General features: G+C 68.9%; 47 protein-coding genes, 1 tRNA gene and 1 pseudogene (1 of these 49 running past the window's edge). 19 read left to right on the top strand and 30 right to left on the bottom strand.

Translation table 11 applies throughout. The features are described from left to right. Positions 1-437: the 5' portion of a flavin-containing monooxygenase gene (locus tag ON33_RS27255; protein WP_040861956.1), read on the bottom strand. It extends 1018 nt beyond the left edge of the window; only the first 437 of its 1455 coding nucleotides appear in the window; its start codon is at positions 435-437; its stop codon lies off the left edge, out of view. A gap of 95 nt (positions 438-532) precedes the next feature. On the opposite strand from ON33_RS27255, the gene ON33_RS27250 reads away from it, so the two are divergent. Then, a complete protein-coding gene (locus ON33_RS27250) occupies positions 533-1600 on the top strand; it encodes an AraC family transcriptional regulator (RefSeq protein WP_040861982.1) in 1068 nt (355 codons plus the stop codon). Here the strand turns inward: ON33_RS27250 and ON33_RS27245 are convergent. The 4 genes from ON33_RS27245 to ON33_RS27230 all read right to left on the bottom strand — a co-directional run bounded on the left by ON33_RS27245 (position 1581) and on the right by ON33_RS27230 (position 5546). Beyond that, positions 1581-2360 (bottom strand): metallophosphoesterase, encoded by a 780-nt coding sequence (locus tag ON33_RS27245; RefSeq protein WP_040861955.1) that lies wholly within the window; start codon positions 2358-2360, stop codon positions 1581-1583. The genes ON33_RS27250 and ON33_RS27245 overlap by 20 nt on opposite strands. A gap of 135 nt (positions 2361-2495) precedes the next feature. Further along, positions 2496-3284, bottom strand: a complete 789-nt coding sequence (locus ON33_RS27240) for an RluA family pseudouridine synthase (RefSeq protein WP_040861954.1) — start codon at positions 3282-3284, stop codon at positions 2496-2498. Positions 3285-3305: 21 nt separating this feature from the next. Further along, positions 3306-4664 carry a WS/DGAT/MGAT family O-acyltransferase gene (locus ON33_RS27235; RefSeq protein WP_040861953.1) on the bottom strand — a complete coding sequence of 453 codons (1359 nt, stop codon included), beginning with the start codon at positions 4662-4664 and terminating at the stop codon, positions 3306-3308. Between the two features lie 156 nt (positions 4665-4820). Further along, positions 4821-5546, bottom strand: coding sequence for a HalD/BesD family halogenase (locus ON33_RS27230; RefSeq protein WP_040861952.1), 726 nt, complete (start codon positions 5544-5546; stop codon positions 4821-4823). Between the two features lie 224 nt (positions 5547-5770). Between ON33_RS27230 and ON33_RS27225 the strand changes: the two genes are divergently transcribed. After that, positions 5771-6640 (top strand): LLM class flavin-dependent oxidoreductase, encoded by an 870-nt coding sequence (locus tag ON33_RS27225; RefSeq protein WP_040861951.1) that lies wholly within the window; start codon positions 5771-5773, stop codon positions 6638-6640. Between the two features lie 70 nt (positions 6641-6710). Here ON33_RS27225 and ON33_RS27220 read toward each other — a convergent pair whose 3' ends face one another. Beyond that, positions 6711-7115 carry a hypothetical protein gene (locus ON33_RS27220; RefSeq protein WP_040861950.1) on the bottom strand — a complete coding sequence of 135 codons (405 nt, stop codon included), beginning with the start codon at positions 7113-7115 and terminating at the stop codon, positions 6711-6713. A 264-nt stretch (positions 7116-7379) separates the two neighbouring features. Between ON33_RS27220 and ctaD the strand changes: the two genes are divergently transcribed. Next, on the top strand, positions 7380-9116 hold the full coding sequence (ctaD, locus tag ON33_RS27215; RefSeq protein WP_040861981.1) for an aa3-type cytochrome oxidase subunit I: 1737 nt from the start codon (positions 7380-7382) through the stop codon (positions 9114-9116). A gap of 182 nt (positions 9117-9298) precedes the next feature. Next, the gene (locus tag ON33_RS27210) at positions 9299-10198 is read left to right on the top strand and encodes a quinone oxidoreductase family protein (RefSeq protein ID WP_040861949.1); all 900 of its coding nucleotides are present in this window, start codon (positions 9299-9301) and stop codon (positions 10196-10198) included. A 21-nt stretch (positions 10199-10219) separates the two neighbouring features. Here the strand turns inward: ON33_RS27210 and ON33_RS27205 are convergent, their stop codons facing one another. Further along, a complete protein-coding gene (locus ON33_RS27205; protein WP_040861948.1) occupies positions 10220-10684 on the bottom strand; it encodes a MarR family winged helix-turn-helix transcriptional regulator in 465 nt (154 codons plus the stop codon). A gap of 220 nt (positions 10685-10904) precedes the next feature. On the opposite strand from ON33_RS27205, the gene ON33_RS27200 reads away from it, so the two are divergent. Then, on the top strand, positions 10905-12287 hold the full coding sequence (locus ON33_RS27200; RefSeq protein ID WP_040861947.1) for an AMP-binding protein: 1383 nt from the start codon (positions 10905-10907) through the stop codon (positions 12285-12287). Positions 12288-12336: 49 nt separating this feature from the next. Here ON33_RS27200 and ON33_RS27195 read toward each other — a convergent pair whose 3' ends face one another. Together ON33_RS27195 and ON33_RS27190 are read right to left on the bottom strand one after the other, a co-directional pair. Next, positions 12337-13098 carry an SDR family oxidoreductase gene (locus tag ON33_RS27195; RefSeq protein ID WP_040861946.1) on the bottom strand — a complete coding sequence of 254 codons (762 nt, stop codon included), beginning with the start codon at positions 13096-13098 and terminating at the stop codon, positions 12337-12339. Positions 13099-13532: 434 nt separating this feature from the next. Then, complete coding sequence (locus ON33_RS27190) at positions 13533-15116, bottom strand: serine/threonine-protein kinase (protein WP_051152883.1); 1584 nt, start codon at positions 15114-15116, stop codon at positions 13533-13535. Positions 15117-15561: 445 nt separating this feature from the next. On the opposite strand from ON33_RS27190, the gene ON33_RS27185 reads away from it, so the two are divergent. Further along, complete coding sequence (locus ON33_RS27185) at positions 15562-16404, top strand: helix-turn-helix transcriptional regulator (RefSeq protein ID WP_040861945.1); 843 nt, start codon at positions 15562-15564, stop codon at positions 16402-16404. A gap of 15 nt (positions 16405-16419) precedes the next feature. On the opposite strand, the gene ON33_RS27180 is transcribed toward ON33_RS27185, so the two are convergent. From ON33_RS27180 to ON33_RS27160, 6 genes are all read right to left on the bottom strand, one after another. Then, entirely contained in the window at positions 16420-17409 is a 990-nt protein-coding gene (locus ON33_RS27180; RefSeq protein WP_040861944.1) for a cation diffusion facilitator family transporter, read from the bottom strand. A gap of 110 nt (positions 17410-17519) precedes the next feature. After that, complete coding sequence (locus ON33_RS41695; protein ID WP_157184754.1) at positions 17520-17696, bottom strand: hypothetical protein; 177 nt, start codon at positions 17694-17696, stop codon at positions 17520-17522. Positions 17697-18056: 360 nt separating this feature from the next. Next, positions 18057-18713, bottom strand: coding sequence for a hypothetical protein (locus tag ON33_RS27175; protein ID WP_040861943.1), 657 nt, complete (start codon positions 18711-18713; stop codon positions 18057-18059). 172 nt (positions 18714-18885) lie between these two features. Next, positions 18886-19188 carry a 4-oxalocrotonate tautomerase DmpI gene (dmpI, locus tag ON33_RS44705; RefSeq protein ID WP_505792359.1) on the bottom strand — a complete coding sequence of 101 codons (303 nt, stop codon included), beginning with the start codon at positions 19186-19188 and terminating at the stop codon, positions 18886-18888. Positions 19189-19237: 49 nt separating this feature from the next. Beyond that, entirely contained in the window at positions 19238-20122 is an 885-nt protein-coding gene (locus ON33_RS27165; RefSeq protein ID WP_040861942.1) for a LysR family transcriptional regulator, read from the bottom strand. 32 nt (positions 20123-20154) lie between these two features. Further along, complete coding sequence (locus ON33_RS27160; protein ID WP_040861941.1) at positions 20155-21066, bottom strand: dienelactone hydrolase family protein; 912 nt, start codon at positions 21064-21066, stop codon at positions 20155-20157. 247 nt (positions 21067-21313) lie between these two features. On the opposite strand from ON33_RS27160, the gene ON33_RS27155 reads away from it, so the two are divergent. Next, positions 21314-21910, top strand: a complete 597-nt coding sequence (locus ON33_RS27155; protein WP_245550739.1) for a hypothetical protein — start codon at positions 21314-21316, stop codon at positions 21908-21910. A 51-nt stretch (positions 21911-21961) separates the two neighbouring features. Here the strand turns inward: ON33_RS27155 and ON33_RS27150 are convergent, their stop codons facing one another. From ON33_RS27150 to ON33_RS27140, 3 genes are all read right to left on the bottom strand, one after another. After that, complete coding sequence (locus ON33_RS27150; protein WP_051152881.1) at positions 21962-23452, bottom strand: flavin-containing monooxygenase; 1491 nt, start codon at positions 23450-23452, stop codon at positions 21962-21964. Then, complete coding sequence (locus ON33_RS27145) at positions 23445-24515, bottom strand: FO synthase (protein WP_218001521.1); 1071 nt, start codon at positions 24513-24515, stop codon at positions 23445-23447. The genes ON33_RS27150 and ON33_RS27145 overlap by 8 nt, the downstream gene beginning before the upstream one ends. 67 nt (positions 24516-24582) lie before the next feature. Beyond that, positions 24583-25314 carry a hypothetical protein gene (locus ON33_RS27140; RefSeq protein ID WP_040861940.1) on the bottom strand — a complete coding sequence of 244 codons (732 nt, stop codon included), beginning with the start codon at positions 25312-25314 and terminating at the stop codon, positions 24583-24585. A 109-nt stretch (positions 25315-25423) separates the two neighbouring features. On the opposite strand from ON33_RS27140, the gene ON33_RS27135 reads away from it, so the two are divergent. Further along, positions 25424-26041 carry a TetR/AcrR family transcriptional regulator gene (locus tag ON33_RS27135; protein WP_040861939.1) on the top strand — a complete coding sequence of 206 codons (618 nt, stop codon included), beginning with the start codon at positions 25424-25426 and terminating at the stop codon, positions 26039-26041. 7 nt (positions 26042-26048) lie between these two features. Here the strand turns inward: ON33_RS27135 and ON33_RS27130 are convergent, their stop codons facing one another. Beyond that, positions 26049-26684, bottom strand: a complete 636-nt coding sequence (locus ON33_RS27130; protein WP_040861938.1) for a DUF4097 family beta strand repeat-containing protein — start codon at positions 26682-26684, stop codon at positions 26049-26051. A gap of 138 nt (positions 26685-26822) precedes the next feature. On the opposite strand from ON33_RS27130, the gene ON33_RS27125 reads away from it, so the two are divergent. Next, complete coding sequence (locus ON33_RS27125; protein ID WP_040861976.1) at positions 26823-29999, top strand: BTAD domain-containing putative transcriptional regulator; 3177 nt, start codon at positions 26823-26825, stop codon at positions 29997-29999. Here ON33_RS27125 and ON33_RS27120 read toward each other — a convergent pair. Beyond that, positions 29983-30780 (bottom strand): ABC transporter permease, encoded by a 798-nt coding sequence (locus tag ON33_RS27120; protein ID WP_083869334.1) that lies wholly within the window; start codon positions 30778-30780, stop codon positions 29983-29985. The two genes, ON33_RS27125 and ON33_RS27120, sit on opposite strands and share 17 nt — an antisense overlap. After that, positions 30777-31721 (bottom strand): daunorubicin resistance protein DrrA family ABC transporter ATP-binding protein, encoded by a 945-nt coding sequence (locus tag ON33_RS27115; RefSeq protein WP_040861937.1) that lies wholly within the window; start codon positions 31719-31721, stop codon positions 30777-30779. The genes ON33_RS27120 and ON33_RS27115 overlap by 4 nt, the downstream gene beginning before the upstream one ends. Positions 31722-32099: 378 nt before the next feature. On the opposite strand from ON33_RS27115, the gene ON33_RS27110 reads away from it, so the two are divergent. Beyond that, positions 32100-32324 (top strand): hypothetical protein, encoded by a 225-nt coding sequence (locus ON33_RS27110; RefSeq protein WP_157184753.1) that lies wholly within the window; start codon positions 32100-32102, stop codon positions 32322-32324. 118 nt (positions 32325-32442) lie between these two features. Next, entirely contained in the window at positions 32443-33996 is a 1554-nt protein-coding gene (locus tag ON33_RS27105; protein ID WP_040861935.1) for an acyl-CoA carboxylase subunit beta, read from the top strand. Between the two features lie 59 nt (positions 33997-34055). Here ON33_RS27105 and ON33_RS27100 read toward each other — a convergent pair whose 3' ends face one another. Further along, entirely contained in the window at positions 34056-35219 is a 1164-nt protein-coding gene (locus tag ON33_RS27100; protein WP_040861934.1) for an alkane 1-monooxygenase, read from the bottom strand. A 505-nt stretch (positions 35220-35724) separates the two neighbouring features. On the opposite strand from ON33_RS27100, the gene ON33_RS27095 reads away from it, so the two are divergent. After that, the gene (locus ON33_RS27095) at positions 35725-36966 is read left to right on the top strand and encodes a lipase family protein (protein ID WP_083869333.1); all 1242 of its coding nucleotides are present in this window, start codon (positions 35725-35727) and stop codon (positions 36964-36966) included. A gap of 817 nt (positions 36967-37783) precedes the next feature. Here ON33_RS27095 and ON33_RS27090 read toward each other — a convergent pair. Continuing rightward, positions 37784-38563: an alpha/beta fold hydrolase gene (locus tag ON33_RS27090; RefSeq protein WP_040861933.1), complete on the bottom strand. Its 780-nt coding sequence runs from the start codon at positions 38561-38563 to the stop codon at positions 37784-37786. 59 nt (positions 38564-38622) lie between these two features. On the opposite strand from ON33_RS27090, the gene ON33_RS27085 reads away from it, so the two are divergent. Next, a complete protein-coding gene (locus ON33_RS27085; protein ID WP_040861932.1) occupies positions 38623-40389 on the top strand; it encodes a GNAT family N-acetyltransferase in 1767 nt (588 codons plus the stop codon). 690 nt (positions 40390-41079) lie between these two features. On the opposite strand, the gene ON33_RS27080 is transcribed toward ON33_RS27085, so the two are convergent. Both ON33_RS27080 and ON33_RS27075 read right to left on the bottom strand, forming a co-directional pair. Beyond that, positions 41080-41152, bottom strand: a tRNA-Arg gene (locus ON33_RS27080). Positions 41153-41264: 112 nt separating this feature from the next. Continuing rightward, complete coding sequence (locus ON33_RS27075; protein ID WP_040861931.1) at positions 41265-42734, bottom strand: flavin-containing monooxygenase; 1470 nt, start codon at positions 42732-42734, stop codon at positions 41265-41267. Positions 42735-43277: 543 nt separating this feature from the next. Here ON33_RS27075 and ON33_RS27070 point away from each other — a divergent pair. Continuing rightward, the gene (locus ON33_RS27070; protein ID WP_040861930.1) at positions 43278-44915 is read left to right on the top strand and encodes a long-chain fatty acid--CoA ligase; all 1638 of its coding nucleotides are present in this window, start codon (positions 43278-43280) and stop codon (positions 44913-44915) included. 63 nt (positions 44916-44978) lie between these two features. On the opposite strand, the gene ON33_RS27065 is transcribed toward ON33_RS27070, so the two are convergent. The 3 genes and pseudogenes from ON33_RS27065 to ON33_RS27060 all read right to left on the bottom strand — a co-directional run bounded on the left by ON33_RS27065 (position 44979) and on the right by ON33_RS27060 (position 46497). Continuing rightward, entirely contained in the window at positions 44979-45359 is a 381-nt protein-coding gene (locus ON33_RS27065) for a YybH family protein (RefSeq protein ID WP_051152879.1), read from the bottom strand. Positions 45360-45472: 113 nt separating this feature from the next. Continuing rightward, positions 45473-45642, bottom strand: a pseudogene (locus ON33_RS43600) (cupin domain-containing protein); the annotation flags it as partial. 36 nt (positions 45643-45678) lie between these two features. Further along, on the bottom strand, positions 45679-46497 hold the full coding sequence (locus ON33_RS27060) for a class I SAM-dependent methyltransferase (RefSeq protein ID WP_040861929.1): 819 nt from the start codon (positions 46495-46497) through the stop codon (positions 45679-45681). A gap of 125 nt (positions 46498-46622) precedes the next feature. Between ON33_RS27060 and ON33_RS27055 the strand changes: the two genes are divergently transcribed. Both ON33_RS27055 and ON33_RS27050 read left to right on the top strand, forming a co-directional pair. Next, entirely contained in the window at positions 46623-48242 is a 1620-nt protein-coding gene (locus tag ON33_RS27055; RefSeq protein WP_040861928.1) for an acyl-CoA synthetase, read from the top strand. Between the two features lie 100 nt (positions 48243-48342). Continuing rightward, positions 48343-49914, top strand: a complete 1572-nt coding sequence (locus ON33_RS27050; RefSeq protein WP_157184752.1) for a serine/threonine-protein kinase — start codon at positions 48343-48345, stop codon at positions 49912-49914. 61 nt (positions 49915-49975) lie between these two features. On the opposite strand, the gene ON33_RS27045 is transcribed toward ON33_RS27050, so the two are convergent. After that, positions 49976-50368, bottom strand: coding sequence for an SCO5389 family protein (locus ON33_RS27045; protein ID WP_040861927.1), 393 nt, complete (start codon positions 50366-50368; stop codon positions 49976-49978). Positions 50369-50425: 57 nt separating this feature from the next. Continuing rightward, positions 50426-51484, bottom strand: a complete 1059-nt coding sequence (locus ON33_RS27040; protein WP_040861926.1) for an NAD(P)H-dependent flavin oxidoreductase — start codon at positions 51482-51484, stop codon at positions 50426-50428. 199 nt (positions 51485-51683) lie between these two features. Between ON33_RS27040 and ON33_RS27035 the strand changes: the two genes are divergently transcribed. The 3 genes from ON33_RS27035 to ON33_RS27025 all read left to right on the top strand — a co-directional run. Next, the gene (locus ON33_RS27035; protein WP_051152875.1) at positions 51684-52523 is read left to right on the top strand and encodes a M23 family metallopeptidase; all 840 of its coding nucleotides are present in this window, start codon (positions 51684-51686) and stop codon (positions 52521-52523) included. Between the two features lie 59 nt (positions 52524-52582). Beyond that, positions 52583-53563 (top strand): helix-turn-helix transcriptional regulator, encoded by a 981-nt coding sequence (locus ON33_RS27030; RefSeq protein WP_040861970.1) that lies wholly within the window; start codon positions 52583-52585, stop codon positions 53561-53563. A 214-nt stretch (positions 53564-53777) separates the two neighbouring features. Continuing rightward, a partial coding sequence (locus ON33_RS27025) for a non-ribosomal peptide synthetase (RefSeq protein WP_157184751.1) occupies positions 53778-57671 on the top strand: 3894 nt, incomplete at its 3' end.

Here is a 57671-nt window from a genome sequence, read left to right as displayed (position 1 = left end):
ATGCCGGGAATCGGCGGCATGGCCGGGCGGGACAGCTGCCCGACGGCGGGGATCAGCACGTCGGCGGTGCGTGCCAGGCCGTCGGCGGTGCGCACCGTCCACTGCCCGGTCGTCTCGTCGAATTCCGCCTCGGTGACCTCGGCCCCGAACACGATGTGGTCGCGCAGCCGATGCCGGTCGGCGACGCCGCGCATGTAGGCCCAGATGTCCTCGCGGGTCGAGTACCGCTGCCGCCACTTCGGTTTGGGCTCGCGCGCGAACGAGTACAGCGGCGACGGCACGTCGCAGGCCGCCCCGGGATAGGTGTTCTCCCGCCACACCCCGCCCAGGTCGGCGGCCTTCTCCAGGATGGTGAACTCGCGGAAGCCATTGCGCTGCAACTCGATCGCCATGCCGAGCCCGCCGAATCCGGCGCCGATGATGATGACCGACGGCATTGTGGTGCTCCTCACATCGAAGACCCTTATCACTCTAGGAGCGAGCGCCGGATTTGGTGGGCGACCGGATCGAGAATTTCGGCCATAATCAGGCTATGGGCACGGTGCAGGAGGCGGGGATCAGCGACTGGGATTTCCCGCGCGGCGTGGCGAGTGTCGCCCTGATGGTCGGATTCGCGCGCGAGCACGGGGTTCCGGCCGCCCGCATGCTGCAGGGCAGCGGGCTGACCGAGAGACAGCTGACCAGTCCGGATGAGCAGATCGACGCGCACACCGAACTGGCGGTGATCCGGAACCTGGTGCGCGAACTGGGCGCCCGCCCCAACCTCGGGCTGGAGGTGGGCCGGCGCTACCGCATCACCACCTTCGGCATTTTCGGCTTCGCCTGTGTCAGCAGCCCCACCCTCGGGGAGGCCATCTCGCTGGCGCTGCGCTACCTGGAGCTCAGCTTCACCTTCTGCATTCCGGCGGCCCGCTGGCGGCCCGGTGAATTCGTGGCCCGCATCCACGACGAGCGGGTGCCCGCCGACGTCCGCCGCTTCCTGGTGGAACGCGACGTGACCGCCATGTTCCAGATGCTGTCGGATCTGATGGGCCACCGCGTGGAACTGCTGCGCGCCGACTTCGATTTCCCGCCGCCGTCCGACCTCCGCCTCTACACCGAAATCTACGGTCTGACACCGACTTTCGAGGCCGAGCACAATGTGTTCGTCATGGATCCGGCGATCCTGGAGAAGCCGCTGCCGCAGGCCAACGAGCACACCTGGGCCATGTGCCTGGCGCAGTGCACCGAACTGGTCTCCCGCCGCCGCGCCCGCACCGGCATCGCCGCCGAGGTGCGGGAACTGCTGGTGCCGCGCGGCGGCCTCGACGGTTTCGCGGTGCCGCCCGGAATCGATTCGGTGGCAAGGGATCTCAATATGAGCACCCGAACACTGCGCCGCCACCTGGACGCGGCGGGCACCAGCTACCGGCAACTACTGGACGAGGTGCGGCGCGCGCTGGCCGAGGAAATGCTCACGGCCACACCGCTGTCGGTGAGCGATGTGGCGATCCGGCTCGGCTACGCGGAGGCGTCCACCTTCATCCACGCCTTCAAACGCTGGACCGGTACAACGCCCTCGGCCTATCGGCGCGGCGCGGTCACTCCATCGGTTCGCTGAGCCAGCCGCCCATGGCGATGGGCCGGAACATCGACAGCAGCCGGCCCTCGACGATGGAGTGGAAGATCATCGACGGGTCCGGCGCGAAATCGATCGGCACGTGACCCGGTGCGGCCGTTTCCCATTCGCAGCCGATGGTGGAGGAGACACTGGGGCCCACGATCAGCGGCTTGCCCGCGAACTGGGTCATCAGCGCGGCGTGCACATGGCCGGTGAGGACCGCCGCGATCCGGTCGTCGCCCGCCACGATCTCGGCCAGCCGTTCCGGATTGGTGAGCCGGATGGGATCCACGACGGTGGACTGCACCGGCACCGGCGGGTGATGCATGGCCACCAGCACCAGGTCGTCGGCCGGCGTGTCGTCCAGGACCTCGGTGAGGAAGTCGTAGGTCTCGTCCTCGAGCAGGCCCTCCGGCTTGCCGGGGATGCTGGAGTCCAGCAGGGCCAGGGTCACGCCGTCGACCCGATGGACCTGGTTGATGGGGCCGGTGCCCTCGGTGGCGGGAAAGAGCACGCTGCGCATATTGGCGCGGTCGTCATGATTGCCGGGCAGGATCAGCACCGGCAGATCGGCGGTCAGCGCCGCGCGCGCCTGCAGGTACTCCTCCACATCGCCCTCGTCGGCGATATCCCCGGTGACGATGATGACGTCGGGTCGCTGCGGCAGCTCGGCGAGAAAGGCCATCACCCGTTCGGCGCGTTCGACATTCCGTGCGCCCATATTGAAATGGGTGTCACTGAGCTGAGCCAGCAGAACCATCGGCGTTCGCTTTCTGTGAAGGGCCGCAACATCGCGCCCGGCTGTGCCGCCGCACCGCGAGCACCCCATTCAGGCTAATTGACCTGCCCTGATGTGGTCTCGGTGAGACCCGCCACCCAATATAGCGAAGCCATATCAAAGACCGGTCGATGTGGTGCGGGTCATGAGTTCGCTTGCGCTGCTCAGCAGTTGCCGCGGATCCGTGGTGACCGCGATATCGCCGATCCGCCAGAAGTCCGCGCCGGGCTCGGCCTCCAATTCCAGGGTGCCGGTCGGACGCCAGGGCGCGTCCAGGGTCAGCCGCCACGAATGCAGATGGGTGCGCGGAAACGCGCCGGACCTGTCGAACAGCGGGTCGCCGACGATCGGATGCCCGATCCAGGCCAGGTGCACGCGAATTTGATGCCGCCGCCCGGTGATCGGTCGCAAGGCCAGCACCGTATGGGAATCGGTGCGGGCCAGGGTGACGAATTCGGTGACCGACGGATAGCTCTTGCCCGCCGCCACCTCCTGCTCGTCCACCAGCCAGGTGTCGCCGGCGCGGCGAATACTCTCGCGAGGCGCGGCGATGCGCACCCGGTTCTTGCGGCCGACACTGAGCGGCAGATCGATCACGCCCCGATCGGGCAGGCCGGTGGAGGCGGTGACCGCCAGATACGCCTTCTCCGCGGTGCGCTTATTGAACTGCCGGGTGAGCTGCCCGTGCGCGGGCAGCTCCTTCGCCAGCAGCACCAGGCCCGAGGTGACCTTGTCGATCCGGTGCACCGGATACAGCGTCTCGCCCTGCGCCGCAGCCATTTCCACGATATCGATGTCGTGGCGTTCGCCCGTCACCGAGATTCCGGCCGGCTTGTTGAGGGCCAGCACCGCCTCGTCCTCGAGGATCAGGCACGCTGAGCGCAGTTCGGGCCACGATGCTTCCACGCGGACCAGCGTAATGACCGCTCAGTAGACGGCCCGCTCCAGCTCGGCCAGGCCGTTCTCCAGATGATCGGTCATGCGATCGAGGTCCGGCACGGTGCGCCGGCAGCCCACCAGGCCGAAATCGAGGTTGTCGCCATTGGTGGTCAGCGTGATGTTCATGGCCTGCGACTCGAACGGAATCGACAGCGGGTAATTCGCGTCCAATCGCGCGCCCTGCATGTAGACCGGTTTACGCGGCCCGGGCACATTCGAGATCACCAGGTTGAACGGCATGCGCGGCAATGCCTCGAAGCCCGGTAGTAGGGAGACCCCGAGCGGCGTCATCAGAGCGGCCGACAGCAGCAGGGCCTCCAGCTTCGGCAATTGCGTGAACACCTGCTTGGCCTCGCGCATGGAGGCGCTGATGGTTTCCAGCCGGGCCGCCGGATCCTCGATGTGGGTGCCGAGATTCGCCAGGCAGGCCGCCACCAGATTGCCCTCGGAGGTATCGGCTTCCGCGGTGCTGCGGATATTGACCGGCACCATGGCGATCATCGGCTCGTCCGGCAGCGCGTCGCGCTCGAGCAGGTAGGCGCGCAGCGCGGCGGCGCTCATGGCCAGCACGACGTCGTTGACCGTTGCCCCGGTGGCCAGCCGCACGGCATTGATCCGCTCCAGCGGCCAGGACCGCACCGCGATGCGCCGGGCTCCGCCGATCGAGGTGTTGAACAGGGTGCGCGGGGCCGTCATCGGCAGGGTGAGCCGCCCGTCGATCGCGCCCCGCAACGGCGCGGCGATCGATCCGGTGGCGCGCAGGATCCGCGGCACCGCCCGCCGCAGCTGGCTCCACGGGCTCTCGGGCTCGGCGGCGTCGTCGCGCGGCACCGGCGCGGTGCCCCACGGGACATTGACCCGGCTTTCCAGCGGATCATCGGTGAGGGTGCGCTGCATCAGGCGCATGGCCGAGACGCCGTCGATGAGGGCGTGATGCATCTTCATGTAGACCGCGAAGCGGCCGTCGGACAGGCCCTCGATGAGCCGGGCCTCCCACAGTGGGCGATGCCGGTCCAGCAGGATGCCGTGCAGCCGCTCGGTGAGGTCCAGCAGATCACCCATTCCGCCCGGTGCGGGCAGCGCGGAGCGGCGCAGGTGATAGTCCAGATCCACGGTCTCGGCATGGGACCAGGCCAGGCTGGAGAAGCCACCCAGCAGCCGGCTCGGTTTGCGGCGGAATCGGGTGCGGACCTCGGTCTTGGCCGCGAACGCCTCGAACAGCTCCTGGGTGAATTCGGGGCCCGCGTCGGCGGGGGGTTCGAACAGCTGCAAACCGCCCACGTGCATGGGATGTTCGCGGGACTCGAGCGCCAGGAAGATCGCGTCGATCGGATTCAGAAGGTCCATGGGAGCCGCCTAAGCCGGGTGGGCACAAAGCCCGGAGCGGATACGGTGCGGCGTCGCTGCCCCCCGCTGCGTTACGGTCGATCAAGTTACCACTGTATATGATTCGTGCCACATCGACCTGTTGGAGCAAATCGCCAGCTCCGGGTGGCGTGTCTGCTATCGGGGAGTGAGTTCGGCCGCCCGTTGCCGCAGGTCCCGCTCGCTGTCGGAGCCCGACGCGAAGGTCATCGCGACGATGGTGCGGCGGCCGTGGGCGAACGGGTGCACCCGGTGCAGTGTGGTGTCGGCGCGCATCAGGTAGAGGTCGCCGGGCTGGATCTCCCAGGAGTGGATGGGATTGCGGGTCAGGGTCCGGTAGATGTCGGCGTGGTCCCAGTCGCGGCGGGTGTGCGCCACCGTCTGCACGAAGCCGCCGTCCGCCAGCGGCGGGCACTCCACGACCAGGACGAAAGCGAAAGCGTAATCGTCCCAATGCCATTCGCCGGCCGAGTCGTCGTGGTGCAGGCGGCTGACCCGGTAGCGCTCGGTATCGGGGCAGGGCAGGACGGGTTCGGCGGCGACCACGGAAAGGCTGTGCCGCAAGGGTTCACAGTCGTAGAGCCGCGGAATGCAGAAGGCGTGGGCGGCCACCTCCTGCTCGGTCAGGTCCACCGGTTGCCGGGTCACGCCCTCGCCCTCGGGCAGCAGTTCGCCCCACTGCCGGTGATGGTCGAGCAGGGTCAGGGCTTCGGCGGCCAGGACGCGTTTGACCCGGTGCGGGAGCAGGAATCCCAGGCGTGCGATTCCGGTCTCCGCCAAGCGGTTCCGCGCGTGTTGCAGTGCCGAAGGGTCTACCCCCTTCAGATGCCGCAGGGCCGTGTCGATCGTGCTGTGAGCCTGCATCGCGCACGTCCTTTCACCGGCCGTCCCGAGAACGGCTCGACTGCCGAAAAGACCGGGTCGCGTCGCCGGGCGACCCGGTCTCAATTGTATTTCCTTGCCCGGCAACGACTATGGATTCCGGTTGCCACTTGATCACGATCTGAACGGCCGCCGTCGCCCGGACGCGCCGAATCCACGCGATTTGGCCCGGTCGCCGCTGGTCGCGCGGTAGCTTGATATTCGCTATGGCGGATTACGGGCATGAGCTCCGGTTCGGGATCTTCGTGCCGCCCGAGGCGGCGCGCGGCCGCCTGCTGCTGCGCCTGGTGCGCCACGCCGACGAGTCCGGGCTGGAAGTGCTGGCCGTGCAGGACCATCCGTATCAGCCCGCCTTCCTCGACACCTGGACGCTGCTGTCCTATCTGGCCGGCGTCACCCGCAATCTCACCCTCATGCCGGCGGTCGCGAACCTGCCGCTGCGACCGCCCGCGGTGCTGGCCCGCAGTGCCGCCAGCCTGGATCTGCTCAGCGGCGGCCGGGTCGAACTGGGTCTGGGCGCGGGCGCGTTCTGGGACGCCATCGAGGCCATGGGCGGCACCCGCCGCAGTCCCGGCCAGGCCCTCGCCGCGCTGCGCGAGGCCATCACCGTCATCCGCGCGCTCTGGGGCGAGGGCGAGCGCTCGCACCTGTCCGGCCGCTTCTATCCGCTGCACGGCGCGAAACCCGGCCCGCGCCCGGCGCATCCGATCGGCATCTGGCTCGGCGTCTACGGCCCGCGCGCCCTGCGCCTGACCGGCGAACTGGCCGACGGCTGGCTCGGCAGCTTCGGCTACGCCCCGCCCGGCAACCTGCCCGGCATGATGACCGCCATCGACGCCGCCGCCCGCGCGTCCGGCCGCGTCCCGGGGCTCATCCGCCGCGCCTACGTCATCGACCCCACCATGTCCCCCGGCCAGCTCACGGAAGTGGCCCTGGCCCACGGCATCAGCGAATTCCTGCTCCCCGTCGACCCCGGCGGCGACCGTGCCACGCACCATTTCGCCACCGAGACCGTCCCCGCTGTCCGAGCCGCGGTGGCCGCCGCCCGCGCGGGCCACCGGCCTCACGCATCTTGAATCACGCCGTATTCAACAGCGTTCAGGGGTATTCACAGCGATTCGGGGGCGCAGCCCTGAGAGCAATGAGTTATCGAGCCCCGAAGAGTCTGTTGTGCATGATCTGGCGGATGGGGGAGAGCAGTCCGTCGAAGTTGACCCGGTCCGAGCGGACGGTGTGCAGACTCGCGTCGCCGCGCTTGGGGTCCTCACAGATGACGCGCAGCTTCCGGGCGTTGCTGTGCACCGCGCCGAGGGTGAGGGTGACGGTGCCGTCCGCGCCGACGACGCCCCACGGCCCGCCGGCGTCGGAGGCCGCGATCTGGCACTTGTTGTCCGGTTTCTCGCCGGTCACCCTGGCCGTCACCTCGGCGCGACCCTGGATCACTGCCCGGGGTTCGCCGTGGGCGTCGGTGGCGGCACCCACGGCGAGCAGGGTGCCGAGGCAGCCGACCGCGGCGACGATGAGAACGCGGGCGCGCAGTGATCCAGACATAGCACCGATATTGGACCTTGCCTCATGAGTATTTCGTGATGGGCGCGGGATGAATTGCCAATGAACAACGCACCAAAACCTGTTCGAGGCTCCCGGTGGCCGTCGTCGCCAGGAACAGGGCGGTGCAGTATCTTGTATTTCTATCGCGATTCACCCCGGCCGGAGTGTTTTCCGGCGATGATCGATTTGCTGACGGTACGCTGTGCGCCGTTCTATGTGCCCCGATTGGTAGAGCTGGACGGAACCCCTCCCGAGGAGGATGTGGTGACTGCAGTTGCTCCAAAGCCCGAACAGAATCTCGAGGCGGTGCGCCCGTACCCGCCTCGGCGCGGTCCCAAGGGCTCGTTCATTCTCAAGGTTGTTACCACGACCGATCCCAAGATGCTCGGTCAGATGTATCTGTTCACCTCGATCACGTTCTTCCTGATCGGCGGCGTCATGGCGCTGCTCATGCGTGCCGAGCTGGCACGGCCGGGCCTGCAGTTCCTTTCAGCCGAGCAGTTCAACCAGTTGTTCACCATGCACGGCACCATCATGTTGCTGTTCTACGCGACCGCAGTCGTGTTCGCCTTCGCCAACATCATCCTGCCGCTGCAGATCGGCGCGCCCGACGTGGCCTTTCCTCGTTTGAACGCGTTGAGCTACTGGCTGTACCTGTTCGGCGCGAGCATGGCGACCGCGGGCTTCATCACCCCCGGTGGCGCGGCCGATTTCGGCTGGACCGCCTATGTGCCGCTGTCGACCATCGTCCACTCCCCGGGCGTGGGTGCCGACCTGTGGATCCTCGGTGTCGGCGTTTCGGGGCTGGGCACCATCCTCGGTGCCGTCAACATGCTCACCACCGTGGTTTGCCTGCGCTGCCCCGGGATGACGATGTTCCGGATGCCGATCTTCACCTGGAACATCGCGATCACGAGTCTGCTGATCCTGGTGGTCTTCCCGATCCTGACGGCCGCCGCGCTGGCGCTGTTCTACGATCGGCACCTGGGCGGCCACATCTACGACCCGGCCCATGGCGGAGCCATGCTCTACCAGCATCTTTTCTGGTACTTCGGCCATCCCGAGGTGTACATCATCGCGCTGCCGTTCTTCGGCATCGTGTCGGAGATCTTCCCGGTATTCTCCCGGAAGCCGGTCTTCGGGTACACCACCCTGGTCTACGCGACTGCCGCCATCGCGGCGCTCTCGATCGCGGTGTGGGCGCACCACATGTTCGCCACCGGTGCTGTTCTGCTGCCGTACTTCTCGTTCATGACCTTCCTGATCGCTGTTCCGACCGGTGTGAAGTTCTTCAACTGGATCGGCACCATGTGGCGTGGTCAGCTCACCTTCGAGACCCCGATGCTCTGGTCGGTCGGCTTCATCGTGACCTTCCTCTTCGGTGGTCTGTCGGGCGTCATCCTGGCCAGCCCGCCGCTCGACTTCCACGTGTCCGACACGTACTTCGTGGTCGCACACTTCCACTACGTGCTCTTCGGCACCATCGCCTTCGCCACCTACGCGGGAATCTACTTCTGGTTCCCGAAGATGACCGGCCGCATGCTCGACGAGCGCCTGGGCAAGTGGCACTTCTGGACCACCTTCGTCGGCTTCCACACCACGTTCCTGGTGCAGCACTGGCTGGGCAACATGGGTATGCCGCGTCGCTATGCCGACTACCTGCCCTCGGACGGCTTCACTGCCCTGAACACCATCTCCACGATCGGTGCCTTCATCCTGGGCGCGTCGGTGCTGCCGTTCGTGTGGAACGTCTTCAAGTCCTACCGCTACGGCGAGGTCGTGACCGTGGACGATCCGTGGGGCTACGGCAACTCGCTGGAGTGGGCGACCTCCTGCCCGCCGCCGCGGCACAACTTCTACGAGCTGCCGCGCATCCGTTCCGAGCGTCCCGCGTTCGAGCTGCACTACCCGCACATGGTCGACCGCATGCGGGCGGAGGCGCATGTGGGCTGGGGTTCCAGGCGGCACGCGGTGGAGGAGTACGAGAAGGCCTCCACCTAGCTCGTCCCGCACGCCGCCGCGGCGGCCGTCTTCGGACGGCCGCCGCGCTTTTTTGCGCGCTGATCAGGGGAAGATCACCCGGCAGTAATTTTAGGTTTGACATATAAAGTCTTCCACAATAAATTTTGGTCAAGCATAAGAATGTGGCGGCACACGCCGGGGCTCACCGAAAGGCATTGCCAATGCGCAAGATTCAGTTCGCCGGCCGCAGTCCCGTCCTCGTGGCCGCCCCCGAACTCGTGCCCGGCCCGGGGCAGCTGCTGGTGCGCGCCGAGCTGGCGGGCGTCCACCTCGGGCTGGTGCGGATGCTGCAGCGGGACAACGGCCCCGACGGCGGTGAGATCGTCGGCACCGTGGTGGCGGCCGGAGCGGACCTCGCCGGATGGGTGGGCAAGCGGGTCGGCGGCGTTGTCTTCGAGGGCGCTTACGCCGAATATGTCCTAGCCGCACCCCAATTGATGGCCGAGATTCCCGCCGACGTGGCGGCTGCCGACGCGCTGGCCCTGGTCCGCGGTGGCCTCATCGCGCTGGGCCTGCTGCGGACCGCGCGGTTCGTCGCGGGGGAGTCGGTCATGGTCACGGGTGCGGCGAGCGGGGTCGGGCACCTGGCGGTGCAGCTGGCACGAACCCTGGGGGCGACCCGGGTGATCGCGGCCGCCGGCAGCGCGGAAAAGGCCGAATTCCTGCGTTGCTGCGGCGCGGACGAGGTCGTCACCTACGCGGACGCCTGGACCGAACGCGTGGACATCGTCCTCGACGGCGTCGGTGGCGGGCTGGCTCAGCGCTGCGTGGACATTCTCGGCCCGCGGGGACGCCTGATCGCCTTCAGCGCCTTCGGCGGCGCCATCGACGCGGGCAGTTTGCTCGGTGAGCTGAAGACCGTCAGCGGCTTCTCGATGGGCCTGCTCAGCCGGACCCGGGCCGACCTGCTGGAAGCCTGGCGAGCGGAGCTGTGGAACCTGCTGGCGTGCGGGCGAATTCGCCCGCGTCACACCGTGCTGCCGCTCGACGACATGCAGGCCGCGCTGGCGCTCGTCGAGACCCGCCGCAATCTGGGGCGGGTCGTGGTGCGGACCGCGTGATCGGGGTCGGTGTGCGCTCGGTCAGGGGCGCGGCCAGGGTCGGCCGTCGAGGCGTTCGATATCGGTGTTGAAGCGTTCGAGGTAGCTCGCGAAGGCGGCCACCTCGTCGGGGGACCAGTCCACCATGACCCGGTCGAGGCCGCCGGTATTGGCCTGGCGCTCGGCCTCCAAGGCCTGCTCGCCCGCGTCGGTGATGCGGAACTTCCGCGCGATGCCGCCGACGGGGTCGGGGATGCGGTCGACGAGTCCGCCGCGCAGCAGGGCGGCGGTCTGGCGGTTGACCGTCGAGGTATCGAGGCCGAAGGCCTCGGTGAGCTCGCCGATGGACATGGGTCCCTCGACGCTGAGGCGGCTGAGCAGCACGTAGGCGCTGCGGTCCAGGCGGCTGCCGTCACGGCGGTAGCGGGCGGCGATGGTGTACCGGCCGAGCAGCATGGTCTCGAATTCCACGCGGGCCGTGGGTTTTCCGTCCGCGGGCTGGTCCATGCCGTCCTTTCGTCGCAGGCTGCGAAATCTGTCTATCACACCCGCCTGATCATTCGTCCATGTACGGCGCGAGTCGAATAGCGTCAAACTTGCTGCTCCGGTACGGTACTGTCCGCATTCGGAGCACGAAACCGCCGCGCTCCGGCGCAATCCGCAGGTCTCGACTTCGGGAGGGACAATGCTCGCCGATTCTCCGGATGTTTGCGATACCGCAACAACGTTGGCCAGTGACTCCACTGACTCGCCCTACGACTGGCCACGGCAGCTACGGCGGTGGAACGACACCAGTACGGCCGTCGCGCTGACGCTACCCCAGCTGCTCACCCGGGCCGCCGCCTACGATCCGGAGGCCGCGGCCGTGGTCTCCGGATCGGTCACCCTCACCTACCGCGAGCTCGCCGAGCAGTCGAACGCCTTGGCGCGCAGCCTGATCGAGGCGGGTCTCGGCCCCGAGGACGTGGTGGCGGTGGCGCTGCCGCGTTCGCCGGAATGGGTGGTGGCGGTGTGCGCGGTGGCGCACGCCGGGGCCGCCTTCCTGGCGGTCGACCCCGACGCGCCGATCACCAGAATCGCGCCGATCATCACGGATTCCGCTGCGGCCGCAGGGATTACGTTCGCGCACCGGCGGGACCTGGTGCCCGGCTCGGTCGCCGGACCCTGGCTGTTCATCGACCCGATCGGGCCGTCGGACCGGCCGGGCGCGAGCGGCGGCGCCGCGCCCGGCGAGGCGGGGCCGGCGCCGATCACCGACGCCGAGCGCGTGCGGCCACTGCGGCTGCAGCATCCGGCCTATGTGGTCTACCCGCAGGAGTCGAGCGGCATCGTGCGTGGCGCGACCGTCACCCACGCCGGGCTCGCCCATCTGGTGGTGACCCAGGCGCAACGCTGTGATTCCGATCCGGACGCGCGGGTGCTGGCCGCCGCCGCGCCGGGCCGCGACGCCGCGGTGTGGGAACTGTTGCTGGCCTTGGCATCCGGGGCCACCCTGGTGCTCGCCCCGCCCGGACCCTACGCGGGCGCGGACCTGTACGAGCTCATGCTGGACGCCCGGGTCACGCACGCCGTGCTGACCCCGCACGTCCTGTCCACCCTGCCCGGCGCGGAACCGCTGCCGCAGCTGCGCCTGCTCGCCACCGCGGGTGCGCCCTGCCCGGCCAAGCTGACCGGAATCTGGTCGGCCGGAAGGTCGTTCGTGAGCGGTTACGGCTGGGCGGAGGCGGGCCTGTCCGCCACCGTGAGCCGCCCGCTGAGCCCGGTCGCGCCGCATGCGGCGGTGTCCATCGGCGGGCCGGTGGTCGGGGCCCGCTGCTATGTGCTCGACGAGTTCATGAATCCGCTGCCGCCGGGTGTGGTCGGCGAAATCTATGTCGCCGGTGCGGGATTGGCGCGCGGCTACCATCACCGCCCGGGGCTCACGGGGACGCGGTTGATCGCCGACCCGTACGGGGGACCCGGCGACCGGATGTACCGGACCGGGGAGCTGGGCTGCTGGCGCGGCGACGGTGAACTGGACCATCACGGCCGGCTCGGGGCGCTGCCGATCGGGCAGCTGGTCGGCTACGGCACCGCCACCGTGCTGAACATGACGGGCGCGCTGTCCTGACGGAAGTTGTTGCCGCCCAGCCGATTTCGCCGGGCGGCAACCGGCCCGCTCAGACCTGGCGGGTCGGCGGCACGACCACCTGGCGCAGGTTCACGTGCGCCGGGCGGCTGGTGGTGTAGGCGATCAGGTCGGCGACGTCGTCCGCGCGCAGCGACTCCATGACCTCGAACATGCCGTCCAGCTGGCCGCTGAGCTCGGCATTGTCGATGTGGCTGCCCAGTTCGGTGTCGGTGAGGCCGGGCTCGATATTGGTGACGCGCACCTTGCGCGCGCCGAGCTCGGTGCGCAGCGCCGCCGACAGCTGGGTGATGGCCGCCTGGGTGGCCCCGTACACCGCATAACCGGGGAAGGCCACGTGCGCGCCGATGGAGGAGATGTTCACCAGATCGGCGGTGCGGCCTGCGTCGGCGGCGGCCAGCAGGTCCGGCAGGAAGGAGCGGATCATGCGCAGCCGCCCGGCCACATTGGTCTCCAGCATGCGGGTCCACTCGTCCTCGCGGCCGTCGGTGATCGGGTTGGGCAGCATGACGCCCGCCGAGTTCACCACCAGGTCGACCGGGCCCAACGCGGCGCGCACCGCATCCGCCGCGGCGGTCACGCTCGCCGAGTCGGTGACGTCCACCGGCACCGCCAGCGCGGTCCCGCCCTCGGCCTCGATCTTGGCGGCCAGGGTGCCCAGCCGGTCCGCGCGCCGGGCCAGCAACGCCACCCGGGCCCCATTGCGGGCCAACAGGAGTGCGGTGGCCTCGCCCATGCCGCTGGCGGCTCCGGCGATGACGGCGGTGCGCCCGGCCAGATTCTCGTAGCTCATCTCGAATGCTCCTTCGCTTTCCGCGTGTGCGTTCATCCTGCGAGCGCGGGCCGCCGGCAACGAGGGTTGCGGTTTTCCTGGGTCTGCCGGTACCAGGATGCGTTCGTACGCATGGGTCCCAGGCACAACGATCTCGGCGATTTCCTGCGCTCGCGCCGCTCCCGCATCCAGCCCGTGGACGCGGGGCTGCGCGACTACGGCCGCTGCCGGGTACCCGGCCTGCGCCGCGAGGAGGTGGCGCAGCTGGCCGGGGTGACATATCGGTTACGCACTCCTTGGACTTGCGCCGAGACGGGTGAACCCGACCTTCGCCATTGGTTCTATGCCGGACCGGGACGGTCTCGAGCAGCGAAAGACCTTACACGCCAGCAGAATTGGATCAGTTCGCAACACTCGGAAACGCTGGATCGGGCCGTGCTTACGAGCTGCGTCGGCTAGCGGATCGGCACTGTCACGCCGGGTGATGATGGCTCGCCGTGCAGGATCAGATGGCTCGGGGTGGCTTCTTTCCTATCGCCGTTCTTTCTGCCCGGATCGTCATTCTTGTTGCCTACTTTGTCGGGAAGTTCGAAGGCCAGAGGAATCGTGGTAGTGGTGCCGGGAGCGAGCTGGTGGAACTCGCCGTTGTACGGGTGAAGCCTCGCTGTGGCGGTTGCATCGGGGGCTACCGAGCGGCCGTCGACGGTGATCAGGCGCTGAGCGGCGACGGTGAACAGTTGCTGACGTCCGGATATGTTCGTGACCGTCAGTGTCACGATGGTGTAGGAGCGGTTTGCGTTCGCCGGGGCGGTGATAAGCACTCCGGAAGCCACATCGCTCACGGTGAAGGCGAAACCGCCGTCGTACACCGTGTGCGCCGGGTCTGCGGGCTGACCGCCGATCGTGGACGGCAGCGGACCGGACGCTGTTGTCGCCGAGGCAGAGGGCTGCGCCGGGATGACCGCACCTGGGCCCGACCCGGTATCGAGGCCGCTGGTCGACAGCCACAGAATCACCGCAGCGATGAGTGCAATCCCGGCCGCCGCCGATATCCATCTGAGTCCCAAAGGATTTCGTCGTTGATCGGAATGTGCGGCAGGGGCCGGTGAGGATGCGCGGGACTCGTGGCGAGTCGCCGCCGGGCCGGTGGCAGTTGTGACGCGGGTCGGCGGGCTGGGGCCGGGGGCTGCCGAGTCCAGGATCGGTGGGGGCGGTCGCGCCGGTGCAGGCAGGTTCAGGGCGGCTCGCGCGGCAGCGGCGAATTCTCCCGCGCTCGCGTAGCGATTGTCCGGGTTCTTGGCCATGCCGCGGGCGATGACATCGTCGAGCGCGGTCGGGACAGCAGGGGCAGCCTGCGAGGCGCGCGGTGGTTCGGACATCAAATGCGCGTGCATCTGCTGTGCCGGGTTGCCGCTGAAGGGCGGATGCCGGGTGAGGGTTTCGTAGAGTACACAGGCCAGCGAATAGATATCGGAGCGCGCGTCGAGCGTGCCGGTGAACCGCTCCGGTGCCATATATTCCAGCGTGCCCACGACCAGACCGGTGGCTGTGAGTGCGGTGCTGTCGGCGGCGCGGGCGATACCGAAGTCGATCAGGTACACGAAACCTGTGGTGTGCTCGAGGATATTGCCCGGCTTGACATCCCGATGGATAAGTCCCGCCGCGTGTGCGGCATCCAGCGCCTCGGCCGCCTGGGCGATGACCTCCACAGCCCGAGCCGGAGCCATGGTGCCCGACCGCAGGCGCGCGGCCAGGTCGATGCCTTCGATGTAGGCCATCTCCAGGAACAGGTGCCCGTCGATTTCACCGAAGGCGCGAATGGGCACGATATGCGGGTGGTGCAGCTGGGCCCCCAGCCGAGCCTCTCGCTCGAAGCGGCGCCGATAGCCCTGATCTGCCGAGTTCGCGGCAGACAACACCTTCACGGCGACGGTGCTGCCGGTACGGTCGCGCGCCAGCCATACCTCGCCCATGCCGCCACTTCCCAGCAAGCGTTCGAGACGATAGGTCCCGAACGAGCCGCCGTGCTGCCCGGACATGCTCTGACCGTACCCCCGGAACAGACCGCTGCACGACCGCGACGGCACCGGGTGTACACGACGCCCGCTACCGGATGCCCTATCTCAGCGATGGCCCTGGGGAACCTTGACACGTGGAATCTGAGCATGGATATGAAACGGGTTGTCGACGCCTACGGTGGCTACGACATGACCCGGTGGCCGGGTTATCCGATACTTGCCGATATCCAGGAGCTCCGATGGGTCGGTTTCGCGCTCGGCCGATCGGATACGTGGCAAGCAGCCGCGGTAGAAGCCGAGCACCGCATCGCGTGCCTCCGTGGACTGGTGCTGAAGCCCTGGACCTGGCGAGCACTCCGAGTCCCGGTGCGTCCTGCTGCGAGCGTGCGAGCGCGGCGCGGATGGCAACGCGGGTTGCGGTTTTCCTGGGTCTGCCGTACCAGGACGGGTTCGTACGCTGGACCCCATGCAGAACGATCTCGGCGACTTCCTGCGCTCGCGCCGCTCCCGCATCCAGCCCGCGGACGCGGGGCTGCGCGACTACGGCCGCCGCCGGGTCCCCGGCCTGCGCCGCGAGGAGGTGGCGCAATTGGCCGGGGTGAGCGTCGACTACTACATCCGCCTGGAACAGGGCCGCGGCAAACATGTTTCGGACGCGGTGCTGGACGCGGTCGCCCGCGCGTTGCGGCTCGATGATCAGGAACGACTGCACCTGTACGCGCTGGCCCGGCCGGGCGGCACGGTCGACGCGCATCCGACCACCGTGGCCGGCGTCTACCGCGACACTGTCCATCCCGGTGTGCGGCTGGTGCTCGACGCTCTCACCGCGCCCGCCTTCGTACTGGGCCGGCTGATGGACGTACTGGCCTGGAATGCCCTGGGCGACTTGGTATCCGGATTCTCCCGCAGCCCGGCCGCGGAGCGGAACCAGGCGCGCTACCTGTTCCTCGATCCGGCCGCGCCGGGCTTCTACCCGGACTGGGAGGAGGTGGCGGGTGAGACCGTCGCATTCCTGCGCCGCGATACGGGACTGCACCCCGATGACCCGCGGACGGCCGCGCTGGTCGAGGAGCTGTCCGCCCGCAGCGCGGTCTTCCGGCGGCTGTGGGCCGCGCATCCGATCAAGGAGAAGACGCGCGGGGTCAAGCTGATTCAGCACGCGGAGGTGGGCCGGCTCGACCTCGGCTACGAAACCCTCACGCTGCCGGGCGACCCCGATCAGCTGCTGGTCGTGTACACCGCGGCACCCGGGTCACCGGCCGCGGCGGCGCTGGCCCGGCTCGCCGGGCTGCATCCCGTTCCTTCCTGACCGAGCGGCCGGATCTCAGTTCGTGGCAATGGATTTGCGGTGCACCGGGCCGTGCGCGTCCTGGCAGTGCGGGATGTGGTCGTGCTCGGTGTCGGGGCATTCCTCATGGTCGGTGTAGTCGACCTGGAGCACGCTGTGGTCGATGTGGTGCTTGTCGGCCAGCATGCCGGCGACGGCCGCGCGCACCGCCTGGCTGTCCGTGCCGGGCGCGACCAGGATGTGCGCCGACAGCGACGGGGTGCCGGAGGTGATCTCCCAGACGTGCAGGTCGTGCACCTCGATGACGCAGTCGACTTCGGCCATCTCCCGGCCGATCTCGACCGGGTCGAGGTAGGCGGGCGCGGCCTCGAGGAAGATGCGGCCGGAGGCCCGGACCAGGCCGAGGCCGGCCTTCACCATGAGGACCACCACGATCAGGGTGGCGATGCCGTCGGCGCGGTCGAAGCCGGTGAGCATGATGATCAGACCGGCGACCGCGGTGGCGATGAAGGCGAACAGGTCGTTGAGGATGTGCTGGTAGGCGCCCTCGACATTGAGACTGGTCCGGTTGGCGCGGCTGATCATCCAGCTGGCCAGCACGTTCACCACGATGCCCACCAGGGCGGTGACCAGCACCAGGCCACCGGCCACGTCGGGCGGATCGATGAGGCGGTGGATCGCCTCGTAGGTCAGCCAGGCCGCCAGGCCCAGCAGCGTCAGGCCGTTGGCCTGGGCGGAGAGGATCTCGGCGCGTTTCCAGCCGAAGGTCATGCGGCCCTCGGCGGGCCGGGCCGCCAGCCGGATGGCCCACAGTGCGAGCACGATCGAGGCCGCGTCGGTGAGCATGTGCGCGGCGTCGGAGAGCAGCGCCAGCGACCCGGCGATCAGGCCGACCACGACCTCGCCGAGCAGGAACACCACGATGACCGCGAGGGCGCCGGCCAGCCAGCGCTTGTCGCTGTCGGCGGTCGCGCCGTGCGAATGTCCGGCGTGATCGTGTCCGTGGGAATGCTCGTGCCCGCCCATAACCCTCCTTCGGTAGTGCCCGACGAACACCATATGCATGAATCGCTATGTATGCAATATTTGTGACACGTCCGATCCGGGCGAATTGCCCGGAGAAAGTTCCAGCCTGCTCATGACAGGTCGCGGAAGGTCATGAGAAACCCGGCGAACGCGATCACGAAGAGCGCGACGAACCCGGCCGCCCGTAGCCACAGCCAGGGCCAGTCCCGGACCCACAGTCCGGTGAGCATGACCCCGATCAGCATCAGCGCCCCGTAGAGCGGTGTCCGCTGCGGATGGCGACCCATAACTCCTGCATACGCTTCTTTCACAGATAGGGCATGCGCGGCACGCCGGATCCGCGAGCGCGATCAGCGCGAGAGCCGGGCCGGCCGGAGCGGGAGCCGGGCACGATCGCTGGATCGGGTCTCGGATGGTCGCCACGCCGCCGTGGCCGACACGCTGACGATTCACCTTCCGCGGCAGCGTCACTCGCTGTCCACACCTCAGGGAACCCCCGAAAAGCCTAGAATCACAAGGGTGGACGCAATCCTGACAACCATCGGCGTGGTCGTGGTGGTGGGCATCTCCGGCGCGGCCTACGCCGCGTTCCTGCTGCTACGCGGTCGTAAATAATTCGGGCGCAGCGGATTCCGTGCTGCCGCCGCTCAACTCTGTACCCGAGGCCAGGGGTAGAAGGCCAGGTGGATGAGCAGCACCACCAGGGCCGCCAGCAGGATCGCAGCGACCGGGTGGGCGCGGCGCTCCAGGTAGCCGATGGTGCGAAACAGGGTGGGGAAGGGGACATCCCGGCTGAAGAACATGGCCAGGATGCTCGGCACGATCACCCACATCAGGGCGATCAGTCCGTAGAGCACGTACGCGCCCAGATACGACTGCGGGTGCATGCCGCGATCGGTGGCGGCGAACAGGACGCCGAAGATGAAGGTACCCAACGCGGCCAGCAGGTATCCCGCGCCCAGCAGGGTGATCAGCGAATCCGGCTTGGTGACACGGCCGTTCACGGTGAGGGTGCGCCCGGCGACCGTCTGCGGCGCGGGTTCGGGCGGGATGGCCAGTTGCGGGACAGCGTAATACGCCAGCAGCACGATCACCGAGACGACGATGAGCCGCACGAACGAGTGCTCGGTCTCCAGATGCCCGATGGTGTTCGAGATGGTCGGCCAGCTCGCCAGTCCGAAGACCGACGCCAGCTCCGAGGTGGCGATCGCGAGTCCCGCGAGGCCCCACATGCAATAGCCCCAGAATTCCACCGAAAGTCCCGCCGCGGTCGGTACGGGTACGGTGCCGACATCCTCCGTCATGCTGCCGTTGTATCACTAAAATGGGGGTCTACCTGGGAACATGCATAGTCGATGCCAGGTTGTCACGGGTCCGACATCTAACGGTACCGGCGGGTCGGTTCGGGTGTGCCGCAGTCGGTTTCGGCGCTGCCACGGCCGATTCCGGCCGCCCGGCGACCCGCCGGCATACCGGCTACTTGCCGTCCGCGGTCAGGCGACCGGCGGTGCCCCAGCTGTCGGCGGGGGTCTCGTGGATCCACACCTGCACGGCCTCGGCCGGAATCTGGTAGGCGTCCACGAAGGCATCGGTGATGCGGCGGACCAGGTCCCGCTTCAGCTCGACGGTACGCGGACCCTGCTGCACGGTGACGATGGGCATGACTGTTCTCCTTCGCGAAAACTGCTGGGATACCGGCCATTTCGGAACTCCTGATTCCGATCTCCGATCCGTTCGGCGGCCTGTGAACAGTTCACCGGTAAACCGGCGCCCGACCAATGCGCAGGTCGTTCGCGCAGCGATAAGCGATTCTTATCGCCGTTTCGGCTCAGGCGCCCGCGAGCAGCGCGCCCAGCAGCCGCAGATTCGGCGACGCCGCGTCCGCCCGTACCGCCAGCGCGATGGGCAGGCTCATGCCCGCATCGGCGAAGGGGCGGAAGGCCACCCGCGAGTTGTGCACCTGCCGGGCATTCGACTCGTAGACCACCGTCCACATGGGCGAGCCCGCGCCGATGGCCGCCAGCGTGTCCTGCAGGGTGGTGGAGGTGGGCGCGGGCATCGGCTCGAATCCGGCACGCACACAGGCGGTCAGCACCAGATCCACCAGCGCCGGGTGGTTGCGCCGCTCGGTCAGCCGCAGCGGCACCGTGGCGAGATCGGCCAGCCGGATCGAATCCTGTTTCGCCAGTGTGTGTTTGGCGGGCAGCGCCACCACCAGCGGGTCGTCCCAGGCGGGCAGGAAGTCGAGTTCCGGGCTTTCACCGGGTTCCGGCGCGCGCACGAACGCGGCGTCCAGGCCGCCGTCCGCGACCCGGGCCAGCCGATCCCGCACCGGCAGCGCCACCAGTTCGACCTGCACCCGTGGCGCCTGTCCGGCGAAGGCGTCCAGGACCGCGTCGAGGCGTTCGCCCAGTCCGGTCACCGTGCCCAGCCGGAACACCTCCGCCCGGCCGGCGGCCAGGCCGGCCACGCTGGCCCGGGCCTGATCGGCCGCGGCCAGCACACTCCGCGCCGCGGGCAGGAACCGTGAACCGGCCTCGGTCAGCCGCACCCGCCGCGGTGACCGGTCCAGCAGCTCCACGCCCAGATCCCGCTCCAAGCGGCGCACCTGCTGGCTCACCGCGGGTTGCGCGATGTGCAATCGCTCCGCGGCCCGGCCGAAGTGCAACTCCTCGGCGACGGTGACGAAATACCGCAACTGACGCAATTCCACGTGCCCATGCAACCATCCGGCCCGCGGCGGTGTCAGGCCAGATAGCGGCCGTACCAATCGAGCACCCGCCGCCAGGCTTCGGCGGCGGCGGTGGGCTGGTAGCGGGGGCCGGCGTCGTTGAAGAAGGCGTGGTCGGCATTCTCGGCGACGAAGCTCTCGTGCGGGAGCCCCGCCTTGTCGAGGGCGGCTTCGGCGGCCGGGCGGGAGGCGTCGACCCGGCTGTCCAGGGCGCCGTAGACGGCCAGCACCGCGGCCTTGGAACCGGTGACCTCGCCGCCGTCGGGGAACGGGCCGTAGAAGGGGGTGGCCGCGGCGAGCTCGGGGGTGCCCGAGGTGAGCAGCAGCCAGGTCAGGCCGCCGCCGAAGCAGAAGCCGGTGGCGCCCAGCTTCTTTCCGGGCACCCGGCGCTGCAGTTCGGTGAGGCCCGCGCGCAGATCGGCGACGAAGCGGTCCTGCGGGATCTTGCCGAGCGCGGCGGTGGCGGCCGCCTGATCGGTGAAGGTGGCGGTGCCGCCCTCCTCGGAGAGCAGGTCCACCGCCAGCGCCGAATACCCGACGCCCGCGAATCGGCCTGTCACCGAACGGATGTGGTCGGTCAGGCCGCGGTTCTCGTGGATGACGAGCACGCCGCCCCTGGGCTGGGACGCCTCCGCCCACGCGGCCTGGAGGGTGCGGCCCTCGGGTCCGGCGAAGGTGATGGCGCTCGGCTGCAAGGCGGTCTCGGTGCCGGGCGGTGCGGCCGAGGCGGTCGTGGACGAGGCCGGGGCGGCAGTCGTGGGGGAGGACTGCTTCCCGGAATCGGCGCAGGCGGCCAGCAGCGCCACGGCCGCCGGCGTCCCCATTCCGAGTAGTCCCAGCCGCCGCAGCGCTTCCCGGCGGCTGAGCAGCCCTTCGGCGTGGTCGGTGGCGATTTCCTCTGCGATATAGCGCTGCAGCGGCGTCATACCCTCAGCCTAGGCCGACCGACGGGTCCGGTCTCGCGGGAAACGCTGTGGAAATGCTCGAGCCGCCGAGTGTTCATCCCGGTGCCGGAGCGATCACGGATATCGGGCACGATGGGTGCCGTCAAGCCCGTTCATCTGGGGCCATTGCGTTGACTAACGATCACCTCGTGGGTCGCGAATGTTCCTGTGGGCGTGTCGAACTACCCGTGGCGCCAAGCTCGTCCCTGCGATCGAAAGCGAAGTGGTCATGAGAGCGTTCCTCACCGCGGCCGCCGCCGTTCTGCTCGTCGGCGGCCTGGCCGCCTGTTCCCCCGACGGGACGCCCGCGAGCGCCCCGGGCACCACCCAGCCCGCCCAGGTCACGACCACCGCCGTGACGGCCCCGAACTCGGCGCCCGGGAGCGCCCCGGCCCAGGCGACGACGCTCCCCAATCGCGACGACGTGAACGTCGACGCCCGCGACTTCATGGAGCAGGGCCACTACTACTTCCAGTCGCCGAGCAAGAACATCATGTGCGGCATCTACGTGGACAACCTCCACACCGCCGGCTGCCAGCTGCGCAAGGCCACCGTCATCCCCGCGGGCCTCGACTGCGCCAATAATCCGGCACACTCGGTGGCCGCCGAGATCCGGGGCGCCACACCGCAATTCAGCTGCCTCAACCAGGGCGTGTTCGTCGGCCCGCCGCTCGACGGCTCGACCGAGGGCGGCGGCAAGGTGCTGGAGTACGGCCAGACCATCGGCGTGCGCGGCGTCATCTGCGAATCCATGACGTCGGGGGTGCGCTGCACGGTCGGCGACCACGGCTTCCTGCTCGCCGCGGATGCGCAGTCACTGTTCTAGCGGCGGGCCCTTCCCGCCGTCAGACGGCCGCCCGATCCTGAGCGGCCGGGTTCACCGGTAGGCGGAGATGTCGAAGGCGCCGTTGCTCTGGCGGAACGAGACCGCGGAGTCCGGCCAGAGCAGAGTGACGCGACCGGTCTGTTCGTCGCGGTACCAGCTCGTGCAGCGGCCCTGCGTCCACACCGTGTCGCGGGCGCGTTCCTCGATGTCGCGCATGGACGAGCGGACCGCCTCGGCGGTGACCTCCAGGACGGTGTCCGCGCTGGAGGCGAGATGGTCCAGCGCGCTGAGCACGTAATCGATCTGGGTCTCGATCACGTAGATCGCCGAGTTGTGGCCGAGCGCCGCGTTCGGGCCGTCCAGCACATACATATTGGGGAAGCCGTCCACCGTGGTCGAGGCGTGCGCGACCATCCCGTTGCTCCAGCGCTCGGACAGCAGCGACGTGCGGCCCCGGATGTGCTTGGCGATCGAGGGCCGGGTGGCATTGAAACCGGTGGCGAAGACCAGGATCTCGAGGTCGTGCGTGTGCCCGCTCGCGGCGATGGCAAGCCCGTCGTCGATGCGGGTCAGCTCGGTCGGCTCCAGACGCACGGTGTCCAGCTGCAGGGCCGCGTAGTAGTCGTCGGAGAAAAGGATTCGCTTGCAGCCGATTTCGTAGTCCGGGGTGAGCTGCTGCCGGAGCCGAGGATCGCGGACCTGGGCCGCCAGATGGTCGGCGGCGCGCTGATGCAGCAGATCGATCTCCGGGTGGCGGCGTCGCCGGGCCGCGATACTGAGCTCCGCCTCGGCGAAGAGTTCGTCGCGCAGCTCGGTGATGGTCCGCGGATCGGCGGCGAAACTCGACAGCTCGTCGGGGGTGTAGAAGCGGTCCCCGCGCGGCAGGACATAGGGGGCCGAACGCTGGAAGACCACGACCTCGCTGGCCTCGCCCGCGAGCCGCGGCAGGATCTGGACCGCGGACGCGCCGGTGCCCACCAGGCCGACCCGCTTGCCGACCAGGGACACCTTCGGATTCCAGCGCGCCGAATGCCAGTGGCGGCCACCGAAATTCGCCAGATTCGCGACCGGTGGGATCTTGGGTTCGGTCAGCCGGCCGGTGGCGATGATCAGCGTGGCGGCCGTGAAGTCGCCGCGGGAGGTCCGGATGAACCAGCGCGCCTCGGCTTCGACCCACTTCGCCTGTTCCAGCGCGCAATTCAGGCGCAGATACGGTTCCAGCTCCTCCTGCTGGACGCATGACCGCAGGTAGGCGTGGATCTCCGCGCCCTCGGCGAACACCCGCGACCAGCGTGGATTCGGCCGGAACGAAAAGGAATACAGGTGGGCCGGGATATCGCAGGCCACGCCCGGATATCGATTGTCGCGCCAGGTGCCGCCCACATCGTCGGCCTGCTCGATGATGACGAAGGAGTCCCGGCCGCGGCGGGCCAGCTGGATGCCCATGCCGATACCGGCGAAACCGGCGCCGACGATCAGGACGTCCACGTGCTCGGGGCTCGAATGTCCGTCGGCGGCGGTCGGATTCGTGGCCTCAGGCATCGCCGTACCTGGTGGTCCGCTGACGCAGGGAGCGGCCCAGTCCGGCCGCGGTCCCGGCCACCTCGGCGACGGTGAGACTCAACCCGGCCTCGGGACCGGACTCCGGCGCAAGCCGGCCGTCGAGCAGCAGACCGCCCAGATCGTTCGCGCCGCCGCGCAGCAGCGTGACCGCCAGCGCGAGCCCCAGCCGAGGCCACGCGGCCTGAATATTGTCGATGCGCCCGTGCAGGAGCAGCCGCGCGACGGCGTGCACGGCCCGCGTCTGCCGCCGGAGTGCTTCGGGCACAGCGGGATCGAGGAAGTCCGACGCCGTCGTCACCGGAACCATGGGCATGGCGATGAATTCGGTGAAGCCGCCGGTGCGGTCCTGGATATCGGCGAGCAGGCGCAGGTGGGCCACCTGCTGCGCGGGGGTCTCGAGATGCCCGTAGACCATGGTCGAGGTGGAGGTCAGGCCGGCGCGGTGCGCGGTCTCGATCACCTCCACCCAGCGCTGTACGGGTAGGTCGGGGCTGCCCTTCAACCGTGCGCGCACCTCGTCGTCGAGGATGCGCGCGCCGGTGCCGGGCACCGATCCGAGCCCGGACTCCTTGGCCCGCATCAGGAATTCGTCCAGCGGCAGGGCGCTGCGCGCGGCCGCGTCGATCAGTTCCTCCGGGCGAAAGGCGTGCAGGTGCAGGGGCGCGGTCTCGGTGATGGCGGAGATCAGGGCCGGATACTCGTCGTCGCTGTCGGCGGGCAGCGGGCCCTGCATGCAGATCTCGGTCGCGCCCAGTGCGTGTGCTTCGGTCACCAGCGCGCGCAGTCGCTCCCGGTTCGCGGTGCCGGAGACCACGGCGGTATCCAGATTCCGGTTCACGACGTAGGTCAGCGCATCACCGACGGCCCGTTGCCGCAGCGCGTCGGCCAGCCCGCACAGCTGCTCCAGTTCGTCGCCGTCCGCATGCAGCAGCGCGAGGTATCCCGCGTCCGGCAGGCCCGCCGGATTCCGTCCGGCTTCGGCGAGCCATTCCCGCACCCGGCCCGCATCGGACAAGCCAACCTCGGCGACACCACGATCCACGATCGCCACGATACCGCCGCGCCCGCGGGCGTCCCGGCCCGCTCGGCGCCGCGCGTGACTCGCTCGGTTACGCGGGCCGGAGCCGTCCGATCAGGGACGGGATCCTGGTGGTGGCGAGCAGGGCGCGGAAGGGCCAGCTGTCGTCGCGGGGCAGGATGCCGGCGCGCTGCGTGACATCGAAAGCGTCGTACAGGGTTTCGCCTTCTTGCATAAGTCCCTCGGCATTGAAGTGGTAGCGGTCGACCGCCGGGCACTGGATGAAGCGGCCGTCGCCGTGCAGAGCGGGGGCGGTGTGGTCGTAGGGGTACAGGCGCAGCGGGCCACTCCAGTGACCGCTGCCCACGTACCGGATGACGGTGCGCACGGTGCCCTCGGGGGTGACGTCGATGTAGACCTGGCCGGGGATCGGGTCGTAGCGCCAATCGGGGATGGCGTCGAAGAAGGCGAAGTTGTAGGTGACGAAGTCGTCGATGCCGACGATGGTGCGGCCGAAGGTGGTGACGTCGGTGTAGCGCACGTCGGGGGCGTAGAGCTCGTGGTTGTGGCTCATGTCGCGGGTGAGGAAGCTCCACCAGTACTTCTTGGCCCACACCATCAGCCAGGACAGGTCGAGACCGAGCCTGCCGTAGAACTCCAGCTTGCGGTCGAACTCCTCGAACCAGGCCTGGGTGCCGGCCCGGAGTTCGGATTCCTGCACCACGCGGATCGGCACGGCCCGATTGGCGTGCAGCACAGCGGGTACCGGGCCGGAGAGCCGATTGCGGAGCAGGGCTTGCTGGAACTCGTCTTCGTTGAACACGGGCGCACCTCTTCATCAACTGGAATCAGGTGATTCTTGTTGAATCGTATGATTCAAGTTCGAGGACGGGCTGTCAACACGTCCGGCCCCCTGATGCGACGATGAGGCCATGAACGCACCCAGGCTGTGGCGAGGACAGACGCTGCGGGACCGGTCCGTCGACCGTCGCGAGCAGCTGCTGGAGGTGGCGTTCGAACTGCTGGGCACGGCCGGTGCGGCGGCGGTCACCATGCGCGCGGTCACCCGGCTGGCGAATCTGAGCCCCCGCTACTTCTACGAAAGCTTCGACAGCCGTGAGCAATTGGTGACCACCGTCTACGACCGCGTCGACGACGAGCTGCGCTCCCGCATGCGGGACCTGCCCGCCGGCGCGAATCTGCCCGCCACGGTGCGCGCGGCCCTCGAGATCTGCGCCGACTACTTCGAGCAGGACCCGCGCCGCGCCCGGGTCCTGCTCCGCGAACCGCTCGCCGACGACGAGCTGCGCCGCCATTCCGCCCAGCGCGCCTCGGCTTTCGTCCGCGCCCTGGCCGCCGCGCTGGGCCCCGAAACCCAGGCCCTGCTGCCCGCCGACGAGCAGGCCCTCGCGGTCACGACGACCGCCCTGAGCGGCGCGCTGGTGGCGCTCTACCTGGACTGGATCGACGGTCGTCTGACCATTTCCCGAGCCGGGCTCGCCGACGCCGCGACGGGTGTCACGCTCGCCCTGGTCAACCTCGGCCACTGACCGCGGGTCAGGCGGCGGTGGTGTGGCCGATGGAGATGTTGCCGTAGGAGTTGCGGGCGTGGACCTCGACGATGTCCTGCGGCCGGGTGACGGGGTACAGCTGGTTCTGGATGGTGCCCTGCTGAGCGTTGGTCTCCAGGCGGGCCGCGCTGCCCGGGTTGATGCCGATCGACAGGTCGCCGGTGGCGGTTTCGACGTCGATCAGCCCGCGGGTGGCCTCGACGATGCGGATGTCGCCCTTCGCGACCTTGGCGGTGACCGAGCCGAGCGGGCGCTCGACGGTGATGTCACCGGCGGACACCTCGAGCTCGCAGAAACCGAGCGGGCCCGCGCCCAGCAGCCGGCCCATGCCCAGCGAGCCGGTCACCCGGGAGCCCGCGGGAACCTCGATGGTCACCTCGACGGACCCCTTGCCCGCGAGCGGGGAGAACTTCCGCCAGCCCGTCGGCGCCTGCACGGTCAGGGCGCCCGCGCTGAACTCGACCCGGATCTGCTCGGACGCGCGCACGTCCTCCTTCTTGGCGGCGTCGGCCGGGCGGATCTCGACGATGGTGTCGGTGCGGTCCGAGGCGATGACGGTGACGTTGCCGGCGGCCACCTCGAGGGCGACGGTGATGGCTTCGGGGGTCTGGAACGCGGTCATGGTGTTTCTCCTTCGAGGGTTCGTCTTGCTGACGAGAACCACTGTCGCGAGCACCGCTGATACCGAGCTGACGTCGCGCTGACACCCCCGCTGACACAGGTTCGGCCCGGGTGGACAGGGCACGGCACAATGGGCCGGGTGCAGATCGGGATGCTTGGACCGCTCGAAATCCGAGCAGACGACGGCGGATTGGTAGCGGTGCCGGGCGCGCGGCTGCGGGCGCTGTTGATCGCCCTCGCGCTGGAACCCGGCCGGGCGGTCTCGAAAGGGAAGCTGGTCGACTGGATTTGGGGTGAGGAGCCGCCGGCCGATGCGGCGAACGCCTTGCAGGCCTTGGTTTCCCGCTTGCGGCGGGTCCTGCCGGACGGGTCGATCGATGTGCAGGCGGGTGGGTACCGGCTGATGGTGGCGCCCGGTGACATCGACGCCGTGCGGTTCGAACAGCTCCTCGATCAGGCCCGTGGCGGCGACGACCTCCACCAGGCCGACCTGCTGCGCGAGGCTCTCGCTCTATGGCGCGGCGCGCCGATGCGGGACATCGGAGCGCAGGACAGCGCGGCCCTCGACGCGGTGATCACCCGGCTCGAGGGGCTGCATCTCGGCGCGCTCGAGGACCGGTACGACGCGGAGATCCGGCTCGGCCGGGGCGCGGACCTGGTCACCGAACTGAACGATCTGCTGGCCCAGCACCCGGTACGGGAACGGCTGGCCGCGTCGCTGATGCGCGCGCTGGCCGCCGCGGGCCGCGGCGCCGAGGCGCTGGTCGTGTACCAGCGGGTCCGGGAGGCCCTCGCCGACGAGTTGGGCGTGGATCCCTCGCCCGAGCTGTCCACGCTGCACGTCGCGCTGCTGCGCGGCGAGGTCGGTGGACGGGAGGACGATCGCCGCACCAACCTGCGGGCCGAGCTGACCCGGTTCGTCGGCAAGCAGGCCGATGTGGCCGCGGTGCGCAAACTCGTTGCGCGGCATCGCCTCACCACCCTGACCGGGCCGGGCGGTTCCGGAAAGACCAGGCTCGCCACCGAGACCGGGCGGGCCTTGCTCGGCGAGCTGCCGGACGGGGCCTGGCTGGTGGAGCTGGCCTCCGCCGGCGCGGGCGGCGACCTCGCGCAGGCGGCGCTGGCCGCGCTCGGGCTCCGGGACGCGCTGCTCGGCGGCGCGCCGAACGCGGAACCTGTGGACCGGCTCATCGCGGCGATCCGCGAGCGCGACATGCTGCTGATCCTGGACAACTGCGAGCATGTGATCGAGTCCTCGGCGGCGTTCGCGCACCGGCTGCTCGGGGAGTGTCAGCGGCTGCGCATCCTGGCCACCAGCCGCGAACCGCTCGGCATCACCGGTGAAGCACTGTGGCAGGTCGAGCCTTTGGCATTGCCCGCCGCGGACGCGGCGCCGGATGCGATCGAATCCTCACCGGCCGTGCAGCTTTTGCGCGACCGGGCCGGCGCGGTGCGCACGGACCTCACCGCCGACGCGGCGACGCTGGCGACCATGGCCCGCGTCTGCCGTGCGCTGGACGGGATCCCGCTCGCGATCGAACTGGCCGCGGCCCGCCTGCGGACCATGACCCTCGATCAGCTAGCCACCCGGCTCGATGATCGGTTCCGCCTGCTGACCGGCGGCAGCCGCACCGCGCAGCCGCAGCATCGGACGCTGCGTGCGGTCGTGGACTGGAGCTGGGAACTGCTCACCGACGCGGAACGCATGGTGCTGCGCAGGCTCGCGGTGTTCTCCGGCGGCGCGAGTCTGCAAGCGGCCGAACAGGTTTGCGCGGGAGTCGAGGCCGAGGATCAGGGGAGGGGGACGGCGATAGCGCAGTGGCAGGTGCTCGAGCTGCTCAGCGCGCTGACCGAGAAGTCGTTGCTGCGCACCGCGGGCGACGACGAACCGCGCTACCGCATGCTCGACACCATCAAGCAGTACGCCCGGGACCGGCTCGTGGAGGCGGGGGAGGCGGACGCCGCGCGCCGCGCGCACCTCGCGTACTTCACCGGACTGGCCGCGACCGCGGAACCGCATCTGCGCCGCGCCGAGCAATTGGAATGGCTGGCCGTCCTCGAACCCGAGCGCGACAATATCGCGGCCGCCATGCGCGGTGCGCTCGCCGCCGCCGACGCGACCGCCGCGATGCGGCTGGCCGCGGCCGCCGGCTGGTACTGGTGGCTGAGCGGGCACAAGGCCGAGGGCATGGAACTGGTCACCGCGGCCGCCGAGACCCCCGGCGAGGCCGACGCCGAGACCCGGGCCACGGTGTACGGGCTCGTCGTGCATTACGTGACCTCCGGCCCGAATGACGAACACCACGTGGAGGAATGGATCCACAAGGCGTTCCAGGCGGGCGGCGGTCGGACGGGTCCCGGCCGGACCGGTCATCCGACGCTGGCGTTCACGGTCGCGCTGGAACGCATGCTGCAGGGGCCGGACCAGTTCCTGCCCGCCTTCGAGGCGCTGCTCGACGACGACGATCCGTGGGTGCGGGCGCTGGCCCGGCTGCAACTGGGGAAGTTGCGGACCGTGCTCGGGCAGGGCGGGCCCGAGGCCGACGAGCAGCTGGAGCTGGCGCTGACGGAGTTCCGGGCCGTCGGTGAGCGCTGGGGCATCTCGTTCGCGCTGACCGAGCTCGCCGACAGTCTCGCCCTGCGTGGCGACTTCGCCGGTGCGGGTGAGTATTTCGAGCAGGCGATCGCGGTGGTCGCCGAGGTCGGCGCGATCGAGGACCTGGTCCGGATGCGGTCGCGGCAGGCGCAGCTGTACTGGTTGCAGGGTGACGCGGCGGCGAGCGCGGCCGCCATGGCCGAGGCGCAGCGGTACGCGGGTCAGACCGGCTGGCCGATCGCGCTGGCGGACCTGGCTCTGGCGCGGGCCGAACTTGCCCGCTGGAACGCCGATCCCGAAGAGTCGCACCGGCAGATCGAGCTGGCGAGGTCGCTGCTGGACGGTGAACGAGAGCAGCCGTTCATCAGTGCGGTGATCCACGACCAGTTGGGCTATCTGGTGGCGGGGCTCGACGAGGCCCGCGAACATCGGGCCGCGGCCTTCCGGGTGGCGTCCGCGGCGGGGCACGCGCCCCTGCTGGCCAAAGTGCTTGTCGGCCTTGCTGATCTGGCGTTGCGGGCGGAGCAGGACGAACAGGCGGTGCGGCTGCTCGCAGCCAGCACCGCGGTGCGCGGCGTGCCCGATCATTCGCATCCGGACGCGGCCCGGATCGAGCGGACGACGCGAAATCGCCTCGGTGACCAGAGGTTCACCGAGGCGACGGCGGAGGGGACGCGGGCGGGCTGGCATGAACTGGCCGAGATCACGCTCGCTTCGTGAAAGTGGCGCGGGACCACAGGTATCCGACGATCGCGAACCCGGCGCACCAGGCCAGCGCCGCGGCGGTGTAGCCGCCAGACGGGTGCCCGGTGAGGAACCCGCGCAGGGACTCGATGATCGGGGTGAAGGGCTGGTACTGCGCGAACTGCCGCACGCCCTGGCCCATCTGGGCGGCGGGGACGATCGCGCTGCTGACGAAGGGCAGCATGATCAGCGGCACCACGGACATGCCCGCCGATTCCGGCGTCTTGGCCGCCATGCCCAGCGCCACGGTCAGCCAGGACGCGCCGAACGAGGTGGCCAGGATGACGCCGATCGCGCCCAGCCAGTCCAGCGCGGTGGCCGGTGGCCGGAAGCCCAGGGCGAACGCCACTCCCAGCACGGCCACGATGGCGACCACATTGGTGAGCATGGTGGCGACCACGTGGCCGGTCAGCACCGCGCCGCGGGAGACGTCCATGACTTTGAACCGGTTGATGACGCCCTTGGCCATGTCCGAGCTGACCGCGACCGCGGTGCCGGACAGGCCGTAGCTGATGGCCAGCAGGATCATGCCGGGTGTCGCGTAGTCGATGTAGTGCTCGCCGACATGGAATGCGCTGCCGAACACGTACACGAAGATCAGCAGCATCACGACCGGCATCAGCGCGGCGTTGAAGATGGCGACGGGGTTGCGGGCGATGTGTGTGAAGTTGCGGCGCAACATGATCGCCGAATCGCCCAGCGCGGCGGCGAGGCCGCCGATCGCGGCGGTGCGGTCGGTGGAAACGAGGGTGCTCATTGTGCTTCGGCCTCCGTGGTGGCGTGCCCGGTCAGGGCGAGGAAAACGTCATCGAGATCAGGGGTGTGGATGGAGACCTCTTCGGCCTCGACCGAGTGGTCGGCGAGCCGATCCAGCAGGGCCCGCAGGGTTTTGGTGCCGCCGGTGCCGGGCACCTGCAGGGTCAGCGCCTCGCTGTCCACGGTCGCGGCGGGCAGGATCCGGGCGGCGGTCGCGAGTTCGGTGGCGTCGGTGAACCGCAGCTCGAGGTAGCTGCCCGGGACGCGGCGCTTGAGGTCGTCGGGTGCGCCCTCGGCGACGATGCGGCCCCCGTCGAGCACCGCGATGCGGTCGGCCAGCTGATCGGCCTCCTCGAGGTACTGGGTGGTGAGGAAGATGGTGACGCCGTCGGAGGTCAGCTCCCGCACGATCTCCCACATGGTGCGCCGGCTGCGCGGATCCAGTCCGGTGGTCGGCTCGTCCAGGAAGACGATGTCCGGCTTGGTGACCAGGGTCATCGCCAGATCGAGCTTGCGGCGCATGCCGCCGGAGTAGGTGGCCGCCTGCTTGCGAGCCGACTCGGTGAGATCGAATCGCTCCAGCAGCCCGTCGACCACCTGCTTGCGTTCCCCGCCGCGCAGCCGATGCAGGTCGGCCATCAGCTGCAGGTTCTCCTCACCGGTCAGCAGATCGTCCACCGCCGCGAACTGACCGGTCACCCCGATCGACGCCCGCACCGCCTTGGTCTCGGTGGCGATGTCGAATCCGGCGACCCGCGCCGTCCCGCCGTCCGCCTTCAACAGTGTGGTCAGCACGTTCACCGTCGTCGTCTTGCCCGCCCCGTTCGGCCCGAGCAGCGAGAAGATGGTTCCCGCACCGATATTCAGATCGATACCGTCGAGGATCGTCTTGTTCCCGTAAGCCTTCCGCAGCCCCGAGGCCGTGATCGCTGTGCTGTTCATGCCGGCTACTGTCGCGACCCGCCCTGACACGCCCCTGACATCGACCTGATACGGCCTCTGACATGGCGCCGTGCCTGGTCACAGCCCCTCCTGGCGGACCGTTACCTATTCGGCCCCAGGTGTGATCGCCCCTGGCGTGCCGGATGATCGTGACGTTGAATCTGATCGGTGCAGCGTAGGTTCGGATCAAGATGGGATCCGGCGCTGCGCCAGGGATTTTGTTCCGTACCCGCGGGAGTGCCCGGATGTTCAGCTCGGTCAGGCTGGTCAGCACACCGGGATTGCGTCCCTGGCGGCCCCCAACTGTCGGGGCTGTCGGTGACCGCGGATCGGGTTCGATACTGGCTTCCGCTGAGATCGAGAACGATGGAGCCGCAGATGAATTCGAAGAAGACCCTCGCCGCATTCGCTGTCTCCGCGGCGCTCCTCGCACCCGCCGTCGTGCTGACCGTCCCAGCTCGGGCCGAGGCGCCGGCCCAGGCCCTGCCGGTGGACACCACCGGCACCGGCTCCTCCAGCGGGTCCTACTCCGCTGCCAACTATCTGGTCTGCATCCTCTTTCACACCAGCCTCAATGGCTCCGTGGGCATCCCGTTCTGCTGACCGCGGCGGCCCCTAGGACTGTGATTCATCACGTTTATCTGCTTCAGTGACCCGTACCGTCTCGGGACTGCTTACCGTCGCGGGGCACAAATGTTTGTTCGGGAAGGTGGCAACAAGCGTGATCGGTACGCGGGCGAAGCTCGATGAACTGGCCAAGATCCTGGAGATCGCCGCGGAACCGGCGGGCGAGGCCGGCATCGCCAAGCGGGCGGCGAAAGGCATTCCGAGCGTTCGGCAGCGGGTGGACATGCTGCTCGACCGCGGGACGTTCATCGAAACCGGCGCGCTGGCTCGCCAGCCCGGCCAATCGGATGCGCTCTACGGTGACGGACTGGTCACCGGCCGCGGGCTGATCGGGGGGCGGCCGGTGGTGGTGATCTCCCACGATCAGACCGTGTACGGCGGGTCGGTCGGGGTGACGTCCGCCCAGAAGTTCATGCGGGCACTGAAATTCGCGTTCGACAACGCGTGCCCGGTGGTGACGATCAACGATTCGGGCGGCGCGCGGATCCAGGACGCGGTGGGTTCGATCGCCTCGTTCGGCGATATCTCCCGGGTGCTGGAGAAGCTGTCCGGCTATGTCCCGCAGGTGTCGATCATTCTCGGCAAATGCGCCGCGGGCTCGGTGTACGGGCCGATCAATACCGACGTGCTCATCGGCACCAAGGATTCCTACATGTTCGTCACCGGGCCGGAGGTGATCAAGGCCGTCAACGGCGAGGATGTCACCGCCGAGGAACTCGGCGGCGCGAAGGTACAGGCCGAGCGCGGCACCCTGCATCACGTGGCCGAGACCGAGCAGGAGGCCTACGACTGGGCCCGCAACTACCTCAGCTTCATGCCGACCAGCTGCCTCGAGCAGCCGCCGATCGTGAATCCCGGCCTGGAACCGGAGATCACGGCCAGTGATCGGGAACTCGACACGATCATCCCGGATTCCGATCGCGCCGGTTACGACATGCACGAGATCCTGCTGCGCATCTTCGACGACGGCGAGTTCCACGAGATCCGCGCGGCGTTCGCCCCGAACCTGATCACCGGCTTCGCCCGTGTCGACGGCCTCCCGGTCGGCGTGATCGCCAATCAGCCACTGGTGCTGGGCGGTTCCATCGATGCCGCGTGCTCGGACAAGTCGACCTACTTCATCCGGCTCTGCGACGCGTTCAACATCCCGCTCGTGTTCATCGCCGACACTCCCGGCGTACTGCCGGGTCTCGCGGAGGAGGCCAATGGCGTCATCATCCGCGGCGGCCGGGTCCCGCGCGCCATCATCGAGGCGACCGTGCCGATCATCAACCTGGTGGTGCGCAAGTCCTACGGCGGCGCCTACGGCATGATGGCCGCCCGGCAGGTCGGCGCGGACGTCAGCTTCGCCTGGCCCACCGCCCGCATCGCGGTGATCGGCGCCGAAAGCGCGGTCGACCTGCTCGGCAAGCGCCAGCTGGCCGCACTGTCGGAGGAACACCGCGCCGCGGCCCGCGAATTCATGATCAACCAATACAACGAGACGGTCGCCACCCCCTGGGTAGCCGCCGAACGCGGCTACATCGACGCCGTCATCGAACCCTCCCGCACCCGCCTGGAAATCCGCCGGGCCCTACGCCTCCTCCGCGACAAGAAGCCGATCAAGCCGGAGTTCAACCCCCGCAAACACCCGATCTACCCGATGTGACCAGTCGAAGCGAAAACCGGGCAGGGCCGGATGGCCCTGAGCCCGGCATCGATTCCGGGTCAATCACGACGGGCGTACCGGAACGTTGGCCGCACAAGGTGTTGTGTGGCTTTTGGTTTGGTGTTCACGAGTGAGAGGTCGCCGCCGTAATGGTCCAGGACGCGGCGATCCATGACGGCACGCCAGAGCGGAGGAATGGCGGCGAGCAAGATCATGGTGGCGTAGCCGGCCGGGAGCTGGGGCGCCTGTTCCGAGCTGCGCAAGGTTTGGTAGCGGCGACCGGGATTGGCGTGGTGGTCGCTGTGGCGTTGTAGGTGGAACAGGAATACGTTCGTGACGAGGCGGTCACTGTTCCAGCTGTCGCGCGGGGAGCACCGTGCGTAATTGCCGTTGGCGCGGCGCGGGCGCAGCAGTCCGTAGTGCTCGATGTAATTGACCGTCTCCAGCAGGCCCGCACCCAGCACTGCCTGCAATATCAGAAACGGAATCACCTCCAGGCCGAAGATCAGGATCAGGGCGCCCCACAGCGCCACACTCATCGCCCAGGCCTGCAACAGCTGATTGTGCGGGCTGAACCAGCGTTTTCCCTTGCGGGACAGGCGTTCACGCTCCAGCGCCAGCGCCGAGCGGAAGCCGCCGATCGCACTGCGCGGCAGGAACTGCCACAGCGACTCGCCGAATCGGGCGCTGGCCGGATCCTCGGGCGTCGCCACACGCATATGGTGACCCCGATTGTGTTCGACGAAGAAATGCCCGTAACCGGACTGTGCCAGAGCGATCTTCGCCAGCCAGCGTTCCAGATGTTCGGCCCGGTGCCCGAGTTCGTGGGCGGCATTGATTCCGATGCCCGACACGAACCCGAGCGTCACTGCCAGACCGAGCTTGTCGGCTACGCTCAGCTCGTGACTTGCCCATAGATAGCCCGCGATGACCAGCCCAATGAACTGCAGCGGCAGAAAGAGGTACGTGCACCACCGATAGAACCGGTCTTCGGATAGTGCGTCGTAGTCCTCGTCGCGTGGGTTGCTCCCGTCATCGCCCACGGACACATCCAGCAGTGGTATCAGCACCAGCACGAAAACTGGACCGATCCACCAGAATATTGTGAGCCCAGTGCGGGCTACCAATTGTGAGGGCAGTACAGCGCACAACGGTGCGATCAACCCCAGAGTCCACAGGTATCGCTTGGGGTCGCGCGCCTTCGAATCCTGGAAAATCGACATAGGCGCCTCATTGATCCAACGGAGCGGCACTCGATCGCGAGTGCAGACGGCTGAAATCTTTTGGCTCGAACCCGTTGATTCAGACTAGTCGGTTTTTTCCGCTGCGCTAGATGAACTGCCAAAAATGGTGACTGACAGGGCAATTCACCCATGCCCGGTGGCGAGCATCGAGCTCTGTACGCGCAAGCCGGCGAGCCTGTTGGCCACTGCTGCGAGGCCGTTGGCGACCGACGCCGACGCATGGGTGACCGCCGGACCCACGCGGCCGGAATCGGCGCGCTCGGATCCGGTTGGACGGGCGCGCCGGTTCGCGACCGCCGTCGGCGCATGGTTGCGCAAGCGCGAGGGCTCACTGATCGGGCGGCCGGCGTCGGGTAGGTGGGCATGTTGGTCCCGGTCACGGGGCGACTTCAGCTAATTTACAGCAAACGTAGGTGTCGCTGGGAGTTCACCGATATAGTCGCGTGAGAATTCGGACTGGCTTGTCGAACGACGTGAACTATTCATGGAGGTCGGACACGTGCTTGGTCGGTTTCCTGTTCTCCTTCGTAGCGGGTCGGCGAAAGCGCTGGCTGCGCTGGGTGGTGTGGTGCTCGGGTTGTCCATGGTGACGGCCGCTGAGGCGGACCCGATATATCCCATACCCGATCCGGATCCGTTCTACGCCGCTCCGGCGGATCTCGCGTCACACCAGCCCGGTGACGTGCTCCGTGTGCGGACACTACCGCCGGTAGCCGTCTTTCCGGGCGCCACCGTTACTCTTGTGCAATTCCGATCCAACAACTCCCGGGATGAGCCGATCGCGGCGACCACCACGGTCCTCACCCCGCCCGGTCACCGGCCCGACGGCCCGTTGATGTCGTATCAGCACTTCATCAATGCGCTCGGCACTCGCTGCGCGGTGTCACATCTGCTGTACTCCGATGATCCGAATCTCTTGACGACGGCGTCGATTCTGAATGTGGCAATGGCTCAGGGCTGGAGCATCGCGTTGCCGGATCATCTCGGTCCGTACTTCGCATTCGGGGCGTCGCGTCTGGGTGGCCAGATCGTTCTGGACGGCGTCCGAGCGGTGAAGCAGGTGCCAGAACTCGCCTCCCGGCAGAGTCCGGTTGCGCTGGTGGGCTACTCCGGCGGCGGCATGGCCACCGGGGCGGCGGCTGCGCTCCAGCCGTCGTACGCGCCGGAACTGAAACTCGCGGGCGCAGCCATCGGCGGTGCCCCGATGAACCTGCTAACGATGGTCGAGGCGCTGGGCTACGACGCGCACCCGGCCTTCGGGCTGGCCATGGCGGCGGCGATCGGCCTCGAGCGCGAATATCCGAGCCAGCTGCCGATCAGCTCGTACCTCAACCAGCGCGGCTTGCAGATCCGCGATGCGATGGCCAACGACTGCACCAATCAGATCCTCGCCGACGGACTCGGCGGCAGCGCGCGGGCATACATGACCGACGCCTCGGGTTTCGACGTCCGTGAAGGCCGGGCGGTGCTGGAGGAGAACAGCTTGGAGCTCTTCGGCGAAGTGCCGGAAACGCCGGTGTTCGAATGGCATTCACCTGACGACCCGCTGATTCCGGTCCAAGCGATCGACAACACCGACCACCGCTGGTGCGCGGCCGGCGTTCAGGTGCAGACGATGCATGTTTCCGCACCCGAGCATCTGTCGGGAGCGGTGATCGGTGCCCCGGAGGTCATGGCGTGGCTCAACGGCCGGGTTCGCGGCGAGCCCGCACCCTCCAACTGTTGACGGGCGCAGGGATTTCCGTAACTTCTCGATCAGCGTTCTCACCCGGTCCGGGCGGCCTGGCAGGTCGCCCGGACCGGGCTGAGTTGTCCGGATCGGGCGGCTCCGGCTTCCCGCCCCGGCGGAGTGGTCGGCCGAGCTCGATGCTCTGCCTGGATAAATGTGCCCTCGGCAGGAATCGTAAAACATGGGCAACCGGAAAACGCCTGGTCATCGCGGGTGTGTATCAGATCCAGCCGTCAGACCGGCCCTACTCGGAATGAGTAGCTTGTTCCCATCCTTATAGAGCCCTCGGCAGGACGCGCACAACATGGGCAACTGGAAGACGTCTGGTCATCGGGGGCATGTCTGGTCTGAGCGTGGTCGGCCGTCCTGGGCATGCCGGGAATACAGGCCCCCGCAGCAGCCGTTCTGTGAGGTGGCGGAGGCCGCGGAAGTCGTTGGGGCCGAACATGCTTCGAGTCATTATCGTCGGCGCGGCCGCTACTTCGGATTGATCACTTCGGTAAGAAAGTCACGGTCCGGGATCCGCCACCGGCGGAGCCGACCACAAGCGCATGGCAACGAATAGTTCTGTGCCGCAACGTTGTTCACGACGCCAGTGGTGGCATCACCGGCGGGCGCGGGGCGTGCGGCCTGGCGCTGCGCCACACGAGATCCGGTTGGCGCTCGGCTGTTGTGCACCCGTCCTGGGACCGATTCGATCAGTTCCGTGTAGCCAGAGCGTGCATTTGGGAGTCGGACCGGCCGACAGCGAGCTGTGGGGCACGGGCGATCGTATCGGGCGGTTCGCCCAGGACGAATCGCTAGGGCGTCGTGCCTACCCGTGTCGTGCTACGTCCTCGCACAGGATGCTCGGCCAGCGTGCGAGATCGGCCGGTGTGTGCGCCACCTCCAGTGTGGCCTTCGGCAGCAGGTCCACCAGCGCCTCGGCGGTCGACACCGGATGGGCGGGGTCGTCGATCCAGGCCAACACCGTGGTCGGCACCTCGATCGCGGCGATCGCCTCGGGGGCGGGCAGGTCGCTCATCGCTGCCCCGCGGAACAGTGAGGGCAGTAGGTGCTCGGCGACATCCGGCACGGTTTCCGGCGTTCCGACGGTGGCCGGCGGGCGAGGCACGGTGAGATCGGCACCGAGGAAGGCGTCGAGTCCCTGCTCCTCGATCAAGCGGGCGTTCTTCCGGTAGATGTCGGCCTTCGCGGCGCGGGTGCGCCAGGCGGTCGCGGGCACCAGCAGGGTGAGGCCGGCGAATCGGCCAGGATCGCGGACAGCGGCATGCAGCAGTGTCCCGGTGCCCATCGAAGGACCGACACCGTGCACCTGTTCACCGGGGAACCAGTGGTCGAGCAGGTTCAGCAGGTCATCGGCCAGAACCGGCCACCGATAGTCGTCGGGGACGGTACGGCCCGTCGAGTGGCCGTGGCCGCGCGCGTCGTACCGCAGCAGTCGGGTTCCGCTGAGTCCGCGGCCGAGATCGAGGTTCATCAGACGGTCGCGGTGGCGGCTGGAGGTGAGGCCGTGGAGTTGGACGACGGGGTGGCCGCCCTCGTCGCTCAGTTCCACGTCGAGGTCGGCGCCGGGAACACGGAAGGTCGGCACGGCGGCTCCAGGGTGCTGGTGAGACGGCGATCGCTCGGGAGGGAGCCTAGGATACCGTCATGCGGCTGACCAACGTCGCGCACTTGCGCCTGCCGTTCGGCCGCCTGCTGGGCTTCGACGTCACTGCGGGTCGGGTGGGCCGGTCACTTCCCGTGTCCTTCGACCAGCGACGCCACGTCGGCGCCGGCGACCGAGCGGGATCCTGGATGGCGTTGTCCTTCAGGCTCTCCGCGCCGGTACCGCCCGACGAGCTCGCGACCGCCTGGCTGGCGGTGATCGAGCGGCACGGCACGCTGCGGTCGGTCTTCGTGCCGGGCGAGGACGGCGAGCCTCGGCTGCACGAGGTCGATATCCTCCCCGGCGGCTGGGTCGAGCATGTGATCGCTCCGGGGCAGGCGGTCAACGATGCGCTCCGCGCCGTGCTCGACAGTGCTTGTTCACCGTACGGTCGTCCGTCGTACCGGCTCTGCGTGCTCGAGACCGCGGTAGGGCCGACCGTGGTGGTCGCCGCCGACCACGCGCACGTCGACATGTGGTCGATGCTGGTGATCGCGCGCGACCTGCTCACCGCGCTGGCCGCGGTGCAGAAGGGTCGTGCACCGTCGTTGCCGCCCGCACCCGCCTTCGCCGAGCACACCCGCGCGCTGCGGGACCGCCCGCCGGCACCCGACGAGGTGCACCGCCGCTGGGCTGAGGTGCTGGCGGGCAGCGGCGATGTGATGCCACGGTTCCCGTTGCCGCTGGGTGAGGCGACGTTGCAGGAGGAGCGCGTGGAGGTGCGCGATGTCCTCGACGTCGACGACAGCGCCGCGTTCTCGGCGCAGGCCCGCGACGACGGCGTCTCGACCTTGGCGCTGGTGGTGGGGGCGATGACCGAGGTGACCCACGAGTTGGCCGGCACCGCACTGCGGGCCGTGTTTCCGGTGCACAGTCGGTACGACACCACCTGGCACGACTCGGTGGGGTGGTTCATCACCAACTCGGTGCTCGAGTCGGCCGACTCCGATCCCCGTGCCAGCGCGGAGGCGGTGAAGGAGGCCGTCCGGATGGGGTCCTGGCCACTGGAGGACATCCTGCGTCCGTGGGGCGGGATGCCCGAGGCGCCGGGGATGTTCGCGATTTCGTGGCTGGACCTGCGTCGGCTGCCGGTGCGAGTCGACGCGACCGGATTGGAGGCGCAGTACGTCGGCGCGACGATTCGGACCGACGGCGTGATGCTCTGGTTCATCCTCGACGAGGCGGGGCTGCACCTGCGCTGCCGGTATCCGGACACTCCCGAAGCCCGGCGGCACGTCGGCGCCTGGCTGGACACGCTGATCGCCCGACTGCAGTCACGGGCACGGGCTTCGGTCGGTGGTCGGCTCCGACTCGGCGACCGGATCTATCGTGTGCAGCGGGCGGGGCGTGCCGACGTGCCAGCGCTGGTCGCGCTGCTCTCCGACGACGAGATCGGCCGTACCCGCGAAGGTTTCGAAATCTCCCGCTACGAGGAGGCATACGACGCCGTCACCAGGGACCCGTCGCACTATCTGGCCGTGGTCCGGGACGAGGGCGACCGGATCGTCGGCACCATGCAGCTCACCATCATTCCGGGGCTGTCCCGCGGCGGCGCCACCCGCCTCCAGATCGAGGGAGTCCGGGTCGCTGCCTCGGAACGCTCTCGCGGCATCGGAACCGCGATGCTCGAGTGGGCACACGACCACGGTAGGCACCGGGGTGCGACACTCGCGCAGGTCACCACAGACCGGGTCCGCGAGCGGGCTCACGCCTTTTATGCGCGGCTCGGGTACGAGAACAGTCACGTCGGGCTGAAGCGGGCGCTCTGACCGATTCGCGGCGCTCGCTCAGCGGCGCGAGAGGGCGCCTCGTCCAACGTCAGATGGTGACTGAACCGCCGTGGCAAGCCGATCAGCGGGGCGACGAATTCCGTTGGCGGGCCACGTGACCGAAGCGATCGAGTTGTTCGAACAGAATCTCGTCGCCGGGATGCGGGTCCTGGCCGCTGACAGCCCCGACACGGGGGACCCCACGGCACGGTGGTGACCGACGACATGCAGGACGATCGCCACCGCGACAAAAAGCCGAACTCGAGCCATAGTCGCACTTCGTTTTCTGAAAATGCGCGTGTGTCCGGACGTTTCTCAACTTCAAACGGAGTCAGCACCAGGTCCATCACGTGGACGTGCCGTACTGCCGCGGCGCGCGGCCCGAGCTCACCGACGGGGTCGGCGTGTGTCCAGACGCGAGCGGTCGATCAGCGGCGGGACCAAGCTGAGCCGATCGAATTGTCTACCCACCCACCGGACGGTGAGGCGATCATCCGGACAGAACCAAGTCCATGCCACACTGCGAACTCCCAAACAGAATTCTGTCGAACCGGGACTTGTCGCAGGTTGGTGACTCAGGGCACGAACCTGCGACATGTCACCTGGGGTTCTACTGCCAAAGCTGGGCCTGTTCGGAGCCATAAGGTGCCGGAAATCGCCTTTAACTGCGGAAATGTCTGTCGCAGGTTGTGCCCTCGGCAGGATTCGAACCTGCGACACCCGCTTTAGGAGAGCGGTGCTCTATCCCCTGAGCTACGAGGGCTGAACGGCCGGGGCGTGGGGCGCCGGCCGGGTCGTCGGCAGTCTACCTGCTGGGGGCCTGTAGGGCCGCATCCACGAGGTGATCCTGGTGGTGGCGCGGCCCAGGGCGGGGGCTAGCGGCCCTTGGCTTCGCCCTCGAGGTAGTCGCCCGGGGTGAATCTGGTTGTCTTCCAGCGGAACAGGAGGGTGGCGCCGGGCCAGTTGTTGGTGATGCGGCCGGAGGCGTTGCGGTACCAGCTGGAGCAGAAGTTCCAGGGGGTGTCCTTCAGGCGGCGCTGGAGCCAGTCGTCCCAGGACTGTTCGGCTTCGGGGCGGGGGGAGAGGAAGTGGCCGGGGCGGGGGGTGAGGTAGTCGATGACCTGGCGGATGTAGCGGGACTGGGACTCCAGCATGTAGATGATGGAGCCGGCGCCGACGTTGGTGTTCGGGCCGTACATCATGAACAGGTTGGGGAAGCCGGGGACGGACATGCCGAGGAAGGCGCGGGCGCCCTCGGAGGACCACTCGTCGGCGAGTTTGCGGCCCTGCAGGCCGTAGATGTTCATGGGGGCGAGGAATTCGGTGCCCTTGAAGCCGGTGCCGTAGATGATCACGTCGACCGGATGTTCGACGCCGTCGGCGGTGCGAATCCCGTTGGGGGTCACCGCTTCGATGGCGGTGGTCTCGACGGTGACATTGTCCTGGCCGAGGGCGGGGAAGTACTCGTTGGAGAAGAGGCCGCGCTTGCAGCCCGCCGCGTAGTCGGGAGTCAGCTTGGCGCGCAACGCCTCATCGGGCACCTGCTTGTCGCGATGCCGGTCCGCGATGGCGATCACCGGGTGCTTGATGGCGGGAATATCGGTGAGCGCCAACGCCATCACCTCGAAGAAGGTCCAGATGGCGAAGCGCTCCGCGAGCCGCGTTCCGGGCACGTACTTGAACAGCGCGTGGTGCAGCGGTGTGTACTCGACGTCGAATTTCGGCAGCACCCAGGCGGCGGAGCGCTGGAACAGGGTGAGGTGCTCGACCTTCGGCTGGATGGCCGGAACGTATTGGACGGCACTGGCTCCCGTGCCGATGCACGCCACCCGTTTGCCGGTGAGATCGACCGAGTGATCCCATTCGGCGGAGTGGAAGGCCGCGCCGGTGAAGGTGTCGATGCCGGGCAGGTTCGGGAGGGCGGGCCGGGACAGCTGCCCGACCGCGGGAATGAGGACGTCGGCGAGATGGGTGACGCCGTCGGCGGTGCGGACCCGCCACAGGCCGCCCTGCTCGTCGAATTCGGCGTCCACCACCTCGGTGCCGAACTCGATCTTGGACGGCAGGTCGTGCTTCTCGGCGACCTCGCGCATGTACGCGTGAATGTCGGCCTGCTGCGAGAACCGGCGCGGCCAATCGGATTTCGGCTCGAACGACCACGAGTACAGCGGCGAGGGCACATCGCAGGCGGCGCCCGGGTAGGTGTTCTCGCGCCACACGCCGCCCAGGTCGGCGGCCTTCTCCAGGATGGTGAAGTTGGTGATGCCGTGGCGCTGCAATTCCAGCGCCATGCCCAGCCCGGCGAATCCGGCACCGATGATCAGAATGGATGGCTCTCGCTGCATACCGGCAACGGTAGAGCGTGTTGCCGCTGGTCCTGGAGACATCCCCGGACAGTGAATCGATATTTTCGGCCACGCCGGGCGGGTGAGCGCTGATTCAGCCCCGGCAATCATGTAACGGCCCTCCTCACGCGCCGCTGTCCGGGTCAGTGAGCACCGTTTGACCTGCGACGCCGTCCCCGACTGGACAGCCCGGTGTCGCACTCAATATATTCACGGAAGTTCTTGCTCCAATTTGCTTGTCCTGGTTAGTAATTGGCTATTCTGCGCCGCCGCAGGGGGCGTCGTCAGCGAGTCGAGGCGCTGATCAGGATTGCGGAGCCGGCTGGTCGTCGTGTTGGGCGGCGGCGGGTCGGCTACGGGCTGCGGGCGGTGTCGGTGGGGTTCGCCGCCCGCAGCCCGAGTATTTCGCCAGCTCACCGGGCCCAAACTGAGGTCACCATGCCCTCAGTTTGGGCCCTGAATCGCGTATGTCCGAATCGGCTAGGCTCGCCGCAAGTGACTCAGTTCACTCTCCAGTAGGTATATGCAAGGAGCGGTTGGGAAATGTTGAGCACCATGCAGGACGAGCAGCTGTCACTCGCGACACTGCTGCGCTACGCCTCCACCTTCCAGGGCGACAGCCATGTCTCCACCTGGACCGGCGACGGCTTACGCACCCAGACCTATCGCGAGGTCGGCCAGGACGCGGCCCGGCTCGCCAATGCCCTGCGTGACCTGGGTATCGGCGTCGGCGATCGGGTCGGCACGTTCATGTGGAACAACAACGAGCACATGGTCGCCTACATCGCGGTGCCCGCCATGGGCGCGGTGCTGCACGCGCTGAACATCCGGTTGTTCCCCGAGCAGCTGGTGTTCGTCGCGAACCACGCCGAGGATCAGGTCGTCATCGTGGACGGCTCGCTGCTGCCGATGTTCGCGCAGTACCTGCCGAACCTGAAGACGGTCCGCCACGTCATCGTCGCCAATGGCGATGCCGCCGCGCTGCAGGCCCCCGAGGGCGTCACCGTGCACTCCTACCGGGAGCTGCTCGACGCCCAGCCGGACACCTACGACTTCCCGGTCATCGACGAGCGTTCCGCGGCCGGCATGTGCTACACCTCCGGCACCACCGGCGACCCCAAGGGCGTCGTCTACTCGCACCGCTCCAACTGGCTGCACGCCATGCAGGTGATCTCGCCCAACGGCATGGGCTTCGACGCCTCCGACACCGTGCTCGCCATCGTGCCGCTGTTCCACGCCAATGCCTGGGGCATCCCGTACGCCGCGCTCATGTCGGGCGCGAATGTGCTGATGCCCGACCGCTTCCTGCAGCCCGCGCCGCTGCTGGAGATGATGGCCGAGGCCAAGCCGACCTTCGCCGCGGCGGTCCCGACCATCTGGGGCGGCGTGCTGGCCGGTCTGCAGGCGCAGCCGCAGGACATCTCGCACCTGCGCACCTGTGTGGTCGGCGGCGCGGCCGTCCCGCCGTCGATGATGCAGGCGTTCCAGGAGCGGCACGGCGTGAAGCTGCTGCACGCGTGGGGCATGACCGAGACCTCGCCGCTGGGTTCGGTGGCGCACCCGCCCGCCGGGACCGAGGGCGACGAAGCCTGGAGCTACCGCTATACCCAGGGCCGTTTCCCGGCCGGTGTGCAGGCCCGCCTGGTCGGCGACGACGGTTCGGTGCTGCCGAACGACGGAGAATCCCTGGGCGAGTTGGAAGTTCGCGGTCCGTGGATCACCGGCGCCTACTACTCGCCGTCGGGCGGCGAGGTGGATCCGGACAAGTTCCACGACGGCTGGCTGCGCACGGGTGACGTCGGCAAGATCAGCCCCAACGGCTACCTCACCCTGGTCGACCGCTCCAAGGACGTCATCAAGTCCGGCGGTGAGTGGATTTCGTCGGTGGACCTGGAGAACGCCGTCATGGGCCACCCGGCCGTCGCCGAGGCCGCCGTCATCGGCATCCCGGACGCGAAGTGGGACGAGCGCCCCCTGGTCGCCATCGTGCTGACCGAGGGCATCGAGGCCAAACCCGAAGAGCTGCGCGACTTCATCGCCTCGAAGTTCGCCAAGTGGCAGCTCCCCGACCACTGGACCTTCATCGCCGAGGTGCCCAAGACCAGTGTCGGCAAGTTCGACAAGAAGCGCCTCCGCGCCCAGCACGCCGACGGCACCCTGACCGTCATCACGCTGTCGTGACCGGCCGGGTGCGCCCTCGATGCGAGGGCGCACCCGCCGGTTGCTGCGTTGTGCCGCAGCGCTTCACGCCGTTCGGAGCGGGTTGAGGACGGCGAATCGCCATTCGCCGTTCGCGATCCGCCGGGCGATGTTCGCGGTGGTTCCGGCCGGGGTGACGCGGGTGCCGTCCGGGCCGTCGATCTCGAGGGTCCAGTTGGTGACCAGCAGGGCCGCGTCGCCGGCGGTCAGCAGATGCTTGCTGTTGTTGGTGAGCCGCCCGTGCGCGGCGACGGTGCCGCTGATCTCCTGATGCAGCGCTTCGCGGCCGGAGATGACCGCTCCGGTGGTGGTGCGCATCGTCGCCCCGGGTGTGAAGAGCGACAGCACGCCTTCCACGTCGCCCGCGTTCAGTCGCGCCTCGAAAACCCTTGGCAGCTGGGCGGGGTCGGTGATTCGTGCGGTCATGAGCTGGTCCTTATCGTGGTCGGATCGACGACTTCGATGCTGGTGTGCGGAGCCGTCGCGGACCAGGTCGAAAGAGGATGCGTCATGGTCAAAAGTGGACACACAGGGTTTGGTCAGCCCTGTGGGTAGAAGATGAAGATTGCGCAGCCGGTGAGGGTCGAGGGGACGTGCCAGGAGCCGGCGGGGCGTGCAGGAAGGTTCCGGCGGGGTAGTCGCGGGCGAAGATGCCCGAGAGGACGTACACGTCTTCGGGGCCGAGCTCGTGGATGTCGCGCCGGGGCCAGGAGGCGCGTTCCGGGTTTCGTGAGCCGGTCCCGGCCTACATGTCCTTGACCGCGGACAGGCCGTAGAGGACCGGGATGATCGGATCGATGGCCGGAAGTCGCCACCAGCCGGTGTCGGTCCGGACCATCTGGGGCCAGCGCGGCCAGGGCAGCGTGTCGGTTTCGGTCAGGCCGGTGATGCGGAGGCCGGCCGCGAGCAGGGCGTTGATCACTTCACCGAGGCCGTGCCGCCATTCGTAGGCGGTGGTGTCGGTGGTGAGGTCGGGGCCGTCGGTGTAGGTGTGGACGCTGTCGCGGCGCTGGGCGCCGCGGCCGGCGAGGTAATCGTCGTGCAGGACAAGCTGTCCCGGGTCGACGCCGGGCGGCGGGGTGGGGCCGAGGGCGTGCAGCAGGGGGTGGAATTCCACCAGGTAGAACAGGCCGCCCGGGCGCAGCAGATCGGCGACGACGCGGGCCCAGCTGGGCAGGTCGGGCAGGTAGCAGAGCGCGCCCTTGCCGGTGTAGACGATGTCGAAGTCGCGTCCGCCCAACGCTTCTCGCGCGTGGTAGACGTCCGCGCACACGTAGTCGGCCGCGTCCCCGGCCAGTTCGCGGGCGTGCCGGACCGATTCGGCCGAGAAGTCGAGGCCGACCGCGCGGGCCCCGCGGCGCGCGAATTCGATTGTCTCCGTGCCCAGATGGCATTGCAGATGCACCACGTCGAGGTCGTGCACGTCTCCGAGCGCGTCCCATTCGAACGGCGCGAACCAGTAGCTGGAATCCCGATCGCGGTAGAAGCTGCTGGCGGCGTGGATGCCCGCCCGGGCATCCCAGTTCCGCCGGTTCGCCGACAACGGATCTGTCACGGTCGCCATGATAGGCACGCCGCGGGACCGGGCCCGGCGCGGAGCGGGTTCAGGTCGCGGTGCCGGATCCGTACGGTTTACTTTGAGGGCAGATGCCCGCAATCCGCAGGGGTGGACGAGGAGGAGGCCGCGCTATGACGCTCGGGCTGATCAGGTCGGTGGGGGAGCGGGCCTATCTGGAGGCGGAATCCGCGCGGCTGGTGCTGGGGGCCGGACTGGCCCGGGTGGAATCCCCGGCGGTGCTGGTGTCCGCGGCCACGGCCATGCTGCGCTACGGCACGCTGGCGGCCGCGCTGCGGCTGTCGGCGGCCCGGTACGGCGGGCGGGTCGCGGTCATCGACGAGCTGGGCGAGCTGACCTTCGCCGAACTCGAGGACCGGTCGAACCGGCTGGCCAACGCGTGGCGCGAGCGCGGGCTGAAACCCCGTGAGGGCGTGGCGATCCTGGCGCGCAATCACCGCGGCCTGCTGGAGGCCATCTTCGCCGCCGCCAAGTGCGGGGCCCGGATCATCCTGCTCAACACCGATTTCGCGGGCCCGCAGATTCGTGACGTCGCCACCCGTGAGGGCACCGACCTGCTCGTCTACGACGACGAGTACGCGCACATGCTCGACGAGGTGCACCCCGGGCGCGGCAGCTACCGGGCCTGGACCGAGGAGTCGCGCGAGGACAGCCTCGAATTCCTGATCGAGACCGGTTCCCCCGCCGCGCCGCCCGCGCCCGGCGCGGAACCCCGGATCATCCTGCTCACCAGCGGCACCACCGGCACTCCGAAGGGCGCGCCGCGCGCGGAGCCGAAATCCCTGCTGTCGCTGGGCGGTCTGCTGTCCAAGGTCCCGTTCCGGGTGAACGAGGTGACCGAGTGCTGCGCCCCCATCTTCCACACGCTCGGATTCGCCTGCGCCATGCTGACTCTCGGCTTCGGCTCCACCCTGGTGATTCGCCGTCGTTTCGACCCGCAGACCGCCATCGACTCCATGGCGCGGCATCGCGCGACCACGGTGATCGCCGTCCCGGTCATGCTGGCCCGCATGATGGACCTGGGCGGCCGCGCGCTCGCCGGCCACGACTTGTCCGCGCTGCGCATCATTTTGGTCGCCGGTTCCCAGCTGGGCGCGCAACTGTGCCGGGAGGTGATGGCGGCGTTCGGGCCCGTCGTCTACAACCTGTACGGGTCGACGGAGGTCGCCTACGCCACCATCGCCACGCCCGCGGACCTGGCCGAGGAGCCCGGCTGCGTGGGCCGGCCGGTGCTGGGGGCGCGGGTGCGGATCCTCGACGAGCGGGGGCGCGCCGTACCCAAAGGGGCCACCGGCCGCATCTTCGTCGGCAACACCATCCAGTTCGAGGGCTACACCGGCGGCGGCCACAAGGAGATCATCGGCGGCCTCATGTCCTCCGGCGATGTCGGCCACTTCGACAGCGCGGGCAGGCTTTTCATCGACGGCCGCGACGACGACATGATCGTCTCCGGCGGCGAGAACGTCTTCCCGGTGGAGGTCGAGGAACTGCTGCACACGCATCCGTCGGTGCGCGAGGCGGCCGTCCTCGGCGTCCCCGACGACCAATATGGCGCGCGCCTCGCGGCTTTCGTGGTCGTTCACGACGGTCACAGGGTCACCGAGGACGAGGTCAAGGACTTCGTGAAGGCCAACCTGGCCCGCTACAAGGTCCCCCGCGAGGTTGTCTTCCTGCCCGAACTGCCCCGCAACCCCTCCGGCAAGGTGCTCAAGCGAAAACTGCAGGAGGGCTGAGCCGTCGACGCTCCCGGCCGGGATCCGGCACCGTGTGTTTCCCGGCCCGGGGTCGTATGCTGAGCACCGCGCATTACGCGCTGGAACATGGGGAGGACAGGTGCCGGGGGCAGGCAATCTCGGCCACTATCGACTCGTAAAGCTGATCGGGCGCGGCGGCATGGGCCAGGTGTGGCTGGCCGAGGACACGCATCTCGAACGTGAAGTGGCGCTGAAGCTGTTACCCGTCGAACTCGCCACGGACGAGGATTATCGGCGGCGCTTCGAGCGCGAGGCCCGGCTGGCCGCGCGGCTGCGCGGACCGCATGTGGTGCCCATCCACGCCTTCGGCGAACTCGACGGCCGCCTGTACATCGACATGGAGCTGATCGAGGGCGCCGATCTGAGCAAGACCCTGCGCGAGGCGGGAGCGCTGCCGCTCGACCGCGCGGTCGATCTGGTCACCCAGATCGCCGAGGCCCTCGACATCGCGCATCGGGCGGGCCTGGTGCACCGGGATGTGAAGCCCTCCAACGTCCTCACCCTTCCCAACGGTTTCGCCTACCTCATCGACTTCGGCATCGCTCGCGGCGTCGGCCAGGCCACCATCACCTCCACCGGAGTGGCCGTCGGCACCTGGGCCTACATGGCCCCCGAGCGCTACTCCGGCACCGAGGACCTACGCTCCGACGTCTACTCCCTGGCCTGCATGCTCTACGAGATCCTCACCGGGGCCAAGCCTTTCGCCCAGGCCGACCCGGTGCAGCAGATGACCGCCCACCTCACCGCTGACCCACCCCGGGCGAGCGACCGCAACTCACTCGTCCCCGCGGCCCTCGACGCCGTCGTCATCCGCGGTATGGCGAAGGAGCCCGGGCACCGTTTCCCGAGCGCCGGAGCATTGGGCGCGGCCGCCCGAGCCGCCCTCGACGCCAGGGCCGCCCGCGACGCCTCCGCATCGCCCGCAGGACCGCTGAGCCGGTCGGCACCGACCGCGAAATGGGACGGCGGAGAACCTTTCCCTGGCTACGCCTCCGGTCCCGGCGCGGGCCCGCAGTCCTTCACACCGCCTCCGGCCCGGCCACCCATTTCCTCTCCCTACCACCACATGGCGTCCGCGTTCACGCCTTCGCCGGGCGGAATGTCCTCGGGCCCAACGCCTCCGCCGACGGGAATGCCGCCGGGGGCGACGCCCGTCTCCGCGGCGCCACTGGGCGGGCAGGCCGCAGTGCGACCGGGCGAGCAGGGCTCAGTACCGCAGGGCGGGCGGGCTGCGGTGCCGTTGGCTGGACCGGCGGGTGGGCTCGGTGGGGCGTCCATGGGTATGTCGGCGCCGGTGGGCGGAATGGTTTCGGGTGGGGGCGCGTACGTCTCGCCGTACGTGCACGGGTCGTCGGGGACGGGTTATTCGGGTTTCGTGAATCGGCCGCTGGAGCAGCCGCGGGTGCGGCCGTGGCAGCCGGTGTGGTGGGTGGTGCTGGCGCTGCTGATTCTGCTGTTCGGGATCATGACCGTGGGCACCGTGGGCGTGACGTTCACCGATGGGTTCGGCGACGCCGGATCGACGGTCGCCGCGTGGTTCCTGTTCGTCGGGCCGTTCGCGGTGTTCACCTGGCTGGGGGTGCGGGAGGTCAGGAAATTCCGGGCCGAGCGCAGGAGCCGGCGGGCGGGCGGCGTCCGGCAACGTCGATGATCAGGCGGTGAATGCCGATCGGCGCGACCGGGTTTCGGTCGCGCCGATCAGCGGGGTGCGCTCAGCAGTTGCGGAGTTCCGGGCTCTGGTTGAGCAGCTGGGCGCGGGTGGAGATGAACGTGGTGTAGGTGTCGCCGCCGACCGCGGGGAGCGGGAAGGCCGCCACCCGGTGACAGTTCTGGAAGGCGAGCTTCACGCCGAAGTGGCGTTCCAGGCCGCCGCGGATGGCGTCGGAGGCCATGGCGCGCAGCAGCTGACCGCGGGCGGTCTCGTCCGGCGGAGGGATGGTGTTGTCGGCGTATTCCGCCGTGCCGGAACGCAGGTCGGCGGCTACCCGGCTGACGACCTCGTAGGCGTAGGGCAGCGAATTACGGACGCATTCGACGAACTCTGCGTCGCTGACTTCACCGCGTTCGGCGCGCTCGAGTAGTGCGGTGGGTACGTCGAGTGACATATCGCTCTCCTCATGGGATGGCGGAAGGTGTCAGCCGATTGTAGATGAAAAACGTTGTCAATAACACTGAATTCGCAGCGAAAGTACCCGTTCCAGAGCATTTTTCGCATCCGCCGACAGAGTGCGCACCAGCTCGCCTGCCGGTAGCTCGGGCGTCAGCGAATGTGCCTGACCCGCCCAGAGATTCACCTCGTCGGCATTGCCGGCGGCCCGCGCGGCCGCGCGCAAAGGCCCGGTGGCGTAATGGATCTCGGGGTAGGCGACCGGAGCGTCCGGGTGGTCTGCCATGAACCGGTTGCGCAGCCCGCGCGCCCGCCGTCCGGTGAACGCGCGCGTCAGCATGGTCGGCGTCGGTTCGGTGATGGCGTCCCGGACGAGCGGCGCGGTCCCGGCCTCGGGGCAGCGCAGGAAGGCGGTGCCGAGCTGTGCAGCCGCCGCGCCCGCGCACAGCACTCCGGCGACCGCCGCCCCGGTGGCGATGCCGCCCGCCGCCACGATCGGCACGTCTTTCGTGAGCGCCGTCACCTCGGCGCGCAGCAGTTGCAGCAGGGCCAGCAGACCCAGGGGATCGGTGAGGTCGTCGGCGGGATCATCGACGAAGACGCCGCGGTGCCCGCCCGCCTCCGCGCCCTGCGCGATCAGCACGTCCGCGCCCGCGGCCACCGCCTGGCGGGCCTCGGCCACGGTCGTGACCGTCACCCACACCTCGGATCCGGCCCCGTGCAGGCGCGCGATCTCCTCGGCGGTCGGGCAGCCGAAGGTGCTCGACACCACCGGCACCGGATCGGCGACGAGCAGGTCCAGTTTGGCGGCCCAGTCGTCGCTGTCGTAGCGGGCCTCGCCGATCGTGAACTCGGCGGCGAGCGTCCTTATATATGCATCGAACCGAGCGGTCGGACTTGGTTCGGAGGGGTAGAAGAGATTGACCCCGAACGCCCCGGAGGTCAGCGCCCGCGTGGCCGCGATCCGCGTGGCCAGTTCGCTCGCGGGCAGGTACCCGGCGGCCACGAAGCCCAGCCCGCCGGCCTCGGTCACCGCGGCGGCCAGTTCGGGGGTGGACGGTCCGCCCGCCATGGGCGCGAGCACGATCGGCGTATCCAACTCGTCGAGAACCATGTCACAAGTGTGCCTCGTCGGTTACGGTTTGTGATCAGGGGTTCGAGTGCTCCACCTGGCGTTATCGCACAAAAGGTTGCGAATTGATCACAGGCGAGTACAGTTTCCATCACAGCGATGCCGAATCGTTACCGGACCCCACCGAACGCTAGGACTTGCAGTGCCGCACCATCGAACGACCGCGAACTCTGTCACAGTCATGGATCTGCTCGGTGATTCCGGTGCCGCCGGCACCCTCACCACGTCGCGCAGACGCCACCGGGCCGAACCCACCACCACCGATCGCGTGAAGTCCGTCGCCGGTGTGGCGGTCGCCGCCGGCGCCCTGATCGGCACCGCCACCCAGCTTGCCCCCGCCCTCGCGCACGCCGCGCCGCTGCTACCCACGCACGACGAGAAGCCGACCACCATCGGCGAGGACGTCGCGCCGGTCGAACAGGCCGACCTGGATCTGAAGCAGGCCAAGGACACCGCCCCCGCGGCGCAGACCCCGCAGGCCCAGCCGATCGCCAACGCCACGCCCGATCCGGCCCCGTTCGGCCTGCAGAACCTGCCGCCCGAGATCTCCGGGCCGCTGCAGCAGGCCGAGCAAACCCTCAAGACCCTCCAGCAGCAGCTGAACCCGGGCCCGAACGTGGTCAAGCCGGTCGACGGCCAGCTCACCTCGGGATTCGGCATGCGCTGGGGCGCAATGCATTACGGCATCGACTTCGCCGACCCGATCGGCACGCCGATCCACTCGGTCATGGGCGGCGAGGTCATCTCCGCCGGCCCGGCCTCGGGCTTCGGCCTCTGGGTGCGCGTCAAGCAGGACGACGGCACCACCGCGGTGTACGGCCACGTCAACGACATGTACGTGACGGTCGGTCAGCGCGTGAACACCGGCGATGTCATCGCCTCCGTGGGAAACCGCGGTAACTCCACAGGTCCCCATCTCCACCTCGAGATCTGGGACGCCGCCGACAACAAGATGGATCCGCTGCCATGGCTAGCCAGCAAGGGCGTTCTCATGCAGCAGCAGTGGGGACCGGACCAGTAGACCGTTCACCGCTGCCCGCGACCGGACGCTTCCCGGACCGGCGCCCGCCGGTGGGTGCGGTGACGACACTGGACGATCTCTTCGACCCGGCCTCCGTGCCCGGCCGCTCCTACGCGGTGCTCGTGCAGCACCCGCGCTCGACCGTGGCCGAGGTTGCCGAGCGGCTGACCATCCCGCCGCGCGTGGCCGAGGCCGCGCTGGAGGCTCTGTGTCAGCTCGAGGCCGCGGTGCGGCTCACCGACGGCAAGGGCGTGGTGCGTTTCGACGCGCACGCGCCGGAAGCCTTGTCGGAGGCCGAGACTCGCCGCCGCAACCAGGACATGCTGCGCATGCAGTCGGCCGCCGCGCGCTTGGGCGAGACCTTCCGCTCGGTGCGCCGCACCACCGACGCCGACGGCGCGGTGGTGGCCGTCTACGAACGCCGCCAGCTGCTGGCCGATTTCGAGGACCTGCAGCACACCGCGCACACCTGCGTGAAGGTGGTGGAACGCGGCCCGTTCCTCTCCGATGTGGAGACCGAGGAGCGGATGTTCGAGCTGAAGTCCTCGCGGATCACCGCGGGCATCGGCTACCGCACCCTGTACCAGGAGACCATCTACCAGGACCCGGAGCGGCTGCGCCACGTGCTGGCCACCAATGCGGTTGGGGCGCAGGCGCGTACGCTGCCCGATCCGCCCATGAAGCTGATCGTCGCCGACGATCGGCGCGCGGTGCTGGTCCTGCACACCGACGAACGCCGCGGCGACCCCATGGGGGTGCGGGTCGGCCCGTCGCCCACGCTGGATCTGCTGGTCAAGACCTTCGACGCGCTATGGCTGATGGCAACGCCGATCTCGGTGAATCCGGCCGAGGCCCTCGACGAGCGCGACAAGGCCATCCTCACGCTGATGAGCATGGGCGCCACCGACGACACCATCGCCCGCCGGCTCGGCCTCTCGCGCCGAACGGTGGTGCGCCGCACCGCGAGTCTGCTCGAGCGCCTCGGCGCGAGCACGCGATTCCAGGCCGGAGTGCAGGCGACACGCCGCGGCTGGCTCTGACCCGCTGTGGCGCAAGTCACTTCGTAGCAACAATCATTGCTGCTCAGCGATAGTCACTGTGTGCGGGCCGCTCGAGGCCGCTCGCAAGCATCGATATGATTGTTTGATCCGCTCACCCGTTTGGCGTCCAGGGAACAGACGTCATTTTTTCGTGGGTCGGGCCGAGTGTCGTGGGCCTGCGGAAAAGATGAACCCGAGAGGTGAATGCACGCGAATGGATACTGCCCGCCGTACAGCTCGTGGTAATCGTCGGCGTCGGTCCGGCAGCCCACTCTTCGGGCAGTTGCTCACCGCCGCGGTCGAGTCCGCCGCCGACGACATCGCCATCCGGTTCAACCCGACCGGCGATCCGGCCGACCAGCGCGAGATCAGCTACCGCGACCTCGATGCCGGATCCTCGCAGCTGGCCCGGGAATTGATCGCCCGCGGCGTCGGCCCCGGCGACATGGTCGCGATCGGTATCACCCGCTCCATCGAATCCGTGCTGTCGGTCTGGGCCATCGCCAAGACCGGGGCGGCCTACGTGCCGGTCGATCCGGCCTATCCGCCCGATCGCATCGAGCACCTGCTCACCGACTCCGGCGCGGTGCTGGGCCTGACGACGCGGGAGTACCGCGCCGCGCTGGGCACCGCCGCCGAGTGGATCGAACTGGACGATCCGGCGCACGCGCAGCGCCTCGCCGCGCACCCGGATCACCCCATCTCCTACGCCGATCGGCCGGGCACGCTCACCGAGCAGCATCCGGCCTATGTCATCTACACCTCCGGGTCGACCGGTAAGCCCAAGGGCGTGGTGGTCACCCACACCGGCCTGGCCGGACTGGTCGCCGCCGAGCGGGAGCACTACGCGGTCACCGCGGATTCGCGTGTGCTGCACGTCTGCTCGCCGAGCTTCGACGTCTCGGTGCTGGAACTGCTGCTGACCTTCACCGCCGGTGCGACCCTCGTCATCGCACCGGCCGGCGTGTTCGGCGGCGTGGAACTGGCCGAGCTGCTGGGCCGCGAGGCCGTCACCCACGTGCTGATCACCCCGGGCGCCCTGGAATCGGTGGATCCGGCCGGGCTGACCGAGCTGACCACGGTCGTGGTGGCCGGCGACAAGTTCGGCCCGGAACTGGTGTCGCGCTGGGCGACCGGCGAACGCTCCTTCTACAACGGCTACGGCCCCACCGAGGCGACCATCCTCGCCACCTCGAGCGCCCCGCTGCTGCCCGGCGAGCCGATCACCATCGGCACGGCCATCCCGGGTGTCGGTGCGTACGTGCTGGATTCGCGGTTGCGGCCGGTGCCGGACGGCGTGGTCGGCGAGCTGTACCTGTCGGGTCCGGCGCTGGCGCAGGGCTACAAGGGGCGGCCGGGGCTGACCTCGGAACGCTTCGTGGCCAGTCCCTTCGGCGAGGCCGCGGGCACGCCGGGCGCGCGCCTGTACCGCACCGGCGACCTGGTGCGCCGCACCACCGCCGAGTCCGACAACCCGGGCGTGATCGAGTACCTGGGCCGCTCCGACTTCCAGGTCAAGATTCGCGGTCTGCGCATCGAGCTGGGCGAGATCGACAATGCGCTGAGCGCGCACCCGGACGTGGATTTCGCTGCGACACTGGGCAAGACACTGCCCTCCGGGGCGACCGCGCTGGTGTCGTACGTGCTGCCCCGGCCGGGCGCGACCCTCGACACCGCGGCGCTGGCCGCGCACATCGGCGAATCGCTGCCCGCCTACATGGTGCCCGCCGCGCTGCTGGTGCTGGACGAGATTCCGTTGACCCCGGTCGGCAAGCTTGACCGGAATGCGCTGCCGGAGCCCGTTTTCGCGGCCCGCGAGTTCCGGGCTCCCGCCACACGCGCCGAGGAGATCGTCGCGGAAGTGTTCGCCGCCTTGCTGATTCCGGACAACCCGGATGCGCGGGTGGGTGCGGACGACGACTTCTTCGAACTCGGCGGCAACTCGCTGCTGGCCGCACAGGCCGCCGCGCGCATCGGCACCGCGCTGGGCGTGCGGGTCCCGGTGCACGTGCTGTTCGAGGGCTCCACGGTGGCCGAGCTGGCCCGCCGGCTGCACGGCGAATCGGCCCCGGCCGCAACCGGACCGGCGCTCGGCTCGCTGCCCCGCCCGAACCGGGTGCCGCTGTCGTTCGCGCAGCAGCGCATGTGGTTCCTCAACCGCTTCGACCCGAGCAGCGCGGTCGACAATATGCCGCTCGCGGTGCGCCTGTCCGGTTCGCTCGACGTGGACGCCATGCGGGCCGCGGCCGCGGATCTGGTTGCGCGCCACGAGGTCCTGCGCACCATCTACCCGGAGGTCGACGGCGAGGGCTACCAGCTGGTGCTGCCCGCCGACGACCCGCGCGCGCTGCCCGAACTCCCGGTCGTCGACATCGACGCCGCCGACATCCCGGCCCGGGTGGCCGAGGTGGTCGGGGCCGGCTTCGACGTGACCGCCGCGCCACCGCTGCGACTGCGCCTGCTGCGCCTCGCGCCGGACGAGCACGTGCTGGTCGCAGCGATCTATCACATTGCCGCCGACGGTGTTTCGATCGGCGTGCTGGCCCGCGACCTGGTCTCCGCCTACGCCGAGCGCATGCGCGGCGCCGCGCCGCAGTGGGCGCCGCTGCCGGTGCAGTACGCCGATTACGCGGTGTGGCAACGGGAATCGCTGGGCAGCGAGGACGATCCGGACTCGGCGCTGTCGCGGCAGATCGCCTACTGGCGGGAGACCCTCGCGGACCTGCCCGACGAGCTGGTGCTGCCCTGGGACCGGCCACGGCCCGCCGTCGCGTCCTATCGCGGCGGCACCCACGGCTTCCGCATCGACGACGAGATCTACGCGGCCGCCCGGCATTTCGCCGAGACCCACAACACCACGCTGTTCATGGTGGTGCACTCGGCGCTGGCGGTGCTGCTGGCCCGGCTCTCCGGCACCCGCGACATCGCCATCGGCACCCCGGTGGCCGGCCGCGGCGAGGCCGAACTCGACGGCCTGATCGGCATGTTCGTCAACACCCTGGTGCTGCGCACCGACATCGATCCCGGCGTCTCCTTCGCGGATCTGGTGGCCCGGGTGCGCGAGACCGACGTGCGCGCCTTCGGCCACGCCGACGTGCCGTTCGAGCGCCTGGTGGAACTGCTGGACCCGGCCCGCTCGCAGGCCCGCAACCCGCTGTTCCAGGTCATGCTGACCTTCCAGAACATGGCGCCCACCCGCCTGGAACTGCCCGGGCTCACGGTGGCGGGCGCGGATCTGGAGATCCCGTTCGCCAAGTTCGACCTGCAGCTCACCATGCAGGAGTCGCACGACGAGCGCGGCGAGGCCACCGGCCTGGCGGCCGAATTCTCCTACGCCCTGGACCTGTTCGACGCCGCCACGGTGGCCGAGCTGGCCGCCCGCTTCCAGCGGGTGCTGGCCGCGGTGACCGCCGCCCCGGCCGCCCCGGTCGGCGATCTCGCGCTGTTCTCCGCGGGGGAGCGGCAGCGGGTGCTGGGCGACTGGAACGCCACCGCCTTCGAGGTGGCGGCGACGCTGCCGGAAGGCGCTGCGGCGACGCTGGTCTCGCGGTTCGAGGCGCAGGTGGCGGCGACCCCGGACGCCGTCGCCCTGGTCTTCGAGGACGAGACCCTCACCTATCGGGAGCTGTCCGAGCGGTCCAACCGCCTCGCGCGGCTGCTCATCGCCGAGGGCATCGGCCCGGAATCGCTGGTGGCCCTGGCCCTGCGGCGTTCGACCGAACTGGTCGTGGCCATGTACGCGGTGCTGCGGGCCGGCGCCGCGTACGTGCCGCTGGACCCGGATCAGCCGCACGACCGCATCGGCCACATTCTCGACACCGCGCGCCCGCGGCTGCTGTTCACCGCCGAGCGGGACGAATTCGACGCCGGGGCGCGGGATGTCGCGACGCTCACGGTGGAGCGGGCCGAGGCGTCCGCACGGTCGCACAGCGGCGCGCCGATCACCGACGGCGAGCGGGTCCGCCCACTGCTGCCCGGGCACACCGCCTACGTCATCTTCACCTCCGGCTCGACCGGCCGCCCCAAGGGCGTCGCCGTCGAGCACCGGGCCATCGTCAACCGCCTGGTCTGGATGCAGCACGAGTACCCGCTGACCGCGGACGACGCC

It is taken from the genome of Nocardia niigatensis NBRC 100131 (genome assembly GCF_000308655.1).
GTDB lineage: Bacteria > Actinomycetota > Actinomycetes > Mycobacteriales > Mycobacteriaceae > Nocardia > Nocardia niigatensis.
Note: the sequence above shows the minus strand (reverse complement) of the source record. Positions and strands in the feature narration are given on the sequence as shown.

Excerpts from the sequence above, each read along its gene's own strand:
- ON33_RS27250 (WP_040861982.1), top strand. The coding sequence starts at position 533 with ATGGGCACGGTGCAGGAGGCGGGGATCAGCGACTGGGATTTCCCGCGC.
- ON33_RS27245 (WP_040861955.1), bottom strand. The coding sequence starts at position 2,360 with ATGGTTCTGCTGGCTCAGCTCAGTGACACCCATTTCAATATGGGCGCA.
- ON33_RS27235 (WP_040861953.1), bottom strand. The coding sequence starts at position 4,664 with ATGGACCTTCTGAATCCGATCGACGCGATCTTCCTGGCGCTCGAGTCC.
- ON33_RS27230 (WP_040861952.1), bottom strand. The coding sequence starts at position 5,546 with ATGCAGGCTCACAGCACGATCGACACGGCCCTGCGGCATCTGAAGGGG.
- ON33_RS27225 (WP_040861951.1), top strand. The coding sequence starts at position 5,771 with ATGGCGGATTACGGGCATGAGCTCCGGTTCGGGATCTTCGTGCCGCCC.
- ON33_RS27220 (WP_040861950.1), bottom strand. The coding sequence starts at position 7,115 with ATGTCTGGATCACTGCGCGCCCGCGTTCTCATCGTCGCCGCGGTCGGC.
- ON33_RS27210 (WP_040861949.1), top strand. The coding sequence starts at position 9,299 with ATGCGCAAGATTCAGTTCGCCGGCCGCAGTCCCGTCCTCGTGGCCGCC.
- ON33_RS27205 (WP_040861948.1), bottom strand. The coding sequence starts at position 10,684 with ATGGACCAGCCCGCGGACGGAAAACCCACGGCCCGCGTGGAATTCGAG.
- ON33_RS27195 (WP_040861946.1), bottom strand. The coding sequence starts at position 13,098 with ATGAGCTACGAGAATCTGGCCGGGCGCACCGCCGTCATCGCCGGAGCC.
- ON33_RS27190 (WP_051152883.1), bottom strand. The coding sequence starts at position 15,116 with ATGTCCGGGCAGCACGGCGGCTCGTTCGGGACCTATCGTCTCGAACGC.
- ON33_RS27185 (WP_040861945.1), top strand. The coding sequence starts at position 15,562 with ATGCAGAACGATCTCGGCGACTTCCTGCGCTCGCGCCGCTCCCGCATC.
- ON33_RS27180 (WP_040861944.1), bottom strand. The coding sequence starts at position 17,409 with ATGGGCGGGCACGAGCATTCCCACGGACACGATCACGCCGGACATTCG.
- ON33_RS41695 (WP_157184754.1), bottom strand. The coding sequence starts at position 17,696 with ATGGGTCGCCATCCGCAGCGGACACCGCTCTACGGGGCGCTGATGCTG.
- ON33_RS27175 (WP_040861943.1), bottom strand. The coding sequence starts at position 18,713 with ATGACGGAGGATGTCGGCACCGTACCCGTACCGACCGCGGCGGGACTT.
- ON33_RS27160 (WP_040861941.1), bottom strand. The coding sequence starts at position 21,066 with ATGACGCCGCTGCAGCGCTATATCGCAGAGGAAATCGCCACCGACCAC.
- ON33_RS27155 (WP_245550739.1), top strand. The coding sequence starts at position 21,314 with ATGAGAGCGTTCCTCACCGCGGCCGCCGCCGTTCTGCTCGTCGGCGGC.
- ON33_RS27150 (WP_051152881.1), bottom strand. The coding sequence starts at position 23,452 with ATGCCTGAGGCCACGAATCCGACCGCCGCCGACGGACATTCGAGCCCC.
- ON33_RS27135 (WP_040861939.1), top strand. The coding sequence starts at position 25,424 with ATGAACGCACCCAGGCTGTGGCGAGGACAGACGCTGCGGGACCGGTCC.
- ON33_RS27130 (WP_040861938.1), bottom strand. The coding sequence starts at position 26,684 with ATGACCGCGTTCCAGACCCCCGAAGCCATCACCGTCGCCCTCGAGGTG.
- ON33_RS27120 (WP_083869334.1), bottom strand. The coding sequence starts at position 30,780 with ATGAGCACCCTCGTTTCCACCGACCGCACCGCCGCGATCGGCGGCCTC.
- ON33_RS27115 (WP_040861937.1), bottom strand. The coding sequence starts at position 31,721 with ATGAACAGCACAGCGATCACGGCCTCGGGGCTGCGGAAGGCTTACGGG.
- ON33_RS27110 (WP_157184753.1), top strand. The coding sequence starts at position 32,100 with ATGAATTCGAAGAAGACCCTCGCCGCATTCGCTGTCTCCGCGGCGCTC.
- ON33_RS27100 (WP_040861934.1), bottom strand. The coding sequence starts at position 35,219 with ATGTCGATTTTCCAGGATTCGAAGGCGCGCGACCCCAAGCGATACCTG.
- ON33_RS27095 (WP_083869333.1), top strand. The coding sequence starts at position 35,725 with ATGGAGGTCGGACACGTGCTTGGTCGGTTTCCTGTTCTCCTTCGTAGC.
- ON33_RS27085 (WP_040861932.1), top strand. The coding sequence starts at position 38,623 with ATGCGGCTGACCAACGTCGCGCACTTGCGCCTGCCGTTCGGCCGCCTG.
- ON33_RS27075 (WP_040861931.1), bottom strand. The coding sequence starts at position 42,734 with ATGCAGCGAGAGCCATCCATTCTGATCATCGGTGCCGGATTCGCCGGG.
- ON33_RS27070 (WP_040861930.1), top strand. The coding sequence starts at position 43,278 with ATGTTGAGCACCATGCAGGACGAGCAGCTGTCACTCGCGACACTGCTG.
- ON33_RS27065 (WP_051152879.1), bottom strand. The coding sequence starts at position 45,359 with ATGACCGCACGAATCACCGACCCCGCCCAGCTGCCAAGGGTTTTCGAG.
- ON33_RS27060 (WP_040861929.1), bottom strand. The coding sequence starts at position 46,497 with ATGGCGACCGTGACAGATCCGTTGTCGGCGAACCGGCGGAACTGGGAT.
- ON33_RS27055 (WP_040861928.1), top strand. The coding sequence starts at position 46,623 with ATGACGCTCGGGCTGATCAGGTCGGTGGGGGAGCGGGCCTATCTGGAG.
- ON33_RS27045 (WP_040861927.1), bottom strand. The coding sequence starts at position 50,368 with ATGTCACTCGACGTACCCACCGCACTACTCGAGCGCGCCGAACGCGGT.
- ON33_RS27040 (WP_040861926.1), bottom strand. The coding sequence starts at position 51,484 with ATGGTTCTCGACGAGTTGGATACGCCGATCGTGCTCGCGCCCATGGCG.
- ON33_RS27035 (WP_051152875.1), top strand. The coding sequence starts at position 51,684 with ATGGATCTGCTCGGTGATTCCGGTGCCGCCGGCACCCTCACCACGTCG.